The sequence below is a fragment of the Algoriphagus litoralis genome (assembly GCF_003259255.1).
In the GTDB taxonomy this organism is placed as follows: domain Bacteria; phylum Bacteroidota; class Bacteroidia; order Cytophagales; family Cyclobacteriaceae; genus Algoriphagus; species Algoriphagus litoralis.
The window spans coordinates 1-57,671 of the sequence record NZ_QGOL01000018.1 but is presented as its reverse complement, the minus strand read 5'-3'; the positions used below and the strand labels follow the sequence as shown (position 1 = coordinate 57,671).

Below are 57,671 nucleotides of genomic sequence, written 5' to 3'. Positions count from 1 at the left end.
ATGACGTCAATATCGGGAAAGAAGCCCCCGAATTTGTAATGGGTGTAATTGAAATCCCAAAAGGCTCCAAAGGAAAATATGAACTCGACAAAAAAACCGGCATGCTGATGCTGGATCGTGTTTTGTTTTCAGCGGTGCATTATCCGGCCAATTATGGCTTTATTCCACAGACTTTCTGTGAAGATCACGATCCACTCGATATTTTGATTATTTCTCAGATCGATATCCCCTCGATGACTCTGGTGCCTGCTAAGGTCATCGGAGTGATGCGAATGGTAGATGGCGGAGAGGCAGATGATAAAATTATCGCGGTCGCTGCTGGTGACCAATCTGTGAACTACATCAATGACATCGATGAGCTTCCTCCTCACCTGATGAAAGAGGTTCACAGATTCTTTGAGGATTACAAAAAACTGGAAAACAAAGAGGTGAAAGTGGAGGACTTCCTCGGCAAGGAAGACGCCATGCGGATCATCCGGGAAAGCATCGAACTTTACGATAAAAATTTCCGAACCAGAAAATAAGTTAAAGCCTGAGCAATCAGGCTTTTTTCGTTTTTATCAGTTGTTTCGCGGCTTTTTTCTTTAGGTAATTCACCAAGTCCGTATAGGACTCGTGCTCGTGATTGGAGACTGAGATGGAGTTTTTATCCGTAAACGCGATCGTCACCTGTTTAAACTCCTTTTTGTTGGCTAAGATTACTTCCTCCTCCCAGAGCAGAATTTCGCTCACGGGATAGGCTTTTGTCAGGCCTTTCAGTGGGAGCTTAATGATGATGTGCTCTTTTCCAGCTGTGATAAAACGCCAACCTGCCATCATTTTTACCAAAAGCATAAGCATCACCAGAGTTATCAGCGAACATGCCACCAGATAGAACCAAAGTGCAAAGCTGCCTTTGTACGCGAAATCCCGCATTAGCAGGATCAAGCCAGCCAATAGCACGGTCAAAATCAAGCCAAGTGAAATGTAAGTGGATAATTTAGGTTTAATGACGACCATGAATGCGTTGAAGTTCGAGGAGTTTTTGCTTGGCAAAAGTCTCCAAATCCCTGAAGAAAGCGAAGAAAATCACTTCAAATTCTGCTTCTTTTTCCAGAAGTATCTCCGGAGCCTCATTCATCTTGGAGTCAAAAGTCGTCCGACGGCTGAGTCCAGTGAGTGCTTTTTGGATTCCGGAGATCTCCCGGTAGTGAAGCAGCCAATTTTGGCTTTTCATCCAGACAAACATCTCCCGAAATGAATCAGGAAGCAGACTGAGGTGCCGGTCAAGTGTGGCATAGGTTTGCTCGACAAAGACTTCCAAGGGGATGTTTGAATACTTTTCCCAATATTTTCCCAAAAAATAATCAAAGAAAATATCCGTAATCACCGTCGAATAATGGCGAAATCTAGGCCTGAGATAGGCTTGTCCCGCCTTGACCAAAGGGTGGGAGTCAGTGTAGGTGTCTATCTCTCTATGAAGCAGGATTCCGATCAAAAGATCTGAATCATAGTTCCGTATTTCCTTGCCTTTGATAAAGTCTGCGGCAAAATTGCCTACAAGCACCGATTCGTGGCCAAATGACAGGTATGCATGGGCAAGAAAGTTCATAAAATCTCTGGAGACGGTAAACCGGCTGACTTTTGCTTAGTTTGTAAGCTAAAATACCAATAGATGCCGAATATCCTCGAAGAACTCAAGCAGGGACTCAAACTTCTCAAACTCGAATGGTCCGAAGATCTGGCCAATTACAAAAAGAAATTCCTGAATACCTCCATCGCGGACAAGAAAAAAGAAGGTATCACCTGGCATCCGATTTTGCTCAGAAAACACAAAATCGGAATGGGTGAACGACTCTTGGTAGAGGTGGAGCGAATGGATTCCAACTATCCCTCTTCTTTTTCTTCAGGGAAATCAGTTACTTTTTTCTCTACGCATGAAGGCTATCAGGGGATGGAAAACCGGGTCAACGGTGTGGTCAATCAGGTGAAGAAAGATTCCATGGTCGTCACGCTCCAAGCTGATGAGATTCCGGATTGGATGCAGGATTCCCGTCTTGGAGTGGATTTGCTCTTCGATGAGGCAAGCTATCGGGAAATGGAGTCTGCGCTGAAAAAAGTGATTAAAGGTGAGAATATCCGACTCGCTGAATTGCGGGACATTGCGCTGGGTGACGCAAATCCAAGATTCAAGGAATTACCCCTTATTGACCTTCCCGGCTTGAATTTTTCCCAAAATCAAGCTTGCCAAAAAATAGCAGCTGCTCAGGACTTTGCCATCGTTCATGGTCCTCCTGGAACAGGGAAAACCACCACATTGATTGCTGCAATTCGACAAGCCGTTGAAATAGGGCAGAGTGTTTTGGTCACTGCACCAAGTAATGCAGCGGTGGATTTGTTGGTAGAAAAATTGGTGGATGCGGGGGTTTCTACCCTTCGCCTGGGACATCCGGCACGCGTGGAGGAAAAGATTCTAAACCAGACACTGGATGCAAAAATTGCTTTTCATGACAGTTTTCGTGATCTAAAAAAACTTCGAAAAGAGACCGAAGCCTACCTCAAAATCGCCAAACAATACAAGCGAAACTTTGGTCCCGAAGAGCGTGCTCAGCGCAAATTGATGTACCAGGAAGTGTCCCGAATCCGGGAGGCAGCTTGCCAATTGGAGGATTACATCCGTTCGGATGTTTTTCAGCGTACACAGGTTTTCGCCTGTACCCTCGTGGGTGCTTCTTCCTCCAATCTTCGGGGAATGATCTTCGACGTGGTTTTCATTGATGAAGCTGCGCAAGGATTGGAGGCGGCAACCTGGATTCCAATTTTGAAAGCCAAAAAAGTAGTCTTTGCCGGAGATCATTGTCAATTACCTCCTACGATCAAATCTTTTGAAGCTTCGAAGGCCGGACTGTCTACTACACTTTTTGAGAAAATCATCCATCGACAGCCGCAGACTGCCCAAATGCTGGAAGTCCAATACCGCATGCCTGCAGATATTATGGGCTTCTCCAATGAATGGTTTTACAACGGAAAACTTCAAGCTGCTGAAAACACACTTACGCATTCTCTTGGAGATGAAGAGTCAGTTATGGAATGGATTGATACGGCAGGATCAGGCTATAATGATCAACAGGAGGCCGAGAGTCTAAGTACCTTCAATCCTGACGAGGCGCGCTTTGCTTGCACTCACCTCAACGATACGATGAAGCGAATCGGTTTTGCTAAGTTCCGGCAGGAAAACTGGACCATTGGCCTGATTGCGCCATATTCTGCGCAGGTGCGGATGATTCGCCATTTGATCTTTGAGACTTTTGAATATCCGAATTTAAAGGCTTTTGCAGACTGGATTACAATCGATACCGTAGATGGTTTTCAGGGGCAGGAGCGGGATCTGATGCTAATTTCTTTGACTCGATCCAATGAAAAGGGTGAGATAGGTTTTTTGGCTGATGAGCGGAGGATGAATGTGGCTTTGACGCGAGCCAAGCGAAAATTAATCCTGATTGGTGACAGCAGTACACTGGCACATCATTCCTTTTTCGATTCACTTTTAGGCTATTTTGAAGAAAAAGGAGCGTATCGGAGCGTGTATGAGTTTTTGTAAAAGTAAGGAAGCAAGGATGCTAGGAAGTTTGGGAGTATGGAGGAATGGGAGCAGGTGTTTAGAAAGTGGTTCTGTCGTTTTAAGTTCAATTGGACGCAACTCCCCCTTTATTCCTAGATTTTAGTTTGGAATATCACGCTTTGTCAAAGGGGGCAGGGGGATTTTAGCAGTTAGTTTTTAGGGATTGGTATTAAGATTCCTCTTCAGTCTTCCCAAAATCCTCAGAATTGAGCAGTGTAACCCATTTCCCCATCTTTTTTTGAATGACTTTGAAATGATGCAGTTCCTCAGGCGTGATCAATGAAATCGCTTCACCGGTCGCACCTGCGCGTCCAGTTCGACCGATTCGGTGGATATAGTCTTTCGGTGAGCGAGGCAATTCATAATTGATCACCAAGGGTAAAAACTGAATGTCAATTCCCCGTGCAGCCAAATCCGTTGCTACCAAAACCCGAGTCTTGCCGGATTTGAATCTCGCCAATGCTTCTGTCCGCGCACCTTGACTTTTATCTCCGTGAAAAGCCACTGCTTCTATCCCGTTTTTACTCAGTTTGGTCGCAACATTGTCTGCAGTTCTGATTGATGAGGAAAAAATCAAAATCTGATTCCAATCGCCTGAGTTGATCAATTGTCTTAGAAATGGGCCTTTGTTTTCCGGACTTACTCGATAGGCACGTTGATCAATCAAGTCGGGCGTGAAATTGTCTCCTTCTACTTGAATCCGTACAGGGTCTTTGAGCAGCTTTTGGATCAAAACTTCTACTTCAGAATCCATCGTTGCCGAGAAAAGGATGTTTTGTCGGCGTCCCGGGAGCAACTCCAAGATATGATCCACCTCTTCACGGAACCCCATGTTCAACACCTTATCAGCCTCATCCAAAACCAAAGTGTGAATCCTTGAAATCCCCAGGGCATTTCTGCCAATCAGATCGATTAATCGTCCGGGTGTGGCAATCAATACCTCCACGCCATGCAATTTCATCATCTGAGGATTGATCGAAACCCCACCAAAAACTGCCATCGATTTGATCTTTCTTGGTAAAAATCGACTGAAGTTTTCCGTGACTTCAGCTACTTGGACTGCCAATTCTCTGGTGGGTACAAGTACCAAGACCGGAATGAATCGATCTTCAGGAGCTTTCTTTGTAAGCAAGCGCTGAAGGATAGGAAGTATGTAGGCTGCCGTTTTCCCTGATCCAGTTGGAGCCAAGCCAAGCAAATCTTTTTGATCCAAAACAGCCGGAATTGCTTCAACCTGAATCGGGTAAGGTGTCTCATAATTCGCGCGCTGGATAGCCGAAAGCAGATCCTTGGATAGTCCTAAGTCGGAAAAATTCATCGGTTTTATTTTTTGCAAAGTTAGGAGAAGTCAGCGAATGGCTTTCTTTTTCCTGTCTGGACTAGATAAATCGACGCTAAACTTTCCAAAATTGGAATAATCATCGACAGCCTCAACAACTTTTTATTTTTCAATCCTTTGATTTTGCCATTAAGAAATCAAGGGTATAAAGGTTGAGAAATTTAGAGCTTGAAAACTATGACCAAGGTCTTGTGCTGAGTTTCTTGATTTTCTTAACTCCCTGAATGGTTCAAACTGATCTCACCGAATTTGTTTTTCTACTTTAGAAGCAAAAACTTGACTTATTCTGTTATCTCCCTTGGGGCAGAGATAAAAACTGCCGTTTCAAATTTGATTGGTTCCGTTGGCTAGTTTGATCTTGTAAATCAGCGGAATATAAACCAAATTGGAAATGAAGGTCATAGTGCAAGTTTGCCTTGGCACTGGCCAAACCCAAAATACCAGAAAGAATATGTTTCGAAGTACCCTGTTGACCTGTGCGGTTGGTTTGTTGCTTTGCTTTGCCTGCAAAGAACCCGGTCCTCTTCCCGAATCACCCGATAGTCCGGCAAGGACAGCTGAGGAGGAATTGAGAACATTTCAAATCGAACCCGGATTTGAGGTTCAGTTGGTTGCCTCCGAACCACTAGTAGAATCTCCGGTGATCATTCAATTTGACGAGGATGGCCGACTTTGGGTGGTGGAAATGCGTGGCTACATGAATGATATCGAAGGATCCGAGGAAAAGCAACCGGTGGGCTCAATAGCAATTTTGGAGGATACGGACAGCGATGGGCAAATGGACAAGCGAACTGTTTATTTGGATTCGCTGATTATGCCTCGTGCTTTGGGACTTTTTAAAAATGGAGCTTTGGTCGCCGAAAACAATAAACTTTGGATCACACAGGACTTGGATGGAGACTGGAAAGCTGATTCGAAAATTCTGCTCGATTCCACTTATGCCGCCAATGGAATTCCCGAGCATTCCGACAACGGCTTCGTGCGAAATGTTGACAATTGGTATTACAGCGCCAAATCCCGGCTTCGATACCGATTTCAGGATGGCGAATGGATTCGGGACACGACCGAGTTTCGTGGGCAGTGGGGAATTTCACAAGACGATCAGGGTCGCTTGATGTATAATTACAATTGGTCGCAGCTTCATGGAGATTTGGTTCCAGCTAATTATTTATCCCGAAACAAAAACCACAAACCTTCAACTGGCATCGATCATGGATTGACGATCGATCGAAAAGTGTTTCCCATCCGATCCAATCCAGCTGTGAATCGTGGCTATATCCCGGGAACTTTGGACTCTGCAGGAAGGCTTTTTGAGTTTACCTCGGCCTGCGCTCCGACAGTCTATCGAAGTCAGCTTTTTCCAACGGAATATTTGGGAAATGTCTTTGTACTGGAAAACGCAGGAAATCTGGTCAAGCGAAATGTAGTGACCGAAAAAGGGTTTTTGCTTGATGCCAACGATCCAAATCCAGGCAGGGAGTTTTTAGCTTCCACCGACGAGCGGTTTCGTCCCGTTCAGGCGACAGTTGGACCGGATGGGGGGCTATATATCGCAGACATGTATCAGGGCATCGTGCAGCACGGATCCTACATGACTCCCTATTTGAAAGAGCAGACACTCAAAAGAGGCCTGGATTCTCCCGGCCACATGGGGAGAATTTGGCGAGTGGTGCCCAAAGGTTTTGACCCCAAAAAGAACGCTAAACTTTCGCAAGCAAGCACTGCTGATCTGGTCGAAGTTCTATCTCATGAAGATGGATGGCATCGAGATATGGCTCAGCGCCTCTTGGTAGAGTGGAATGATCCCGCTTCTATTTCGCTTTTGGAAGAGCTGGCGCAAAATGGAAAATCCGAGTTTGGACGTTTTCATGCGCTTTGGACCTTGGAGGGAATGGGAAAAGTAAATCCGGAACTATTGCTCCAAGTTCTGGAAAAAGACTCCGACTTAATGAAAACCACAGCTTTGCGACAGCTTGAAAAACCAGCAAGTCAAAACCCAGCCTTACTATCCCGAATGGAAAATATTTCTCTGGCATTGATTGGAAAAGCTTCCGAGAAAGTTGCACTTCAGTTGGCCTTGAGTGCTGGGATTTTTTCACCTGAATCTAAAGCAAATTTACTGAGCCAGCTCTTTGAAAAGTATGGAACCTATGCCCTGATTCGGGATGCGATGATGAGTAGTTTGGAGGATGAAGAATTTGACTTTCTCCAAAAACTCCATGCAAGTGATTCATGGAAGGAGTCAAATTCTGATCGGGAAGTTTTTCTCGAGATTCTGACCACAGCCATCATTAACAAGGGTGAATCAGCTGAAATAGGCGGATTACTTGCATTGGCCAATCCACAAGAAATAGGGTGGAAAGAATCCGTCATCCTTACCGGAATGGCAATTCAAGCCAGCGATATCGAAAAACCTGGTATGGTTTCTCTGCCAATTGAACCTTCGATTTTCAAGCGTGCGGACTTGCCTTTGGATCAAAGTAGGCTGGAAATGCTCAAAAGGCTTTTTTCATGGCCGGGTTATAAACCATCCGCCACCCTTGCTTCAGCGGGAAATCTCGATGAGAAAGCCATGAAGCAATTTGCAGCCGGCAGGGCAAAATACTTGACTTCCTGCGCGGGTTGCCATGGAAATAATGGAAAGGGCGCTGCCCGAATGGGACCTCCATTGGCTGGTTCGGAGTGGGTGGTTGGCGACGAAGTCCGGCTTTCGCTGATCATGCTGCATGGATTAGAGGGCCCGGTAGAGGTGGCTGGCAAGAAATACGATGCGCCGGAGATCCTGCCGGTGATGCCATCACATTCGACAATGGATGATGCGGTCATTGCCTCCATTCTTACTTACATTCGAAACGAATGGGGGAATCAAGCACCTCCAGTCACTGCCCGAACCGTCAGTTCTACCCGACATTTGAACCAAGGTAGAGTCTATCCTTGGTCCGCTGCCGAACTCAATAAACACATGCAGTCCTTAGCTTCTGCTCCTAAACCCTAACCCAAAACCCTCCAGCCTATGAAAACTTTTGAAATCAATTCTGAATTTTCTTCCGGGAGGCGGGAGTTTTTGAAGAAATCGGGACTCGCTACCGCAGCCATGGCTTTTCCTTTTGCTTCGCTGCCGCAAAGCTTAAAAGGTGTTCCGATGGGTGTGGTAGTTCATTCCTATGGCATTCGATACGGTTCCAAAGCAGAAAGTCAAACCTATCCTGCATTCCAAAATGCACTGGACCTGATGCGTCACTGCCATTCGATCGGTGCGGGAGGAATCCAAACCACAGTAGGAGGTTGGGCAACTGATTTTGCCAAGAAGGTTCGGGATGAACGAGAGAAGCTCGGGATGTATCTGGAAGGAAGCATTGCCATGCCCAAAAATACTGAGGATGTTACTCGATTTGAAAAGGAAATCTTGACAGCTAAAGAAGCAGGAGCAACGGTTTTGAGGACCGTCTGCCTGAGTGGCAGACGCTATGAAAATTTCAAATCGAAAGCAGAATGGGAAACATTCCGGGAAAATTCTCATAATTCGATCCTCCTTGCCGAGCCAATTGTGAGAAAACACAAAGTGAAACTTGCGATTGAGAATCACAAAGACTGGAAAGCTGCTGAACTCGCTCAAATCATTCAAAATCTGAGTAGTAGTTGGGTAGGAGTAACCCTTGACTTTGGAAACAATGTTTCGCTCCTTGAAGAACCGATGGAAGTGATTCGAACCTTAGCACCGTATGCTTTTTCCACCCATGTGAAAGATATGGGAATCAAGTCCTACAAGGATGGATTTCTACTTTCCGAAGTGCCACTCGGAACAGGAATCGTAGATCTGAAAGAGGCGGTGACTTTGTGTCAAAAGTATAATCCCGATGTCACCTTCAGCTTGGAAATGATCACCCGTGACCCACTTCAGATCCCATGTTTGGAGGAAAGCTATTGGACAACATTTGAAAATCCATCTGCTCAAGACCTCGCCAAAATCCTGAGATTAGTTCGTGACAAAACCTATCCCGATGCTCTTCCTGAAGTGAAAAACCTTAATCCTGAAGAAAAACTGGCTTTCGAAGAAGAGAATGTGGTGAAGTGTATGGCCTATTCTCAAGCCAATCTTTCGCTGTAATATATCGTAATAAGTGAATTGCAAGTGGTAAGTTGTAAAGTAGAATTTACGCTCATTGCACCACTTGCTATTCACTCCTTACTACTCACGTATAATCCAATTTTTAATAACTAATAACCAATAAAAATGTCCCAATTCGACCTCACTCAACTTCCTGGAATCGCTCTTTTTTCTCTCAATGGCAAGTCTGCCATCATCACCGGAGGCACCAAAGGCCTTGGTTTGGCAATGGCTGCCGGTCTGGCCTCTGCTGGCGCAAATGTAATGCTGGTTAGCCGAAATGCTACTGATGGCGATGCCGCCGCTGCAGAGATTTCGGCAAAATTCGGGGTGAAAGCCATCACGTTTGCTGCCGATGTGGTGGACAAACCAGCCATGGAAGCGATGGCCAAAACTGCCTTTGAGGCTTTTGGAAGTATTGATATTCTGATCAATTCTGCGGGCATAAATATCCGTGGAGCCATTGATGAGTTGAGTTATGAGGACTTCACCAAAGTGATGGACGTGAATGTGACAGGAACTTGGCTGGCAAGCCGTGCTGTGACACCCTACATGAAGGAAAAAAACAAAGGTGCAATCATCAATCTGGCCAGTACCTTAGGAATTGTCGGTTTGGCAAATCGAACGCCCTATGCCTCCAGCAAAGGTGCTGTAGTCCAGATGACGCGGGCTTTGGCTTTGGAACTTGCCCCCTGGAATATCACGGTAAATGCGATCTGTCCGGGACCTTTTTTGACAGAAATGAACCTTCCGATCGCAGATACCGAAGAAGGGAAAAAGTTTGTTGTCGGAGCAACTGCCCTAGGTCGCTGGGGCGAATTGAAAGAAATTCAGGGTGCAGCTATATTCTTAGCTTCTGATGCAGGGACATACATGGTGGGATCAATGCTGACCGTGGATGGAGGATGGACAGCGCGGTAGGGAGATTTATGATATATATGAATTACGATTTACGAGGTCTGAATCGGCTTCTATCGGATAAGAAATTTCGAACATCGAATGATGAATATCGAATGATGAAGTGAGTGCTAACATCGGTCATCGGTCACCCGACATCTGACCTTTTCTACCCCACCACCAAACTCAGTACAAAAATCAGTAGGATGGCTGTCACCCCAGCAATCAAAGTCCCTAAGCTATGGGACATATTCCCCTGCTTGATACTCATGCCTGAGAGTTGGGTGACTACCCAAAACCCGCTGTCATTTGCGTGGGAAATACAGAGTGAACCTGCACCGATAGCAAGCGCTGTGAAAACTTTCATCGTTTCGGAATCCAAACCAAGCGGACCCAAAATGGGAGCAATGATCGAAGCAGTAGTAATCATGGCGACAGTAGTAGATCCTTGTGCTGTTTTCAGTGCAAAGGCTATGATGAACGGAAGGAAAATTCCCCAATTTGCATCGCTCATGCTAGAAGTGACCAAGTCGCCAACACCTGAATTCTGGAGCATTTTCCCAAAAACTGCGCCTGCTCCAGTGATCAAAATAACAGGAGCGGCCAAAAGAATCGACTCGCCAATCCATCCCGAAGAGGAGAGGAGCTTGCGGTCAAATTTCTTTGGAAGTGTAAATGACAAAATCGCTCCGATCAGCAGGGCAATCACTGGCGAGCCTATAAACTGGAGTGCTTTGGTGAATTCACTTTCACCCAAAGGTCTGGTGGGATAGTTGGCAATAGACGCCACAATGATCAAAATCAAGGGAATAATGACTGGAAGCAGTGAATTGAAGAATGTGGGGAGCTCTTTCTTTTCAAGTTGCTTTTCATCAGCGACCATTTTGGGTTCCAAGGGTATTTTGACCACAAACTTATTGACAAAAAACAAGAGAGGGACGAGCGTCACCAGCGAGACAAATGCACCATAAAAGATCACTTGGCCCAGATCTGCTCCCAAAATTCCCGCAGTAGCAATGGGTCCAGGAGTTGGGGGGACCAAAGCGTGGCTAGCCATTGCTCCAAGGGACAGAGCAACAATGGTAGCTGCATAGGAAATCTTACTTTTTGCGGAAAGTGACTTTGCAATCGGGTTCATCATGATGATCGTGCTGTCTCCAAACACCGGAATGGATAAGATCCAGCCGCTCAGCATCATCGAAAGGTTTACAGATTTTTCGCCGATCCACTTCAAAATTCTGTCTGCAATGACAATGGCTCCTCCAGTTTTTTCCAAGAAAGTCCCCATAATCACGCCCAACAGAATCAAAAGCCCAACGCTTCCCATCACTCCTCCAAATCCATCGGCAATGGATTTGACAATGAGGTCTGTCGGCATTCGCATCATCAGACCATAAATGATCGCGCCTACAAAAAGTGCCAGAAAAGGGTGAATGTCAAACTTGACGATGGCAATCAGGATCAAGGCCAAGGCGGCCAGGATAATCAACAGTGTCAGCATTTTGGGTTTGTTGTGGTTGAAATCTTCGGATCTGGCTTTTCGGCCAAATTGAAGAATCTAAAAATTAGGCAAAAATGAGGAATAACAAAGCCCGATCATGGATTTTGGTTGGATTACAGATTTTTAGAAGGGTATGAGGCTAGATTTTCCTAATTTTTACCAAACAATCAACCCAAGTCCTATGCGCTTACTTCAGGTTTCAGCCTTTCTCCTTTTGATATTTGCCTTTTTCTCCTGCGGAAAAAAATCCTCCTCCGAAGCCCATTTTGTGGTCCTGCCCAGTCCAGTTTCTTTTGAAATTACCGGTGAATCAGATCTGGATATTTCAACCGTAGAACAGTGGGTTAATAAAACGAAAGACTTATTGATTTCCAATCAAGGGCTAAGTGGGATAAGAACGGAAATGTTTTTTGTCGATCTCAATTATAAGAATGAGTTGCATCCTGAAGGCTATGAGCTAAAGATTTCATCAGATAAGATTGAAATCAAAGCTCAATCCAATGCAGGGTTTTTCTACAGTTTGATCACCCTTGGACAGCTGATCGAAGATGCCAAAGACAAAAATGCTCCGCTGCCGAAATGTTCCATTTCTGATGCCCCGGCTTTGGCTTATCGGGCCGTTCATTTGGATGTGAAGCACCATTTGGAGAAAAAAGAATACTATTTTGAATTGATGGATCGCTTTGCTGCGCAAAAAATCAATGCTGTGATCATTGAAATTGAGGACAAACTCCGCTACGAATTGCAGCCAAGCGTGGGTTCTTCGGATGCTTTTTCCATTGAAGAATGGAAGGAAATCAGCCATTATGCCATTTCCCGAAATATCCGAATCAGTCCCTTGGTGCAAGGTTTGGGGCACGCATCGTTTATTCTGAAGCATGATGAATACCAATCATTGCGGGATGATCCGGAAAGCGACTGGGCCTTCAATCCGCTGAACGAGGAAACGTACAAAGTGCAGTTTGACTTGTATGAGGATGCTTTGAAAGCTTTTCCTTTTGCCAATTACCTGCACGTCGGAGGTGATGAAGTCCACACCACGGGAAGAAATAGTGGGAAGTCTCCTTTAGAACTTCAGCTGATCTGGCTCAATCGGGTGAGTGCTTATGCTGCTCAAAAAGGACTGACGCCGATCTTTTGGGATGACATGCCCTTGCAAAATGCCGGTGTCTATCGATCCATTTATGATAGAAAATTGACTTCCCCTCAGGTCGACAGCATCTGGTCCGAGAATGAAGCGAATCTGAACAAATACATCGACTTATTTCCCAAAAACTGCGTCTATATGCGTTGGAATTACGATATGCCGGAGTCCCCTGGTAATAACCGGGCCATCAAATGGTTTACCGACAACGGATTCAAAGTTATGGGTGCTACGGCTGGACAAACCCGCTGGAATCTGATGCCGCTCGACCAAAGCAACACCGATAACATCCGGGATTTTGCGCTGATCTCGATCCGCAATAAGGCTGATGGATTGCTTTTGACGCTTTGGGATGATGATTCTCCGCACTTTGAATTGTACCAAAGAGGCATTTCGATTTTCGCAGAATACACTTGGGCGGGAGAAAAGCGAAATACGGAAGAACTGCATGCAGCTTACAGACAGCGAGCTTTCGGTGGGAAGTTGGCTTCAATTGAAAATGAGTTTATCAATACCTTGGAAGGTCCAGTTGCAGATTGGAAAAATATGCTTTTGGATAAAAAAAGAGATCGGAATCGCCTGAGAAAACTCAAAAATCCAATCGAAGAAGCGCTTATTTCTTTTCCAGATCCCGATTCAGCAGGAGCCTGGACTAAAAAGTATCAGGAAAAAATCGAAAAGGCAGAGGCAAATCTGGCTCGCGTGGATTCAGTTTTACTGCAAATTGAGAAATCTAAAAAACGAGCAGTCCGAAATTCCTATACTTTGGAAGTTTATGAGCAAGTGGCGCAGGCGGTTCAGTTTTCCAATCGGGCTATCCTCACACTGGCGGAACTAGATGAGCCGAGTGGTGAAAAACGAAGTCAGGCCCAAGCCAAGCTTTCTGGCATGGAAGCCGAGTGGATGGCGATTCAACGTAATCTGGAGACTGTCTATGGCAAAACCCGGCAGCTCAACAAACCTGCTGATTACATTCTGGATCAGGACCACCATGTCCATTTGGCCAATCAGGCAAAGAACTTTTCCGATTGGCAGTTTTATGTGGAGGGATTGTTTTTGGAGAAGTTGAAGGTGTTGGAGAAGTAGTGTTCCTTGGGATTTTTATCCCGAGGAAGTGTTATAAAATGTGCAATCCGGCCTTTTTACTAGTGGGTTCAAACCCCAAAAAAAAGCATCAGGATTGCAAACTCTTTAGAACGAGAAATCCTGAAAAACCTTTACTCATTAAAAAATGGTCGCATCTCCTCATGGATATCACTACGGAGCTTTTTCAGCTTTTCGGCGTATTCTTGTAGCTTCACTTCCTGCTCGGTTTTGGGCACCCAAGGCTTCACGGTTTTGGGATTGCCATTTTCATCCACTGCTACAAAAATGATGATGCAGTGGGTCTTTTTCTCAAACTTCTTCTGTGAAAAAGCTCTCGAATATACCTCCACCATGATATGGATACTGGAACTTCCGGTCAGAATCACTTGACAGTCGATCTTGATCACTTCACCGATGCTGATTGGTTTGTAGAATCGGATACCACCCACATACACCGTCACACAGTAGCTTTCAGCCCAAGTTCGAGCACAGGTATAGGCCGCCTGATCGATCCATTTCATGACAGATCCTCCATGTACTTTCCCTCCAAAATTGACATCTCCGGGTTCGCTGATAAATTGAAAAGTGGTCTTGTGTGATGGCATGGTTTGCGGATTGAATTTTATCAAAAATAGACTTATTCCTTAGAAACGGCATCCTTGACTACGATTTCCTTTCCTTCTGCACCGGCGTAGAAGACCAGAATCTCGGCAGGTTCATCCCCGTTGTTTTTTCCATAGTGAATCGTGTTGACTACTTCAATGATCGGGTCTCCTGCTTTCATTTCCAGGACATTTCCTTTCACATCGACCACGGTCAGTTCGCCTTTGAGCAAGACGCCCGCATTGATGACAGGATGGTAGTGATGTGGGAGTTCGGAATGAGGTGGAATGGTAACTTTGACGATTGAGATTTTGGGTTTTCCCGAAGGATAAGCTGGAAGTGAATCTCCATTCCAGGATACATAGGATTCGGCGATGAGCTCGGAGGAAGGAGATGAAACGGTATTCTCTTTTTCTTGGCAGGAAATGATTACCAAAACAATAAGCGCCAAAATCTTGGAAGAACGGACTGTAGCTAGGAAAATAGAAGCGTTGAATTTTTTCATAGTAGAAAGAAAGCGATAAGCGCTGCAATAAACATGGTTCCGTAGCCAATAAGCAGGTTTTTGCGTAAGGCTACACTTCCGGCATAGATTCCGATTCCCATTTTCACCAGCGTGTTGGAAATGACCGCAATCAAGATGGCGGTTGCGCCGATCCGGAGATCGAGCGATTCACCTGTCAATTTTGAAATGGAAATTGAGATCGCATCAATGTCTGAAAAGCCTGCAATTCCACTGGAAACCAATATTCCGCCTTCCCCCAGATTTTCATTGGCGTAGCTCACCACCACTAAAATTACCACATAGATCGCCCCAAAGACCATCGCGCCTTTCAGGTCTAGAGGTTTGCTCAGGGGCATTTCAGCTCCTTCGATTGCTGTGTTTTTCCCTTTGGAAAAAATGTATATCGTGATCCCCACAGCACTCAGGATTAGTAATCCAATGCTTGGGATAAGACTATTGAAAAGTGATTTGTTGAAAATGAAGGTCCAGATCAGTACCCGGACAACCATGATGGAGGAAGCCGCCAAAATCGCTGTAGCGCAGTTGGCTGAGAGTATTTCGTTTTCCTTGCTTTTTTTGGCATAAATCCAAGTCACTGCTGTACTCGATACAAGTCCGCCTACTATGCCTCCCAAAAGGATTCCTTTGTTCGCCCCAAGGAACTTGGTCAGAATATAGCCCACTAAACCAAGTCCTGAAGTCAGAAGTATAACCCAACCGATTTCTTTTGGATTCACTACATCATATGGACCGTAGGTCTGATCTGGTAAGAACGGAAACAGTAATAAAGCGATGACTACGAAACGAATGAAGTCATACAACTCCTCGGCAGTGATCTTTCCTACTATCGATTTGATTCGGAATTTTGAAGAAAGCACCACCACGATCAGAACAGTGATCATCAGGCTCATTTCGATGAATCCTGCGAAAGTCAACGAACCTAAAACAAAGGCCAATAATGAGCTGAACTCAGTGGTAGCGCCTCGATCCCCTTTTGACGCAGATACCCAATAGGTAGAAGCGATCAATAAACTAACTCCCAGAAAAATTGCGATATAAATCCATGGGGAAAATAGGTAATATAGCGCTGCAGCAAGAAATCCGAGAACTACCAAAAAGATAAAAGTCCTAATGCCAGCAAATCCTTGCGAGTTTTCTTTCATCGCACGGAATTGACGCTCCAGTCCGATCACTCCGCCAATGCCGATCGATACCAGCAGGCGGATGATGAAATCTCCCTGTGAAAGGGAAAAAGATTCCTGATCGATAAGCAATGTTTCCAATTTGAGATCTTTTGGAAAAAAGAAGCTTAGTCTTCTTCCATGTAGTATTGGGCCTCAAGAAATACTGAGTTTTCCTGATTGGTTCCAGCAGGATGGCTGAGAGCGGTGAGCATTCCCCCCAGTCTTACCTTCCGTTCGGGCAGACCTTGTTTTTCTTTATGATGCGCTACCATCAAAACCCTATCCGAATCTTCTGAGCTCAACTCATAGACTTCGTAGGTGTTTTCAAGAGGGACCATGGCAAAACTTGTGTCCGACCCCACTACCACAGGCACCATGATGCTGCCTCCTAGATCAGTCGAACTGCTGATTTTTTTCAAAGTACCCACCGCTGTAGTGCTAATCCCGGGTTTACCACGATCCAGTGCCTGATCCACACTCATATGCACGGGACGGTATTTTTCATACAGGTCAAAAAGCTGGGTGTCCAGTTTGGCTAGAACGCGTTCTCTGGACCGGGTGTCCAAGTGCGAAATCGACATGACCAGATAAAGGATCATGGCCTGTTTATTATTGATCACTCCGGCGACTTTGCCCAATTCCGCTGTCGAAACCACCCCGTCGTGCGCATGGCTGAATAGGTTGAAAAATTTACCACCGTTGTCAAAGGCCTCAAGTGCTTCCTGAAATGAGGTGTATGGAATGATTTTCTTCATTTTATACTGATATTTTCAACGATACTAGTCAAATATTCGGAATAAATAGAATCCTGGATAAAGAAGAATCAGTTGGGTATTCAAAAGCTAAAATTGGATTAATCTTGAATTAAACTCAGCCATCAAACTAACTGAAAAAGGCTGGCTCAAATCGGTCTTCGGTGGCCTCCTGAGCCTTGGACTCCACTCAGGAGGACTACTGAACCTATTGAGAGCGCTTGATTTAACCCAAATTCGCTTTGAAAAAGGCAATGGTTTTTTCCCATGCAGCCTTCGCAGCAGCCTCATCATACCGGGGGGTGGTATTGTTATGAAAGCCATGGTTGACACCGGGATAGTTGATCATTTCATAGTTTTTGTTGTTTGCCTTCAAGGCCTCCTCATAAGCTGGCCAACCGGCATTCACCCGCTCGTCCAGCTCAGCGTAGATGACAAGAAGGGGAGCATTGATTTTTGGCACATCGTCTACAGCAGGTTGACCTCCATAGAAGGGAACTGCCGCCCCCAAATCCGGTATCCGTACCGCCATCATATTTGAAATCCATCCTCCAAAGCAAAAGCCGACTACGCCCACATTTCCGTCACAGTCAGGATGCTTTTTGAGGTATTCATAGGCTGCAATAAAGTCTTCAAGCATCTCGTCACGGGAACGTTTGGATTGCATTGTCCTCCCATCATCGTCATTGCCGGGATATCCTCCCAGCGGAGTAAGGGCATCTGGAGCGATAGAAATAAAACCATCCACAGCGCAGCGCCTTCCTACGTCTTCGATATAAGGATTGAGTCCGCGATTTTCATGTACTACTACGATTCCCGGGGATTTTCCCTTGCCTGCAGGTTTGGAAAGTAAGCCCTTGATCTGTCCGCCGCCCTTGGGAGAATCATACATGACATAGTCAGAGCTCTGCATCCGTGCATCTGTGGGTTCGATCGTCCGAGTGTTAACATAGTCGGGCATCATGGCACTCATCAATGCGGTGAGCGTGATTCCACCTACGGCATAGACAGAAAGCTTTTCGACAAAAGTCCGTCGGTCTAGCTTGTTGTGGCAGTAATAATCGTAGAGGTCAAAGGCTTCCTGAGGGATGTCTTCTTTTCGCAGTTGTTTCATGGGTTAAAAGTTTTTGTTAGTGTTGCTTAAGTTATTCAAAATCAGTTGAGAAAAAATGGGTTTTCAGGTGGCTTGGATCAAATTTGATGTGAATGGATTTTTTATTCATCCGAAATCCGGTTTTACCTCACCATCGCTAGTTAATAAAATGACCGCGGCAATTCCATACCCTCATTTGCCTCTTTTCATCCCAAAACGAAACTAGCGGGTACTGAGCGAAGTCGAGGTGGAATCAAAGTGAAATTCGACTTCCTAAGTCACTGCCGATGATCCAAATTTATTAAAAAATCAACCCTATTAGCCGCAGTTTAGATTCCCAGCCTGGGCAGATGCCTTACCTTATGGTATCTCAAGGTAGCCTTGATGCAGGCTTTCACTTCCCTCACAGGGATATTTTGGTCCAGATTGAAGAGGATCGCACGATTCCCCTCATAGCGAAATAAGTCACCGTAAACCTCACGGAAAGTCTCCACCAATCGGCTCGTGCACTTGAAATAAAGTGCATATTGATCCGGTATTTTACTTTTCCAGTCCATCCTCAAGGTGCTTCCATGCTTGCAGACAAAGCTGGGTTCACCCCATTTCAGACATTCTTCCAAGACGTCTAGCTGTTCATCTTCCCGGGCGGTCTCGATCACCAAGTCCCTCAAAAAGTTCATCTTCGCTCTTACCTGCTCCGGATAAGCAGCAAAAGCATGATCTACTTCTGGTTGGGTCTGGAGGAAAAGGTGTTTCAATTTCTTAGACAGGTTTCAAAAGAAAATCATTCCACTCCAATTGCTTGCTTTCGGTGTAAATTCTCGCGGGAGTAGTTAATTCTTTAAAGTAAATATTATTCTTCTCGCAGTGTAGTTTTATTTCTTCAATCTTCCTCTTCATGTTGGGAATGCCGGAGAAAGTTCTCCTTGTGAAGCATACTTTTTTCAACTCCGGAAGTTCTTCTATCTGACTGGGGATATCCTGCCAGCGGGAAATTTTCCCATCAAGATAGCGGTCATCGTAGTTTGCCTCTTGCCCCTCTTCTACGTGAACATCTGAGATCAAGTCTGTGAAGTCAAGCTTATGTCTGCGAATAAACAAGATCTTTTCTAGCGTAGAAGAGCCTTTTAAACTAGGCTCTCCAAAAGCAGTGGGAAGGATTTTCCACAAATGATTTCTGCTTCTTCCGTAGAAAAATTCTGCTGAATTGGCCTTTGTTTCGGGATTGAATGTGCCAATAATCAGCGTTTGTGTTTCGGGATGTATCGAATGGGTAGCAAATCTGTGTTGGACTGTGATCATAGGCTAAGATTTTTTCAAAATGCCTGCTGCTTGGTTTTTGGAGACCTTCAAATTGTAGCTCAATCCACTGATTTACTCAAATTCTATGCGAAGATTACCTTCCTGTTAAGTTTGAGGAACGGAAGCTTTTATTGCTCGATAACGACCCAACTTGCAAATAAAACCATGAAATGCCCATAGGAAGCTGTTCTCCCGCCTGAGATTAGTTACTTGGGGTGTTTCATCTGGCCACTGAAAAACCAACTATTAGACAGATGAAATCGAGTATGATTAAAAAGTCACACTATGATATGACTATCAACCCTACGAGATTCCATGTGACCTTTCAATTTCAATTATAGACGCATGAAATATGGTCCTTTTAATTATTTGGAAGAGGAAGGGATAGCTGTCGCGGAAAAGTTTGTAGAGACTGTTCTTCTGGAAAAGGGTCAGTTGATCTATCAACCTCCACAGCGGATCACCCCCATCTTTGAGATTCTGAGTGGAGCTGTGAAAATCGGCTGCTATTCTCCTGAGGGAGAGGAGGTTTGTTATGACGTGCTGAGGCCTGGAGATTTTTTCGGAAATCTACAGTACCTAAATGGCCAATTCTCAGAATTTGCCAAGACGTTGACCACTGCAGAATTGCGGGTATATGAGGTGGATTTTTTCAAGCAATTGGTTACAAACACCCCTAAACTGGCAGATTGGTTTATCAAGGAACTGGTTAGTCGGTGGTGTCGGGCAGAGGATCGGTTGTATGCGGTCAGAAGTTTGACTCCACAGGAAAAAGTGAAGAAGCTTATGCCCTATTTTCAGGATCAAATCTTGGATGCCTCCGGCAAACTATTCCACCTGCAGAAAATCGTCACTTTTCAAGATATCGCTGACCTCACCGGGCTCACCCGGCAGACCGTTTCGAAAGTGATGCGCGAAGGAATCGGTAGAACTCCCATAGCCCAAAAAAGGAAACTAAGCTAAAAGAAAAAGCCTAATGACTTTGTGTAGTTTAAGTCATTAGGCTTAGGTCATTATTTTTTGATACCTGGATAGAGGTTGCTTTCCGGTAGGTCCATTTTCAGACCGAGCAGGTAGTTGACTACTGCGGCCACATCGACTAAACTCATTTCCTGGATTTCAACATTTTCCCGGATTCCAGCTCCCCAGGCAATGAAGCCAGTTTCGATTTCATCAAAATCAGGAAAAAAACCGTGTGTTCCACCTTTGGCAGGTTTCAGGACGGCTCCCTGGCTTGATGGCGAAAAGGAAATTCCCTGAATCGGAGCCAAAGCCAAGGCGGCATTGGGATCGGCACCGACTTGATCCAAGGCGCTGCGATCCAAAACTCTAAAAAGTTTCTTCTGGCTTTCCGGAAGATTTTCCAAAATGGTCTTCACCTTTTGCAGCGTAGCCGCATCAGTTGGATCCTTCAAATGCAAAAAAGCCGATGCACCACTCGTGTGAAAGGTCGCCTTCCAATTGCCTCTGTCAGGCTTGTTTTCCATCAGCCCTGCTTCCACCAACCAAACGTTTGGACTGATCGAACTGTGAATATTCACAAAACCGTGGTCTCCGGTCACAATGAATGTCGTCTGATCCAAAATTCCGGCACGCGCAGCAGCTTCGATGATTTTGCCAATTGCCCGATCCGTGGCGGCCAGTGATTTACGGACCATGGGTCCATCCCGTCCCTCTTCGTGCTGAAAGTGATCCGTAGCAATCAAATGGAGGGTAATCAAGTTTGGCTTGTAGGTCTCCAATACATAGCCGGCCATCTCTCCAATACGATCTTCTCGATTGAGGTAATCCCCATTGAAAGTCCGCTCATTTAACTTACCTACCACCTGCTCTTCCAGTTCGGCCATTAGCCCTTTCGGTGTTTCTTGCTCCCGCATCGGCTCTATCCGTCCAAATCCTTCTTCCAAACTCCAAAACTCTGGAAGATTGTAATCGATCGGAGCGCCTACAGAGACTGGCCAGATAAAGCTGGCGCTTTTCATTCCTGCGGCCCGTACACCATCCCAAAGGGTAGGGACTTTGATCAAGTCACTTTCCCAAAACCAGCGGCCGGTCTGCCCGGTGGGTTCAAAAGGTGCATTGTAGTAGATCCCGTGATGGAGTGGTGTCCGACCGGTGATTATGGTCGTATGTGATGGGTAAGTCACCGACGGGAATACTCCCGTGACACCCAAGGAACGGGCGCCTGATTGTGCCATTTCCTGAAGATTTGGGGCGGGCCATTTTTCCTCTAGGTAAAAGTCCGGTCTGAAACCATCAATGGAAATCAAAACTACATGCTGTGCTGGTCTCGATTCCTGCGTTTGGGCTAAGCTTGGGCTGGCTATTCCGATGAGGATACCAAAAGCTAAAGCCCAAGATTTTATTTCTGAGGGGTTGTTCATAAATCTTTGTAGTTGGGGGATTCAAAAAAGAAATCCAGCCACACCTCGGTTGCCGGATTTCTGAATAAGAGATTGATTTAAAAGAAAACTCTACCTGAAATCTGGATTTGATATGGAGTTCCGCCTGGATTGGCGACACCTACATTGGGATTGATTTCGTAGACATATTGTCTGTTGACCGGGTCAAAATTTCTGATGGTCATCAAGTTTTGATTGCCGAGATTTTTGGTGGTGCCCCACTCTTTGTTCAGCAGGTTGGCTACGTTGAAAATATCTGCACCGAGTTCAAGGCCAGACTGTTTGCTTTTGGTAAAGAAGATTTTCTTGGCCACCCTCATGTCCCAGTTTCCGAAGTAGCCATTTTCCCCTCCATTTCTTGCTGCTACCTGACCAAGGCTGTTCTGGATGTACTCTTTGGCTAGGTTATCCGGGTTTGCCAATACTTCCTGCATCGCCTGACTAATGTTCTCAGGTACTCCCGCTGCACTGGGGTCAAAGGCAAAAGCCAAATCGTTGGAGTTTACAAAGTCCCCGTTGACATTTCCATTCACCACCAATGAGTAGCGTGTTCCTCCGATTCCCGAGTATCGCACACCGACGGTGAATCCTTTGAAAGTTGGCAGCGTGCCATAGAGCACTACTTTGTTTCTAAACTGACCATTGGAATAGCTCATCCGCGACAGGTCTCTAGGATCATCAATTACCGCCTGAAACAGGGTAGCACTGTTGGCCACGTTTCCATTGAAGGAAGTGTTGTCCTTGGAGTCATTCCAAGTATAGCTTACTGTGATCTGTCCGTCCTTGAAGTATCGGTAGGTACCATCGATTACGACAGTGTAAGTGTTGTTTTTACCTTCACTGACCAATTCCAATACACGTCCGACTTCTGTTGTCTTTCTTCCCTGTGTCCAATCTGCATTCCCGTTGGTTGTGCTGATGGTTTCTGCGGGGACAAAAACCCCTCTGTTGCCTTCATTTTCCAATCTGAAGAAAGGCTGATCGGCAATGTTTCGATCCAGGTACATATAATTGTTTCTGGCGATAGACGCGATGAAGTTGGCGCCCACACGGAATCGGTTATTAATGATTCGGCTGTACATTGCATTGGCCTTGTAGACAGTTGGCACTTTCAGATCTTCACTGTTCATGTTGATCGTGGTGACAGGGGAGATGTTGGGGTTGTTCAGCAGATCTACACCCGGGGCGGTGGATGGATCGTTGCGGTAAGATTCAAAGTCCGGAGTAGGTACATTTGCTCCTGTGACATCGATGGCTACGATTTTTGTTCCGTCAAATTGGAGGTTATTCACATCCGTGTAGTTGTTCAGTGCTGAACCAAAAATCCCAGCACCTACCCGGATGATATCCGTCTGGCGCTCATTTACATCCCAAGTGAACTGGACTCTTGGCTGAATCTGAAATCCACCCGTTTTCACGTCAGTCCGGAGACCTAGCTCATCAAAAACAGTCTGATTGAAGTTTGGCGAATTTTGATAGGTCGTGTAATCTCCACGAAGTCCTACGATTAAGTTCATCCCGCGACCAAGGTCAGTATCCGCTTGCGCATAGATGCCACCCCCAAAGATGTTTTGCTTCACGGTAGGATCTACCAAAGCCACTTCTCTAGCATAGCGGTACGGAGTACGGTTGTCGAAATTATTCAAGCCTGTAAACCAGAATCTGCCATTGAATTCGCTGGTAGCCAATGAAGTCAATTTATTCAACAACAAGTCCATTCCGAAGGTATAATTCGTCTTTCCTTTGTTGAAATACAGGTTATTGACTAGTTGGTAAACGTGGGATTCAAAACGCTCTGGTAGGTACCGCTGACCACCGATCTGGATGTTGGTATTGACGTTTCGGTCATTCACTACCGACTCCACTCGCTGTACGATTGCTCTGGGGATGTTTTCACTTGGAAGCTGTTCGCTTGGCCGGCCATCATCCAAAGTATAGAGGTATTGAAGCTTGATTTCGTTGGTCAGGTTGGGAGCAAGTACCGTACGAAGGGATGCCATCAGGCTGTTAGCTTTGGATAGGTGATCCCCGTACACTTCATACAAGTTGATCGTTGTGTTGTCAGAGACTCCCTGACTGTTGAGATCCCAAGAGAAGTTGTTTCGAATGGTAAGCAAATTGGAAGGGTTGATCTGGTAGTCCAATCTTGCAAATGCCGTGTGTGAGTAGCGGAGTTTGTCAAAACTTCCGGTTTGCGGAGAATCAGCCACCCCATATTTGGTGCGGGCAATCTGTAGATAACGGTCTAGGGATTCCTGGGAAAGATTGTACCGGACTTCATCTTCCGGCGTCCGGATATCCGCAATAAACAAAGGTCTGGCATCCCGCTGACCGTCGTATGCGAAGAAATAGTGAAGCTTATCCTTAATGATCGGACCGCCTAGCGTGATCCCGTATTGCTGAATGGCGAAATCATTGGTTCGGATATTTCCACGGGTATCGTACTTACTTGCTAGCCAGTCTGCGCGATTGAAAAAGAAGGCGGAACCTTCCACACGATTGGTACCGGTCTTAGTCACAGCACTGATGATACCGCCGCCGCTTCTGCCATTGGTGACATCGTAGTCGTTGGTGACTACTTCGAATTCCCGGATGGCTTCCATCGAAATCGAAAATGGGCCTCTATTGGTTGAGCCACTCGAAAGCGGACTCCGGTTGGTCATCCCGTCTATGGTATAATTGGTCGAGGAAAAGAGCTGACCCAAAAGGCTATTGCCATTGGAAACAGGCGAAAGATCCACCAGTGAATTGAAGTTTCTTCCGTTTACTGGAAGTGTAGCCATGTCTTTGGCAGATACCGCCGTGGAGCTACCAAATCGATCTATGCTATTGGCAATCGAATTGGCAACGACGCTCACTTCGCCAAGCTGCTGTGCTTCCTCACTCAGGACAATATCCAGCTTGATGTTATCTCCTTGGTTCAGTGCGATCCCGGTGAAAGACTTGGTGCCGTATCCCATGTAGGTGGCTGTTACGGTGTAATTGGTGCCCAAGGGAATCTGAGAAACAATGTAATTCCCCGTCATTCCTGTCACTGTGGCAGCGGTGAAGCCGGTCAGTTCGTTTTTTACCAAAACTTGTGCGCCGATCAGTACTTCACCACTGCTGTCGGTAAGTTTTCCGGAAAGGGTCGCATTGACTGCCTGCGAAAAGGCCTCTTGACCAAGCGTGATGCAAAACAGTAGCATCAGGGCAAGGTAAGCGCTGTGGGTAAATTTTTTTAATCTCATAGATTTGAACAGATTGATTGATCGTTCAAAGCTAGAGCCGCGCTAAGCCTAGGGGATGTTAAAAATTAACATGGTAGGGAATGTTCATAAAAGCTTAAAAGAGGAAACAATTTGATAAAAATTACCTCCTAGGATTTCCTGAATTATGGGTTATCGGGCCTTTGATTAGGTTTGGAGGAGGGAGGGGAATTTTTAACGCTTGAGCTGCGTGTCTTGGTTGCTTCAACTTTTGCGAAGCGCTGAGTTTAATCCGGTTTGAGGATTTTCAATTGGGCTGTGGCATTTTCATGGGTAGGATCAAGGGTCAGGACTTTCTCATAGACTGCGATGGCGGATTCTTTGTCTCCGCTGATTCGCAGTGCATCTGCGTAGCTATTCTGTACCCGAGGAGAATAGGGGTAGATCACCGTATTGTAAAGGAAGGTCATCAGCGCCTGAGGCATGCGATCCGAATATTGGAATACAAAGCCCAGCGTATTCAGCTCCACCTCTTTGCCAACCAAACCATAGACTTCTCCCAAGTGATAGTTGACATTCTTCCAGATCGAGTCCATCGGTTCCTTTTCGAATAAGTCTAGGAGGTAGGATGCTGCCCGATAGTTTGGCTCTGAAGGGAAGCCCACAGCGATTTGCGCTAGATCTTTTTCCAGATCATTTCGCGGAGATTCCACGATGCGGGCATATTCCAATCCCTCTTTTTTGAAGATAAACGTAGGTACTCGGTGAATCTGCAATCCCTTTTCCTCCCCATTTGGTCCCTGCTTGTACTGCTCCTCTCCATCGTAGAGCGCGGTAAAGGTGAGCTGGGATTCATCCAGACCCAGTTCGTTCCAGAGCTTAACAAACTGCGGCACCCATCGCTTGCTGTCTCCGCACCAGGTACCGAGGTAGATTTCCACTTCCGTGTCGCTCAGAGCAGTTTTCCATGAAGTGTCTGCTCCCTTGAGTTTGAATTTGGCGAGGTTTTCTTCATACCAAGCGCTGTATGTCGTGTCGGTTCGCAGGACATTCAGGTCAAAGCGGCCTGCCAGATGCTTCTCTCCGCTGGCATTGGTGTAGGAGAGCGGAGTCTGTGCTGAAGCAAGTTGGGAAAGCAGGCAAAAAAGGAGCAAGAGGTATTTCATGGCGGTGGGATTACAGCCCGAATTTAAAAAGGCAAATCAATCGTGGCTGTTAAACTTGGTGAAAAGAGGGATTCTAACCTCTGGCAGTTTTTTGCTTGAAAAGTAGCTTATGTGGTAATTAGTAAGGGAAAGCACAAATGCAAAACCATAAATACCAAGCGCTTAGGTTAGAAATTTTAGAAGATTCGGTCAAAGAGTATTTTTCTGATTTTTAGTAGTTTGATGGATCTAATCACATCGCTACATGGACTACAACAAAAGAATTGAAGCGCTGATAGGGATCAGTTTGGAAGACTATCCCGGTTCGGAATATTCTCCGAGAGCCATTCAAGATTTCCCCAGTTTATCTCCAAAAAAAAACCTGCGGCTCCGATCTTTGACCTCTTTGAAGAAGTAGAAGTGGTCACGTATCCCAATCTCTACAATCGGATGATGACCTTTAATTGTTCCAGCTTTAAGCCAGTACAGATGCCTGTGCTGGAAGAGCTGGTCAAAGGTTTGGTGGATATCTATGGTCGGGACAAAAAGGGAATGCTCTGGTTGCTGGAAGATGAGATCGAGGAGATCCTATTGGGAAAATGGGAGGGCCGGATCTGGGAATTTGACAAGTACGATGAAGTTCATGATATCTTTTTATTTTTCACTAAGGAAAACCACCTCGAACTGACCATCAAGGAAACAGGAAATCTGCTTGATTTTGACTGATGGAGTGAACCTATTCTCAAAAATCAGTCAAGCGTAAGACCAAGGAGGCAGAGCGCTTTAGCTTTTTCTCTTCATCAAAATCCTACTGGTAAATAGGGATTTTTAATCCTACATAAAAGTCTGCTGATTGACTGGAAGAGGAGATCAGGTTGGTGAGTACCGACCCTGAGCCGACCACGAGAGGGCCTACACGCAGTCCCAATCCCCAGTGGATTCCTTTGGAATATTGTCTGGTTCCCACAGGGCTGGATACGCTGATCCATTTGGATTCCCATCTAGGCGTAATTTGAAAGTGGTTTACAGTCCGAGATACAGGTAGGTCTCCGTGATCTTTGATCCCGAGCGAGCCACTGGCACTGACGAAAAAGGCCTTATTGATCGCATAATCTGCAAATACTTGAAGGGTGGTAGGGATCGCAAAGCGTAGATCCTCGCGTCGCTCTGTCCCGGGGTAGTTTTGATCGAGGATTTCCTCGAGGGACTGATTCTCAAAATCACTGACGGAGACCATACCATTCATATTGTAGAGGTAGCGTTCCGAAGCTGCGTACGAGATGCCTCCAATATCCATGACCGAAATTCCCATTCGAAGTTTGTATGTGTCCGTGTCGGAGTAGCTCGCATCTCTGACCTCATAGACTACACCCAAATCAAGACCAAAGCCAGAGGAAATAGTCGAAAAGTCTATCTCATCTGAATCGAACCCGGAGCTAATGCCGAAATCCAAATTCCCGGTGGTGGTAAGCGATTCGGTACTTGCGTTATAATTCGCCCCCAATTGTCCACTGGATAGGAAAACTCCTCCTGCTCCAGCTAAATATTTGACTGTGGCACCTGCGCTGAGCATTTTCCGATCATCTGAGAGTAAGATTCGGGCATAGCTAAGCCCGACTTCTCCCCAAGGGTGAATGACACCGTCCAAATCTTCCATACTTGCAGTGAAATCCCCCAGCTCCTCGTTGTCTGTGGAGACTGCCTGATAAAATTCCCCTGCGATGTTGTTGAGCGTGAAAAATCCCCGAACGCGTGTGCTAAAGGCAAAACTATTTTTGTCTCCGATATGAAACAGGACCGCGGGACCAAGGATGTCCACATTGCCCAAAAAGTTGTTTTGATCAAGCGGGTTGGTCTCTACATCTGATCCAAAGTTGAAACCATCCTCAAACTTGCCAAGATTGGACAAATCAATAGACGCATAATCATTGCCGGCAAAGAGGCTGGCAGAAAACAGATTGATGTCCAGTTTCATTTTGGAGCCGGAAATAGCGGCAGGATTCATCATGATCGCGTGAACGCCAGCTCTTCGGTCCGTAGCAAATCCTAAGTGGGTCTGTGCCAGAGCTGAGCCGCTGAAAAAGATGAGAAAAAGTAGCAGAAAAAAGCCAGCAGATGGGTTTGGGAATTTCATGATTGTTTGAGTTGTGTGGTTTGACAATGAATATATTCTCCTTCCATTTAAAACAAAAAAATATCCATGATGACGACCTATTTTTCTCACAAGCATACTCTGAAGAAAATCTGGATTTAACCCGGATTTTTCTACCAAGAAGTGCAAAGCGTGCCGATATCAACTTTCACTTTTCTAAAAGAATAGCTTCCCGAAGCTTGTTCATGTCACTGATTTCGAAACCAGTTTCAGTAAGGCTGAGGCTATCTTGTTTATCCTGATTTTTGAGAAACATTGAGAAGCTCAAGGCCACTTTCCTTGCTTTTGTAAATCAATAAACCCAAAGAGATTAGCGCCAGATTTTTGATGATATACTGACCTACCAGAGTCGGAGCAAACCACATCTGCCATGTGTCCTCTGGCAATACGATTTCCGGGACGAAGGTAATCGTCATGTGAAATAAAAGGACATACAAGGACTCCCGGGTGAATTTTGGCGCCAGCCAACTCAATCCAATCAGGCATTCAAAAAGGCCAAATAGCCGATTAAACAGCTCAAAGGAAATCAATCCAGAAAGCAGCTGCTCGAATAAGCGATGGACCAAAGGCTCTGCAGGCGAAATACCGATGACTTTCAGAATGCCAAACCAGAAGAAAATAACGAACAGGGAGCATCTCCCAAACCAAAGGATGTTTTTCATAATCGGGTAAATAAACGCGGAAATATATTCTGAGAAAATGGACCAAAGGATGACGAAAATCAGGCTTTTACTAAAAATTGAAAATCGCTTTCGCCTCCCATTTAAAAACGCTGTCCAGATCAAGTTCCCACAATTCCTTGTTGCATTTTCTTCAGTATTAAGTTCCGTGGATCTGAAAGCCCCAAAATCCAAAAGTGGGATCCAAAAATGTTTTCTGTATTTTCAGAAATCAAACGCAACACCATGTCTCTAAAGCACTATTTTATCCGGTTGAAAACCTGGGTCACCCGTCAAGTAACCAAGGTAAAACCGGGGAAAACCGCGCAAAAAGGTGCGGCAATTGGTCTATTAGCAGGTTCTTTTCTGCTTTTTGGAATCGAGGTAATCGGCATGACGATCAACTTCCGTGATCCATGGATTTTGGCGCTCGGTCTGGTGATTTTGGCGGTATCAGTGTTAGCTGCCTTTTTGACTTCTTGGCTCATCAAGCAGCTCAATGCGATTCCCAAAGGGTACAAAATCGCCCTTCTTATTTCCATACCGCTATTAATCCTGGTGAGGTTATTGGATCAGCGACTCATGGTAGCCATGATTCTCGTCTTTTCACTTTTGGGGGCAGGAGTTTCTATATTCAAGATTACCCATTTCAGAAAATTGACTTTCCCCAAAAAGGCAGTAGCAATTCTTGGGTTTGCCATTGGATTGCTTGGGGCTGGAGCATCGCTGTACTTTCTGATGATCAGAGGCCTGGAGATGAAGCCGCTGATCAATGCGGCCAAACTAGCCGAGGAGAATATCACCCCACTGCCATTTGAGTCACCTGCTGCACTGGGACGCTATGAAGTTGAATTTTTCACCTATGGATCAGGCAAAGATATCCAAAGGGAAGAGTTTGCCGATGGAGTGAGCTACACGACCGAGTCGGTGGACGGTACGGCTTTTCTGGATCATTGGGAAGGAATGTCGGGCAAGTACCGAACTCACTATTGGGGATTTGATTACCGAGAATTACCGGTAAATGGGCGGGTTTGGAAACCCAAAGAGGAGGGGCCCTTTCCGTTGGTATTGATTGTCCATGGAAATCATCCGATGCAGGATTTTTCAGATCCCGGCTATGAATACTTAGGGGAGCTAATGGCTTCCCGGGGGTATATTTTTGTATCAGTGGATGAAAATTTCCTCAACGGCTCCTGGTCAGATTTCCCTGATGGGTTGGAAAAAGAAAACGATGCACGGGCATGGATGCTCTTGGAGCACCTGAGGCAATGGAAGGAATGGACCCAAGATTCGTCCCATGGCCTTTTTGGACAAGTTGACTTGGATAAACTGGCGCTGATTGGGCACTCCCGAGGTGGGGAAGCTGTGGCGCATGCCGCGATGCTGAATCGGCTGGACCACTATCCGGATGATGCTGCGATCCCCTTGGGCTATCATTTTAGCATTCAGGCTATCGTGGCGATAGCCCCAGTGGATGGTCAATATAAACCCGCAGGCAGCCTGAACAAACTTGAGAATATTAGCTATCTCGGAATTCATGGTGCACAGGATGCAGACGTGGAATCCTTTGATGGCCTCAAGCAATTTGAGCGCATTTCTTTTACCGATTCGATCTATAGGTTCAAAGCCGGAATCTATATCGCCGGGGCAAATCATGGACAATTCAATTCCAGTTGGGGAGACAATGATGCCTTGGCTTCATTTTCGGGATTGCTAAACAAGCAGCAGCTGATGGATCCAAAAGACCAGGAAACCATCGCCAAAGTCTACATCAGTGCATTTTTGGAAACCACGCTTCAGGGAAAGGACAACTTTCTGCCCTTGTTTACCGATGCAAGAAAGGGGCGGAATTGGTTGCCCGAGACCATCTACCTCAGTCAATTTCAGGATTCAGAGAGTCGGTTTTGGGCAGGGTTTGATGAGGACTTTGAAGTAGGCACACTATCCAAAGCAGAATCAGCGCAGGGCGAAAATTTGACCGTCTGGAGAGAAGGGGAAGTCATGCCAAAATATGGACTGAGGGGAACTCGGGCGGTGTATTTGGGATGGAATTACGAAGAATTTGGCGGTGACAGCCTCGATTGGGAAGCTTCGGAAAAGCCTACTTTGCCAGACTCCCTTCGTGCCAGCTACACGGTCAAGTTGGGGCAGGATACTTTTCGGCCTGATTCCAGCTCGGTTTTAATATTCTCGTTGGCAGAGTCAGGTGAGCCGTCCAATCCCAAAACAAAAGGAAAGTGGATCGATGAAAATACGGAGGAAGAAGAAGATGATAATTCCGAAAACGAATCAACAAACTCCGACGAAGATGGGCAGAAAGAAGTAGAAGAGGAGGACGATCAAGAGGAAAAGGCCTTGCCTGTCCTTGACTTTTCCATTGAACTGATGGACGATCAAGGTGAGCGCATCGTTTTTTTAGCGAGTGAATTCTCGCCGGTGCAGCGGCTGATCCAATCCCGGGTGTTGAAAATTCAATTTTTGGATGAAAAAGATGAGACCGAACCGATATTCCAACTCTATCAGTTTGAGCTACAAAAAATAGCAGCCAGAAATCCCCTCTTTAAACTGGAAAGTCTTCAGCAGATCCGGTTCCTCTTTGACCAATCGGAGCAAGGGGTGCTGATCCTGGATCAACTGGGAGTGATGCCAAGTTTTGAAGCTGGTAGGTATTCAGGAGCGGAAAAATTAGAGTAGAAATGAAAAAAGAAAGCCTCGTTCTACTTTTGGTTATCCTCATTAAATTCCTGCTGCAGTACATCGCCGTGCATCCGGACTTTGACCTGCATCGGGACGAGTTTCTACACTTGGATCAAGCAGACCATTTGGCTTGGGGCTATTTGTCCGTGCCTCCAGTGACTTCCTGGATCTCGGTGTTAATTCGGGAATTGGGCAATTCAGAGTTTTGGGTTCGCTTTTTCCCGGCTCTTTTCGGGGTGTTGACGATATGGGTGGTTTGGGATTTGGTGAAGCGACTGGGAGGAAACTTGTTTGCACAGTTGCTCGCGGCTTCTGGTTTGCTTTTCTCTGCCTTGGTGCGAATGAATATTCTCTTTCAGCCAAACTCAGTGGACATCCTCTGCTGGACTTTGGTGGGGTACACGCTGGTGCGCTTTGTCCAAACCCAGCAAAACAAGTGGCTCTATTTTCTGGCTTTAAGTTTCGCATTTGGCTTTCTGAATAAGTACAGCATCATCTTTCTTGCCATGGGACTTTTCCCGGCATTGGCCCTGACATCGGAGCCATCCATTTTCCGCAACAAGCACCTCTATTTTGCCTTGCTTTTGGCTCTGATCCTTGTCTCGCCCAACTTGATTTGGCAGTGGCAAAATGGTTTTCCGGTGCTCACCCATATGAAGCTGCTTAGCAAGTATCAGTTGGTCAATAACAGTCGGGTTGGCTTCCTAGTGGAGCAACTGCTTTTTTTCTACCCGGGGCTTTTTATCTGGGTTTCGGGAGCAATAGCAGCCGGAACTTCGGTGAGGTTTGCGAATTTTCGCTGGGTGTTTTGGTGCTACATTTTTACGATTGGCATTTTCACCTTTTTTCAGGCCAAAGCCTATTATGCCATCGGACTATACCCGGTTTTGATCGGATTTGGAGCGGTTTGGCTTGCTGATTTTGTCGCTGAGGGCTGGAAAAGTAGACTCAAACCGATTTTATTGACACTACCGTTGATTCTGTTTTTACCTGCTTTTTCCCTGATCCATCCGGTTTATTCACCAGAGCGGATTCAGTCAGATCCACCTGCCTATTCCCGTCTCGGACTCAACCGCTGGGAAGATGGCAAGGAGCACCCCATTCCTCAGGATTTTGCAGATATGATGGGTTGGCGTGAGCTGGCCCACTTGGTCGATTCTGCCTACCAGATGATGCCGAAGGAAGGCCGTACGCTGATCATTTGTGACAACTATGGCCAGGCAGGCGCCATTAATTTCTATACCCAAACTCCCGGTCTCCAAGCACTGACGATGAATGCAGATTACCTGTATTGGTTTGACTTGGGGGAAAAAGTGGACCACTTGATTTTAGTCTGGGAAAAAGACGAGCAGATCACTTATCGGGAGCTAGATTTCTTCGAAGAATATCAGGAAATCGGTAAAATCACCCATCCCTTGGCTCGTGAAAAAGGAACCACGGTTCACTTTCTTAGAGGTGCAAAAGTGAACCTCAATGCGATTTTGAATCAAGAAGTGGCGGAGGAGAAAAATGTGTGGGAGGGAAGGCAATAAAGGTCAAAAAAACAGGCACCAAATAAAATTTTAAATTTTCTGTTGCTCAAGTAGCACCTCACTTTAGTTTTACGTCAGGAAGATATATTCTATTTGATTTAAGCTATGCAATACTTTTTTCAATTCTTTTCGTCCTTTAGAAATTGTTTCAAAATCATTATTTGGGTTGCTATTGGCTTTGGTTTCCTTTTGCTGAATGCCTGCAAAGAGGAGGAAGAGCCAATGCCCGAGGGATTTAACAGAGTAGCAGGCTTTCAACTGATCCCTTTTGATTCCGTATTTCTGGCAATGCCCGGAGAAAAAGAACTCAGGCTTTCTCCCAAGTTCACAGGGGCATTTGGCGATGAAGTCACCCTAGCTTCAATTCCATCGATGAAAATTTTTATTGACGGGAAACGAGTTGACAATCCTGCAACGATTCCAACGGAAAAAGAGAGAGAGTTTGAAGTCTTTGCAAAGATTGGTCAACTCACAAGCAAACCTGTAAAAATCAGGGTGGTCGATGTCAATCCAAGGACTTATGTGTCAAGCTTATCGGTTTCCATGGATGATTCGACTAGAGCTCCTTATGCTATTGCGGGAAAGTCATTGGTGGATTTCAAGGTTCGGGTGTTTGATTATCGTGGGAAAGAGTTTTTAATATCTGAAAGACCTGCCTTTAAATTCTTCTTTGATGGGGTTCAGGTGGAAAATCTGCATCGAGTTCCGGTTTTGAGATTGGGCGAAATCCCTTTTTGGATAGAGGTGGGAAATAAAAAGAGTGAAGTAAAAATCCTAAACTCCAGAGAAATACCTGACTTTTCCAAAAAACATTCTTTGCCAGTCGTATTTCATGTCGTCCATTCTGGACAAGCGAAAGGAACCATGGAAAACCCAAATCAGGAGTATTTTGTCCAGTTATTAAAGGAAACCAATGAATGGCTATTAGGAAAAACGAAATTTAATTTCCGAAAGGGACATAATCAGATAGACCCCAATATAGAGTTTTATCTGGCGAATGTTGGACCAGATGGAAATCCATTAATTGAATCTGGAGTTAATCGTATTTTTTCCGAAAAGCCCTCTTTTCCCTATGGAAACGATAGCACTTATAAATTTTTGTTTGATCAAATGTGGGATCCAAATAAGTACGTGAATATATATGTCATGAATATTGATGGTGCAGGTGGTTTTGCCTTTTATCCTCCAAATTATACCCCAGATGCTTCAGGCAATTCTTTGTCAAGTTTCTATGGTTTTGTAATTCACCACTGGCACTCTATTTATACCATGGTTCATGAAACCGGACATTTTTTGGGCTTACCTCATACATTTTCAAAAGGCACTTCATGTGTGGACGGCGACCGTTTTCCGGATACTGAAACTTACAATGATGACTTAAAAAAAACCATGAACTATTTGAAGACAAACTGCGAGGAAGAATACTTTTACTCAACAAATATGATGGATTATGGCCCGTCTGTAGGAAATACGCTCACCTTGGATCAAGTTACCAAAATGCGAACTACACTTGAAAACGGGTACTTTTTACCTGTAAATTCCACTCTTAACGGAAAAACCAAATCTCGAACATGGTCTAGAGGTGTTTTTGATCCGACTGTGAAGCCGATTGACTGAAATCTCCAATTTGTATCCTTAGCTCCCTATCGATACTTCAAATTTATACCCAATTTAACCAGCAAAACTTTTAATAAAACATTGTCGTCCTGTATTTTTAATAGACTATATTCTAATTTTTAAAACCCAAACTGATGGCCGCACGCTCCTACTCCCCCCTTTTATTTGTCCTATTTTTCTCTGCAGTCATTTCGTGCAATCCCAAAGAAGATGTTGTCCCTGCCCCTGATCCATTTCCATCACTGTCCATTTTCAAAGATAAATTTATAACAGAAGCAAGAGCTAGGGGATATGATTTCGATATGTCCGGTTTGGACATGCAGTATGTTGATGGCAAAATTACGCCTGGAAATGGGAGGGAATATTGTGGTTACGGGTGGATCAATTTTCCGCCCACCGGAAGAAGGCAAGTATTCATCTCAAGGGAACCTTCATGTGGATTTGCCAATTACACTGATTTAAGACGTGAAATTTTCGTCTTCCATGAAATTGGACACGCATATCTCAACTTGCAGCATGACAATTCTTTTCTATGCGACGGCAGGCCTCTTTCATTAATGCATGAAAACGTTCATCTATATGATTATTATGAGGATTCTCCCGACAACAAAAAGTATTACTTGGATGAACTGTTTGATCGAATCGCAGCTGAAGAAGAATGCATTAATTACGCGAAGGATTTTTCAGTAAACCCAGTTTTTTTCAGCCTTCAACCAAGTGGCCAAACTTGGACTTTTTCCAATTCACAGGGTAGTTTTGCCGGTGAAAGAATTACAAACACGACTCCTTATGCTTTGGTGATTTCTTCGGTTCTCGGTAGAACATCAACTGCTACAGGATATTGGTTTTCCCAAATCGATAATCCGAATATTCCCCAAAACGCCAAGGTTACCCTGCGTACTAAAGTGTATTCAGATGGTTTGACAGGTCCCGGTATCGCCATTGGATTACGAGGTTATGAAGCCCCCCTTTCAAACAACGGAGCTCAAACCGTGGAAACAATGGTTTTGACGACTGAAAATGCTCCAATATCCGGAACTCTGGACGGACAAATCCTTGAGTTAACGATTCCAAATTTCACCCGAAAGACGATCATCTTGATCCCGTTTGCTGTTATGTTGCCAGGAACTGAGGGGAAGGCACGATTTGAGGAATTTGAAATAATTGTCGAAGAGTAAAATGGATTCAAACACATACCCATTTTTAGAATCGGAAAAGGCCCTTTAACTTAATACACTAATGAAAACGCCCATTCTCTGCTTTTGTCTCGCTTTTGGATTGGCAAATTTTGGTTTTGCCCAAAATGAGAAGTTGATAGCTCCTTACTGGATAAACAAAAATTTTCAGCCAAGTCCAAAAGTTGATTTCAAAAATCATCTTTTCCTGAACCCTCTTGATACACTTATTCAGGATTCTTTGGAAGTCCATTTTCCAGAGATGTTTCCGCTGAATAGAGAATTGAATCTGTTAGCACCAAATTCGCTCCTACAGCATGCGCTTTCCTTGCCTTTTGTCGAGCTACCACCTGCTCAGAGTAGGATGCCGATCATTCCTTTCGACGAATCTGTGAATTACACGATTTTAAAAAAGGAGTATTAACCCAAGATTGTTGATTTTTTGGATCAGCCCAAAAATTTTTTGGGCGCGGGATAGCCTCTAAGTGGACATATGTCAGCGACTTAATCTATATATTTGCTCACATTTGATCCGGGGAATTTTTAATGCGAACAATTATTATTTGTCACAATTATCTGGATGAATCGTTCGCCAGCATGAGTTATCATTTGGCAAATTACTTATCGGAAAATGGAAGCCGCGTGGTTTTCATTTCCAAAAAGCCCTATTTCGATCAAATTCAGCATTTCAAGAAAGAAAATGGGGAATTGATTCTCTGCTCTTGGCCTAGCAAAGTCAAATCAACCTCTCTCCGGGATTTCATTTGGTTTCGGGAGATTTATCAAAAATACCGCCCCAGTTTTGTGATTGGTCACCACAATGGAAGTATCACTTCTATCATGGCTTCAAAGATTCTGTCCTTGGGCAAAGTGAAAACTCTGGAATATTACCATACCTGCAGCGATCAATACATAGCAGATAAAAATGGGCTTAGTCTCCGACTCAGACTGTTTCTGTTCAGAAGATTTCTGTTTTTTCATCTCTTCTGTGACCGCGTGATCTGTCCTTCGGTGTATGCCGATCAGGATTTGAAGTCCTACTTTAACTTCCACTTTGGCAGGGTGATTCTCAATCCTCTTTCAGATAGATATCAGGGCGCAAGACTCAAAAAAGAGACGGACAATATTCTGATCTCCTACCTCGGTAGGCTGGATCCTACCAAAAATGTGGTCGAATTGATCAGTGCCTTTCGACAATATCTCCACCAAACCACCGATTCAAAAATCAGACTGAGAATTGCAGGAAGTGGACTTTTGGAAAAAGAAATTCAGGTGCTCATCAAAGGAAATGCTTTCATAGACTACGTTGGATACTTAAGCTATGACAGAATCGACCAGTACATTGGCGAAAGCCAGTTTGTCATAGTGCCGAGCAAATTTGACAATCTACCTACAGTGAGCTTGGAAGCTTTAATGAATGGCGTTCCGCTGCTGATCTCTGAGACGGTTGGGACTTCCCACTACCTGAGCCATGGCCTCGACAGTTTTATCTTTTCCCCTGAAATTGAAGCTATGATCGGACTATTTTCCCGTGTCGAGCAGTGCAGCCGTGAAGACTTGAACAGGATGTCGACTGAGGCTCGGTCTACTTTTCTTCGGTTGTTCAGGATTCAGGAATATTTCACTGCCATCGAAGAAACGCTCCTGGATGTATCTGTTTCCCATAGTTAAATTTCTGAAAGGAAAGTTGCCGACATAATCGCAAAAAAGCCCGAATCCTTCCAGAATCGGGCTTTCTCATTTCTTATTCTTACTCCATTACTTATCCTGCGGCTTATCTCGTTGCATCTCGATCATATCGACCGGTGGAGGGGTATTGTCTCCCAAGAGATGGCGTACGAAGTAGTCCCCCATTTTCCAGAAGAAATACTCGGTCATGTCTCCATAGCCATGACGCTGGCCTGGAAGCACTACCAATTCAAAGCGCTTTCCAGCTTTGATCAGGGCATTTGCCATGCGGATCGTGCCGGCAGGGTGGACGTTGTTGTCCACGTCGCCTGTGCTGAGCATAAGGTGACCTTTCAGGTTTTTGGCTAGGTCGGGATTTTTCTCAATCTGATACACGAAAGTCGTATCGCCAGAGGGAAGGATTCGCTCCTGCACCCCGTGGTGCTTCTCAGACCACCAGCGGTTGTAGATGTTGTTTTCGTGATTTCCTGCAGAAGAAACTGCCACTTTGAACACATCGGGATAGACTAGCATCGCTGCCGTGGACATGAATCCACCACCGGAGTGTCCATGAATTCCCACTTTGTTTCGGTCAATGAACTCGTGGCGATCTGCCAATTGCTCGATTGCAGCTTTTTTGTCTGCCAAACCATAATCTCTAAGATCGCCGTAGCCATAGTTGTGATACCACTTAGATCGGGCAGGATGTCCGCCTCGGTTACCCAGAGTCACTACGACAAAGCCGAACTGCGCCAATCGATCTGTCCGATCCAAACCACGTCCGAATGCTTTGTTAACCGCCTCGGTCTGTGGGCCTGGATACACATACTGAATCAGCGGATATTTTCTCGTCGAGTCAAAGTCAAAAGGCTTGTACATCACTCCGTACAAATCCGTGATTCCGTCGTCTGCCTTAAACTTGAAGGGCTCAGGAAACTGATACCCTGCGGCGAATAGCTGGCTGAGATCAGCGGTCTCCAAGTCCATGATTTTTGCGCCATTACGGTCCATCAATACCGATTCTGGAGCGGTATTCACGCGGGAGAAATTGTTGACAAAGAAACTGGCATTGTCAGCAATGCTGATGTCGTGGTTGAAGTCGCCTTTGTTGAGCAAGGTAACCGCACCACCATCCAAGCTTACGCTGTACAGGTGCTCGTAGTAGGGATCTTCGCCTTTTTCACGGCCATTTGCAGTGAAGAATAATCTACGGGTTTTCGAATCTACTCGGGCAGCTCCGGCAGTATGAAAAGGCCCGGAAGTCAATTGACGCTTGAGTGAGCCGTCTCTTCCATAGAGGTAAAAGTGTCCCCAGCCATCGCGCTCCGACCACCAGATCAGTTCATTGCCGACGATCTCCAGCTTTTCAAAGTCGATGTAGGTATTGCTCCGCTCCTCGATGACTACTTCTTTCTGGCCGGAAGATAGATTCCATCGAACCACATCTACCTTTTTCAGATCCCGTGAGGTGATGGCAAAGTAAAATTCATTCAAATCTCCCAGCCAAAGTGTCGGGCGGAAATCGTCATCTCGGGTATTGGTCGGAGGTGTCGTGGACCAGAGCGATACGGTTTGGTCTTTAAAGGTTGCGATTGGAAGTTTTTTCAGCTCTTTGCTGTCAAAGGAGAAATGAAGCAATTCGCTTTGAGGCTGTTCTTTTTCGCCCGGCATGGCATATTTGTAGGTTTCTAGCGTAGGTCGAGGATCACGTGTATTGTGGATCACCCAGAGATCTTTGACTTTGCGCTGATCTGTTCGGGTCAGGATAAACTGCTTGCTGTCCTTGCTCCAAAGAATGCCGGCACGTTTGCGGTCGTTTTTTTTCTTTTCGACTTCTTCGTTGTCATCTCCCCGGTCTCCGAATCCATATTCGTAATCTGCTTCGCCGTCGGTAGTGAGCTGGTTTTCTACGATGGTCGAGTCTTTGTCATCTTTTACAGCTTTGAGAAAGTTGGCTTTGTCCATCCAGTAGAGGTTGTGATTTTTCACGAAAACCACCTTGGAAGAGTCAGGTGCGATGTTTGCCCAAGCAAGTCGCTTCGGATCTTTTTCTGTTTTGATCTCGGTCAGCTGTTGGGTGCTGATGTTGTAGAGGAAGGTATGGACTTTCTTCTCAAGGGAATCCTTGGAGTTTTTGTTTTTGGCCTTGATCTCTTCCCAATCGGATTTGAGCACATCCGCGGTGCTTTTTACCTTGAAGCGGATCGTATTTTCGTCCTCCATCAGCTTGAGGTCATCGAGCTTGAGGTGCTGCCCATCAAAGGGATCCTTGACCGCTTTGGTGATTTCGGCCGCAAGTTTATCCTTGTCAAAAAGCGGTGTTTTCGTTTTTCGGACAGGATCGACGACATACCAGTTTTTGCCTTCAGACGTTTCGTACTCATACCAAAAACGGTCTGATTTCTTCATCCAATGTGGGTCTACACTGGTTGAAAAAACCATTTTGCGCATCTTTTCCGGTGAAAAACGAGCAGCTAGCTCATAGTTGCCCGGATAGACAGTTTCTTGGGCATATGCCGAAATACAGGCCAGCAGTAACCCAAACAGGAGTAAAGTTTTTCTCATCGCGGTGATTTTATTTTCAGCTTCGAAACTAAAAGGTCGGACTCAAGTTTTTTCACCGTTTGAGTAAAAGAATAAAAAGACTGGGTGTCGGATATTTTTTAGATTGAACTTTGAAGTATAAAAAATCCGAGCTTCAAAATGAGATTTGCATCCCTTTGATCTGTGTCATCACAGACCAAAGAATACACGGGGGGATGCCCCGAGCTATCGGGGCAGGGTATTTTCCCGATGAAAAATCGGGACAGGCTATCTAACTATAAAAAATTAAATGACTTGAGGTATTTCCTTCCATTAGGTTGATTTTAAAGTAATAATCAAATAAACCAAACTGAATTTCTACCAAAACTTCAAGGCTATACGTATCTTGCAGTAACATCAAGACGTGCAATAAGGCAATGGATGCAAAACTAACACTCAAGCTAAATCAAGAGGTAATTGAAAAAGCGAAGAAATTTGCAGCTTCTCAAAACAGAAGCCTATCCAGGCTGATCGAATCTTATCTTAATTCCTTAGTGGAAACCGAAAAAGAGTCCAATTCCCAAGTTACAATTACCCCCTTTGTGAAAAATCTAGGGATTAACCTGCCAATTCCGGCAGATTTTGACGAGAAAAAAGCCTACAAAGAATATCAAGAGGAAAAACACCGCTAATGGATCGGCTATTTTTAGACACCAATATTGTCATTGATTTATTGGCCAGGCGGTCCCCTTTTGATCGGGCAGCGTCTGAAGTTGCATCTTTGGCTGATCTCGAAAAAGTCGAACTCGTTGTTTCTGCATTAAGCTTTGCCAATGCATTTTATATTCTATCCAAATTCACCTCATCTAAAATTGTCAAAGAGGAAATTCGAAAGTTTAAGATATTGACAGATACCTCCGATTTGACAGATAAGGTATTAGAACAAGGATTCGAATCTAACTTCGGAGACTTTGAAGATTCTCTTCAGTATTTCTGCGCTCTTTCAAAAGGCTGTACACATCTTATCACTAGAAATGGAAAGCATTTTAAAAATTCTTTGCTTCCTGTCATGAATGCGGAAGAGTATTTGAATTCACTTTCAATAGTCTAACATTGGAATAAATGAAGGGGATTTATTCTTATAAACTATTGATTTGGACCAGTTTAGTTGCTTTCCTATTTGCCTTCATTGGAGAATTATTGGCTTTAGCACCCTTAAAACCATTAGTCTGGTCAAGTCTTGGTATATACCTCTTCGGAGTTGGATTCTGGATACGATTTCGTATTAAAAAACCAATTATCTCGCCCTATGAACGATCCAGTTATCAAACCTCCTATGATTCTATTTTAGCATTCCTTTTTGATAATTTTCTTCTTGAGTTTTGGACTTTTTGTTTGGGGGGAATGATGCTACTCACTCTTGGGTTGGGAGAAAATTTTAAATCACAAGATCCTTATCTAGCAGCCTTAGAAAACCTCAAAAATAACCCCGATTTAATTCAAGAAATAGGAACATTTGATCAAACTGGCTTCTTGGTTGGAGGGGAAATCCAACCTAATTTTGCAGAATTAAGCCTTAGCTTATATGGAACAAAAAAAGGGGTCAGAGCTTACATAACCATGAAAAAAGACTCCACAACTTGGGAAATCGATAAGCTTATTATCAAAAACAAAAAACACTAGAATAATCAGATATCAAGGCGGAGTTGATTCCTACATCTAAACTTCCAAACCTCCTTACTCCATTACCTCCCGACTTCCATGCCCTTTTTTCACGTTCCCGTAACCTTCAATTCATTTTAGCCAAAGAAAATTCCGAATTCAAAACAAATACATAACAACCTAAACATTATGGATTCATATTGAAACCCTAGCTTTCGATCAAAACCCATAGAGTGAAGACTAATTTCAAAACTATCGTCATCTCTGACGTTCACTTGGGCACCAAAGGCTCCAAAGCCAAAGAGATTGCCCGATTTCTGAAACAATACCGCTGCGAAAATCTCATCCTCAACGGTGACATCATCGACGGTTGGCAGCTCAAAAAATCCGGAAGTTGGAAGCGAAAGCATACCCGCTTTTTCAATCGGATTCTGAAGATGATCGAGAATCACAGCACCAATGTATACTACCTCAGAGGCAATCATGATGACTTTTTGGAGCAAATTCTTCCGCTTCAGATTGGCAAACTCCACATCCAGACGGATATGGTCTATGAGTCATTTGGCAAAAAATACTTCATTACGCATGGTGATGTGTTTGACAGCATAACGACTAATCTGAGATGGATAGCCTATCTCGGAGACATGGGATATACTTTTCTGCTTTGGCTCAATCGTGTGGTGAATCACTACCGGAGAAAGAGCGGATTGCCTTATTTTTCACTTTCCCAATATGTCAAAGGAAAGGTAAAGTCTGCGGTATCCTATGTGGACCAATACGAGACCGAGCTGGCGAAAATGGCCCAATCCAAGGGCTGCGACGGGATCATCTGCGGGCATATTCACAAAGCGGAATGTCGACTGATTGACGGCATCGAATACATGAATTCGGGAGATTGGGTGGAGACGATGAGCGCGCTGGCCGAGGATCACGAAGGCAACTGGCAGCTGATTTATTACAATGAGATTGATTTCAAAGGGATTCAAATCGACAACCAGACCAGCTCAGGCAGACCTAATTTTGACGATGAGCGCCCGGTGATTCCGCTGCGCAAAGTTTCCTTTGAATCACCAAAAGACGATCTCAATCCACCTTCAATCCGTCTGTAAAATGAACTTCCTGTTTATCGTACAAGGGGAAGGCCGTGGACACATGACTCAGGCAATTTCCTTCTCCAGACTGTTGGAAAGCCAAGGACATCGGTTGACTGGTGTCATTTTGGGGAAAAGCAAACGGAGGACTGTTCCTGAGTTTTTTGAGCGGGAGATCCAAGCGCCAATTCACTTGGTGGAAAGTCCAAATTTTGAGACTGACGGAAACCAAAAGAAGGTATCCATCAAGAAAACGATCTTAAAAAACAGCCTGAAGCTGAAGACTTTTCATCAAAGTCTGAATGCTATCGACCAAATCGTGTCTGCTGAAAATCCCGATGTGATCCTGAATTTTTATGATCTCTTGGGTGGACTTTACAATTTTCTTTACCGACCCAAAGCCCAATTTTGGGTCATCGGGCATCAGTATCTGATTCACCATCCCAGCTTCAAATTTGCCCCAAAGAAACCCGTAGACAAGTTTCTTTTTCGGTTCAATACTGCATTGACTAGTCTGGGAGCAGATGAACGTCTGGCTTTGAGTTTTCTTCCCCAAGTCCGCTATGCCAAGCAGAAAGTACGGGTAGTTCCTCCGCTTTTAAGACCCGAGGTGAAGCTTTTGGAGCCAAAAGCCGGAGACTTTTACCTGGCTTACATGGTCAATCTGGGTTATGCAGAGGAGGTTATTTTCTTTGCGAAAGCAAACCCGTGTCTCAAAATCAAAGCATATTGGGATAAGAAGGAAGCTGCAGAAACGGAGTATCCGCTTCCCAACCTGAGCTTTCACCGGGTGAATGACCGCAAGTTTCTACAGGACATGGCGGATTGCAGGGGCTTGGTCTGCACGGCGGGATTTGAATCGGTGTGTGAGGCCAACTATCTCGGCAAAGCAGTCATGATGATTCCGGTAGCCGGACAATACGAGCAGGCCTGCAATGCTTTGGATGCAGAAGCTTCGGGAGTGGGGATCGCCTCAGTGGATTTTGACTTTGCGAAGCTGGAGCGACGTCAACGAGTAGAAACGCCCTCTTCAAGTCAGTATCAAAAGTGGGTTGATTCCTGGCCTTTGGTGTTCAGAGAAATAATTTCCGAAAATGTAGTTCGCGAACCAGAAAGCATAGAAATATTTCCTCAGGATTCCATGCCTGCAATAGGCTGATGGACGTTTAACAGCCTATTGCCTTTCGTTCCTCATCAGTCAATAATTCAAACTTTTTATAACTGATCTGGCCATCCTTTTCGATTTTGGCGTAGGGAAAACTGACTCGGGATACTTTTCGGCGTTCGTCCATGGACAAGTTAAAGTAGGCTTGATCCAAGGCTAAGAATTCCGTCCTGAGTTCTTCAATTTCCTTTGCAGAGGGCGAGGTAAATAGGCCGGAATTGGAAATTTTTAATTGGAATTCGGTGGCTTGCTTTTGGTAGGCACTACTAGTGGGAATGTATTGATGGGGTATTGAGGTGGGAATAAAGCTGAGCTTGTCATTTTTCGGCTCTACACTGCCCATCGTGATCGTTCCTCCCATTGGTTTCTTTCCAAAGTTGGAGTTTTTCCCGTATGTGTTTTCAAATCCAGCTAGCGTATAAAGTTGAACTTGGTAGTTTTGAGGGAAGCGCTCTGATCGAGCATTAGGATAAACATAACTGGAAGAATAATGAGCGATTTCTGAGACCTCCATTGCATCCAATGTTGAGTTCGGAACCACTTTTCCATCAATCCAAATGGCATATTCATCTCCGTTTTTCCAGCTTTCAAATAGGGCTGGACTCGGCATATGTTTCTTTACTTCACCTGGAGGATTCGGCAAATCCTTTTTGAAATTCTCAGGTAACTCATCGTAGGAGTACTCCTGAGAATTTCCATCCGGATATTTTACAGTGAACTTGGTTTCGCTGTAGTATTCTGATTTAGTTAGGTTTTGAATTGGCGAGCCATAGACAAGTCTGTAAGAATTCTCTTCTTTGGAGTTTTCCTCACCTGTAGTATTTACCAGTAATTCTGAATTCTCCTCCGCTTTAGCAGCTACTTTTTCGCTGAAAAAGTAAACCAAAGCTCCTAAAACCGGGACTACAAGCAGAATCTTGATCCACTTGGTTGAATTTGCTGTTTGTCGCTTCATCATTTCAAATCGTTTTTTGGTGAGAGAGAAATTAAGACTGCTGACCAAGCCTGGATTTTGGTCCGGGAGCATCATGGCAAGCAGGAAAGTTTTGTATTGCTCCAAGGGAGTAATCTGCAGTGCGGCGGAATCCGCAATGAATTCATGATTGAGTTTGATCGCCTGTCTGGCGAGGTAAAGACCGGGGTGAAACCAAAAGATCACCAACAAACCTTCGATCAGTAGATTATCCCAAGTGTGTCGGCCTCGGACATGTGCCTGCTCATGGGCAAAAATAGAATCAGTCAATTGCCCCTTTTCGAAATAGTCACTAGAGACAAAGATGTAGGTCAAAAATGAAAAGGGTAGGCTTTGTTCCTGAAGTAAAACCAAGGTTTCACCCTGGAATTGTACGTGCACATTTCGGTTGATTTTATCGAAAAGCAAATGAATATTTCGCAGGAATCGAATCAGAAAAACAAGCGTCACCAAACCGTAAACTGTCCAAAAAAGCATGTTCCAATCAAAAGGCTTCTCTGTCACAACAACCTCTGAAACTGATTCCTGACTAAAATCCGGATAAGATTCAACAGGAAAATCTTGGATTGGAGATATTTCCTGACTTACGATTTGAGGAGTTTGTTTTTCTTTTTCTACAACCTCAATTTCCACCAAGGGAATCAAAAAAGATCCAATTACAGCAGCCAAAAGGTAAAATCGATTGAACTGATAGATCGCCTCCCGCTGGAGAATCAAGCGATGCACCACTAACAAAATGAGCAAACAACAGACGGATTTCAGAAGATAAAGTATCATTTTTTGCTGTTTAGTTGGTCGTCAATAATTTCTTTGAGTTGTAAGAGTTCCTCTTGGGTCAGCTCGGTTTTCTTGGCAAAAAATGAGGCGAACTGAGCCGGAGAATCGTTGAAAAAGTTTTTGATCAGACCGTTGAGGTGCTTTGAAAAATAACTCTCCTTACTGACCAGGGGAAAATATTCTCTGAGCTTGCCTGTTGTTTCATAGCCTACAAAATTCTTGTCTTGCATGCGGGTCAGCAAGGTAGAAATCGTGGTAGTGGCAGGTTTTGGATCGGGATAGGATTCCAGCAGGTCCTTCATGTATGCCCGCTTTAGCCGCCACAAGTGATTCATCAATTCCTCTTCAGTAGGTGTAAGTTTCATGGGTTGGATTTTTTTGCGGATCAAGAGAATTCTTGCATTTTAATTATCAACTCTCTGCTTGTTGCTTTGGGTCATGGGCGAATTCATCTGAATCATAATTTCATCTTCTACAAATGTAGAGTAAAGATTTATTTCTACAAGTGTAGAACAAAAAAAATATGATTTTTTTCAAAAAATCTTCAGGCTAGTCTTTTGGGGAATTTATGAGAAAATTCAGGAGGGGTAATTGAAAAGGGTCCTTTGGAAACCGATTTCCGAGATGGTTTTTCCTCGAAATAGATCGAAAAAAAGCCAGAAGCTCAATTTTCAAGGAAATCCTCTGCACGCAAAACCATTTTCAAAAGCGAAACAGAAAGCTGTATTTGAAGCTTTAATACTTAGAAATTGATAATTTCGAAACTTGCTCAACGGAGAGATATAGCATGTCAGCTGAATATATACGATTACAGGAAGATAAAGAGTGGAAAAAGCATTGGAAGAAGTGGGGGCCATACCTCACAGAGAGACAATGGGGCACGGTACGTGAAGACTACAGCCCGGACGGGGCAGCTTGGGAAAATGTCACTCACAACGATGCCCGAAGCAAAGCCTACCGCTGGGGTGAAGAGGGAATTGCCGGAATTTCAGATCACAAGCAGAAGCTTTGTATGGCATTTGCATTCTGGAATGGTAAAGATCCATTCATCAAAGAACGACTTTTTGGATTGACCGGGAATCAGGGCAACCATGGAGAGGATGTTAAGGAAATCTATTTCTACTTGGATTCCACTCCGACACACTCCTACATGAAGATGCTCTACAAGTATCCTCAGACTGAATTTCCCTACCAAAAACTAATCGACGAAAACAAAAAAGCTGGTAAACTTCAAGATGAATACGAACTGATCGATACCGGGGTATTTGACCAGGATCGGTATTTCGACATCTTCATCGAGTATGCAAAAAACGACGTAGAAGACATCGTGGCGGTGGTCACCGTACATAATCGTGGGCCAGAGACAGCCAAACTGACCCTGATGCCGACGATATGGTTTCGAAAGACTTGGTTTACCGGACATGAACCCTTCATGCCCAAAATCACCAAGTTGGACGAGCATTCCATCAAGGCTTTCAATCCCAAGTCAGGAAACTACATTTTCACCTTTTGCAGCAATACAGAGCTCGTTTTTTGCAATAATGAAACCAACCGTGAGCGCCTCTATGGCATTCCAAACGAACGCAACTACTGTAAGGATGGGATCAATAACTACGTAGTATCTGGGGACCGATCCGGTATTAATCCTAAAAATACCGGTACAAAGGCTGCAGCGATCTATGAATTGGAGATTCCCGGAGGAGGTTCGAAGTCGGTCAAAATGCGCATGCAGCACCAGATTGAAGAGCAACCTTTGGAATCCTGCCACGATAGCATTGCCCTCCGAAAAAAGGAGGCAGATGAATTCTATGAAAGTATTCAGGAGCGTGTGACTGACCCAGATCTTAAATCAATCCAAAGGCAGGCCTATGCCGGGATGATGTGGTCCAAGCAGTTTTATTACTACGATGTCAATCGCTGGCTGGAAGGGGATCCAGGAAGGTATACCCCACCGGCTCAGCGGAAAAAAGGCAGGAATAATAACTGGCGTCACCTTCAGAACTATGACATTATTTCAATGCCGGATAAGTGGGAGTATCCTTGGTATGCGGCTTGGGATTTGGCTTTTCATTGTATTCCAATAGCACGGATAGATTCGGAGTTTGCCAAAGATCAGTTGTTGCTTTTGCTCAACGAATGGTACATGCATCCCAATGGACAGATTCCGGCCTATGAGTGGAATTTCTCTGATGTCAATCCTCCCGTTCACGCCTATGCAGTGCAGCGTGTCTATCAGATAGACAAAAAGATGAATGGGGGCAAAGGTGACCGGGAGTTTCTCGAGCGAGCCATGCACAAGCTCATGCTCAACTTCACTTGGTGGGTCAATAGAAAAGACAGCGAAGGCAATAACATCTTCGAAGGTGGATTCCTTGGTTTGGATAATATTTCACTCTTTGATCGAAACCACGCGCAATACTACAAAGGAAAGCTGGAGCAGGCCGATGGGACTTCTTGGATGGCGATGTTTTCCTTGAATCTGCTTCGAATAGCCCTGGATCTTTGCGAGTTCAATACGGTGTATCAGTTCAGTGCCACCAAGTTTTTGGAACACTTCCTCTACATCGCAGGTGCGATGAACAACATTTCGTCGGAGCATATTTCACTTTGGGATGACGAGGATAATTTCTTCTACGATATTTTTCACCTGGAAGGAAAAGATCCAAAAAAACTCAAGGTCCGATCCATTGTTGGGTTGATTCCTTTATTCGCAGTCGAGCCAATTCGGGAGGATTTGTTTGACAATTTGCCGGAATTCAAAAAGCGGCTTGACTTTTTCCTAAGGGAAAAGCCCAAACTGGCTGCATTGGTCTCCAGTTGGATCCAGCCAGGCTACGACAAGCGGAGACTCTTCTCGCTGCTCCGTGGCCACCGGATGAAAAGTGTGCTCCACCGAATGCTGGACTCCAATGAGTTTCTCAGTGAATATGGCATTCGATCCCTGTCAAAGTATTACGAGAAAAACCCCTATGCGATGAAAATCAACGGGGACGTGCTATCGATCAAGTATACGCCAGGAGAATCCGATACCCGGATGTTTGGGGGCAATTCGAACTGGAGAGGACCGATCTGGTTCCCGATCAATTACCTGATAATCGAATCATTGAAGAAGTTTGATTTCTATTATGGAGGAGATTTTTCGATCGAATATCCTACCGGATCTGGGAATTTCCTCACGATGGACATCATTGCCAAAGAGCTGTCACTTCGATGTATGAAGATCTTCATGAAGGACGAAAAAGGTCACAGGCCGATGAATGGAAAGAACCTGAAATTCCAGGAGGATCCCCATTTCAAGGATTACATCCTCTTTTATGAGTATTTCCATGGCGACTCAGGCAAGGGACTCGGAGCTTCTCACCAAACGGGCTGGACTGGTTTGGTGGCTGAGATGATTCATAAGTATTACAAAGTACAAGAAGTGAACCACGATGTCACTACTCCCTTATTTAGAAGCTAATCGGATCGAGGCAGGTTGCGATGAGGTAGGCAGAGGTTGCTTAGCAGGACCTGTGGTCGCTGCGGCAGTTATTCTTCCGGTGGATTATCACAATCCCTGGATCAACGATTCCAAAAAACTGAGTAAATCCAATAGGGAAGACTTGATAGCAGAGATCAAAGACAGGTCGATTGCTTGGTCAATCGCTGAAGCCACAGTGGAGGAAATCGACAAGATTAATATTTTGCACGCCTCCTTTCTGGCGATGAAGCGGGCTGTTTTGACATTGAATACCAATCCGGAACACCTGCTCATCGATGGCAACCGATGGAAATCCGATCTGGCCCTACCTTATACCTGTGTGATCAAAGGAGACGGGAAATTTGCCAGCATAGCAGCGGCTTCCATTTTGGCAAAAGTCTACCGGGATGAGTTGATGGCAAAATTGGCTTTGGAATTCCCCCATTTTGCCTGGGAGCGAAATGCCGGCTATCCCACTAAAGCGCACCGGGAGGGAATCGAAAAATATGGAAGTACCATTTGGCACCGAAAAAGCTTCCAGTTGCTACCCAGACAGTTGGAGTTGGCGCTAAAATAATAAAGCCACCGAAGATTCCTCAGTGGCTTTAGACTAGATTAAGGGTGTTTATTTTTTGATACGTTCAAATATCAATCGACCTGTGGCTGAGTTTTTACTGATGGGCTGGAGGACCATTCGGTTCTCTGAAAACTCAATGATCTTGGCCAGTCGGTCTCCTTTTTCATCATGGATGAGGAGCATATTCCCTTCGCCCAGCTCAATTTTGACTTCCTTCTGAACGATGGTTTGATTTTCGAAATCAGTAAATTTCAGGACATCTCCTTCTTCAAACTGATACACAGTGTTTTCCAATCGGTAATTGATCCGTGCGTCCATACTGGCTTTTTCTGCAGGATTAGCATTTTGGTATTGGGGAGACTTTACGATTTTCTCCATTCCATCAAAATGTACCAGTTGCCAACTGCCGATAAGCTGACTGTATTGAATCTGACTTAGGGACAATGCCAAAGTCAAAACAAGCGAAGTGATCAGTGATAGATTCATAGCCCTACTTCACGCAATAATTTTGCCAGATTGGAAAATGGAAAACCTCTCGAATGGAACTTATTGAAAACCATTCAAGATCACCCCATCTCCTTCATTTCACTGACCACCTTGGTGATCGTCTGCTTCGCATCTCCGAAGAGCATCAGACAGTTGGGATAACCGAAAAGCTCATTCTCCACACCTGCGTATCCTTTGCCCATACTTCGCTTGCTGACAATGACAGTCTTGGCTTTATCTGCATTCAGGATTGGCATACCAAAGATCGGGCTTTGAGGATTGGTGCGGGCGGCAGGATTGACCACGTCATTTGCTCCGACGATCAGCACCAGATCGGTGTTGGCAAATTCATCGTTGATCGCTTCCATTTCGATCAGCTTGTCGTAGCTAATATTGGCCTCTGCGAGGAGCACATTCATGTGACCTGGCATTCGACCGGCAACTGGATGAATCGCAAATTTGAAGTCAATTCCTCGCTTTTCGCATTGCTCCATCAGCTCCCGGATCACGTGTTGCGCTTGGGCCACCGCCATACCATATCCCGGCACGACGATCACAGAGGACACGGAATCGAAGAGCATTGCTGTCTCTTCCACGCCGATTTCTTTGATCACAATGCTCGGGCCATCGGCCGCTCCAGTGGCGACAGTCTGTCCAAATCCGCCCAATAACACATTTGTCAGGGAGCGATTCATGGCTTTACACATGATCTGCGTGAGGATAATTCCAGACGCACCGACTAGTGATCCTGCGACGATCAGCACATTATTATTCAGGATAAAGCCCGTAGCACAAGCTGCCATTCCAGAGTAGGAATTGAGCAAAGAAATCACCACCGGCATATCCGCTCCGCCGATCGGAATCACGATCAAGATCCCTACCAGTAAAGCCATCACTACAAGGATGGTGATGTACATCGGGTCGCCTTGGTAAAGAAAGGTGAATACCGAAACCACCAAAAATGAAATCAGCAGCGCCAAATTCAGCAAATGTTGTCCCTTGAACGTGATGGGCTGACCGGAAACTTTCCCGTTCAGCTTCAGCCAAGCTACAATCGAACCTGTAAACGTCACCCCGCCGATCAATACACTGGCGATGATGCTGATTGAATTGACTGCATCGATTTCTATCGAAAGTACAGAGGTCTTTAGAAAGTGATCAGAAAGTGCAACAGCCAGAGAAGCTAATCCACCGAATCCGTTGAAAAGAGCAACCATTTCAGGGATTTGAGTCATTTCTACCTTTTTGGCGTAGTAAAGTCCGATAGCGCCACCCACCAGCATGCAGACAAAAATCTCTACAAAAGACAGGATATTCAGCGTGATCAGCGTGGCTACAATTGCTACCAGCATCCCGACAGCAGATAGCATGTTCCCTCTGCGGGCGTCTTTGGTTTTTCCCAAAAGCTTGATTCCAACAATGAAAAGAATGGAAGCAAGCAAGTATGCGAGTTGTACGGCTATCGTCATTTCTTCTTAAACATTTTGAGCATTCGATCGGTCACTGCGTATCCTCCCACCACATTGATCGTGGCTAGAATCAAGGCGATCATGCCCAGCCATTTGCTAAGTGTTCCAAATCCCAATTCGCTGGTAGCGATCAGGGCTCCTACAATCGTAATTCCTGAAATCGCATTGGAGCCGGACATCAGGGGCGTGTGAAGCGTAGGAGGGACTTTGGTGATCAGTTCGAATCCCAGGTAACTCGCCAGGACCAAAACGTAAATAAGTATAATCAAGGACTCCAGGGTCATATCATAGGTTTTTGGGTTGAGAATTAATAATTGACTTGGTGAACTCATGCACGAGTTTACCCTCATGGGTGATCAGGACACCTTTGGTGATTTCTTCTTCGAGATTTGGATTCAAAGCCAAAGGAGTGAAGAGGTGGAGCAGCAAGGTGCTGATGTTGGTCGCGTAAAGCTGGCTGGCATTCACCGGCAAAAGCGACGGTAAATTTGACTCGCCCACCAGAGTTACACCATGCTTGACCACGGTTTTGTTTTTCTCCGAAATGGCACAATTGCCTCCCGATTCCACCGCCATATCCACGATCACCGAACCAGCTTTCATGGATTTGACCATCTCCTCGGTCACTAGGATTGGTGACTTTTTACCCATCACTAGGGCTGTCGTGATCACCAGATCAGCGTCTTTGATTTTATCTTTGATGAGTTGCTGTTGTTTTTCGAGAAATTCAGCGGAGACTTCTTTGGCGTAGCCGCCTTCAGTTTTGACGGATTCAGCGCCGTCCACCGTCAGGAATCTGCCTCCGAGTGATTCTACCTGTTCTTTGGTCTCAGGTCTGACGTCAGACACCTCGACGATGGCTCCCAGTCTTTTTGCGGTAGCGATAGCCTGAAGTCCAGCAACCCCTGCACCGAAAATCAAAACCTTGGCCGGGGTGATGGTCCCTGAGGCAGTCATCATGAGCGGGAAAATTTTCCCCAGGTGATTTGCGCCCAGAATCACGGATTTGTAACCCGCAAGATTGGCCTGGGAAGACAACGCATCCATCTTTTGTGCCCGGGAGATTCGAGGTACGGCATCCATCGCAAAAGACGTGATGGACTTGGCATTGAGTGCGTCGATGATGTCAGGATGCTGGTAGGCATACATGTAAGAAATGCATGCCGCTCCAGGTTTCATCTGTGCGATCTCTTCGAGCGTGGGGATATTGACTTTCAGCAGGATATCGGAAGAAAAAACATCTGCCAGTCCGGATACTGTTGCTCCGGCATTTTGGTAGTCCTCATCCGAAAAATAAGATCCATCTCCAGCTCCGGATTCGATGATTACTTCAAATTCCTTTTTCTTGAGCAGCTTGACCACATCAGGACTGAGTGCTACTCTTCGCTCAAATTCCTTGGTTTCTTTGATGACTCCAATCTTCATTAGTGCGGTTTAAACAGGGTTAGAGAAAATAATTTACTCCAAAATATGATCGAAAGTAAATTTCTAACAGTTATTTACCCATCCTGCTTTTTGAAAATTGAAGTTTTTTTTACGCAATCGATATTTGATTATGGTATTTTCAATAATTCTTAAGATTTAAAAAATAATATTCTAGTAATACTTCTTTGACCTCAACTTCATTTCGATCAAATTATCTTTCAACAGTATTTTCTTGCGGCAACGCAATCGCCATCAATCCCAAAATAAAGACATCCCAATAAAACCCTTTTCTGCAGGATACAATAATTCCTATTTTGTAGTACTATTAAAATCAAATTTCCTGTGCCCTTAGCATAATTAATTATAAACTCATGAAAAAACCAGAGCAGAATCCTTCGGGGCAAACCCGGAGAGACTTTATCAAAAACGCGGCAATTGCCTCTTCATTTTTCATTGTGCCCAGGCATGTATTGGGTGGTGTGGGATTCACCGCTCCATCTGACCAGCTCAATCTCGCTGCCATCGGTGCTGGAGGAAAAGGCCGCAGCGATATCTTGAATGCCTCTGTCAATGGGAGAGAGCGTGTAGTGGCTCTTTGCGATGTCGACTTTTCTGGAACGGCCAAAGATTCAGTAAAAAGTTTCCCCGATGCCAAGCTCTATGCGGATTACCGCAAAATGCTGGAGGAAATGAAGGACATTGACGCAGTCACAATCTCTACTCCGGATCACGTGCACGGACCAGCTGCGAAATTCTGCATGGAGCGAGGCAAGCACGTCTATGTACAGAAGCCGATGACCCACAATATCCGCGAAGCCCGAATGCTGACTCAGATGGCTCGCGACCAAAAAGTCGTCACCCAAATGGGGAACCAAGGTGCTTCCAATCCGCTGATGGATATGATCCGTGGCTGGATGGATCAGGATAAAATCGGTAAAGTGTCCAAAGTACAGATCTGGACCAATCGGCCGGTTTGGCCACAAGGGGGGCCTTTCCCAAAAGCAGATTCCAGCACTAAGCCAAGTGCGCTTGAGTGGGATCTATGGCTAGGCCCAGCTCCAGAAATCCCATTTACACCAAATCTTCATCCATTCAACTGGAGAGGCTGGTGGGATTATGGAACAGGCGCTTTGGGTGACGTGGGATGTCACCTGATGGACATTCCATTCCGAATGCTTGGTCTCAACTACCCAACCGACGCGGAGTGCTCTGTGGGTTCGGTGTATTCCCAAATGTGGACCGCTGATTACAATCCGGAAGGTTGCCCGGCGTCTTCGTTTATCACGCTACACTATGGCCCGACTGCCAAAAACCCTGTTCCTTTGGAAATGACCTGGAGCGATGGTGGTATCCGGCCTTCGCATCCAGACATCATTCCTGCGGATCATGATCTGGGAGGAGCCAACTCCGCCAATGGGGTCATGCTGATCGGGGAAAAAGGAATTATTACGCACAATATCAACGACAGCTCCCCACTCATGCCGAAATTGTACCTCAATGACGGAACTCAGGAATTTGGTCCGGATCGGATCGAAGGCACCGAGCCAGAATATGGACATCAGCGCAAGTGGGTGGATGCATGCAAGGCTGGCTTTGGTTCTTCAGAACACAAGGCCCTGACTTCTTCTTTCGATTATGCAGGTCCAATGACAGAGACGGTCCTTATGGGTAATCTGGCCATCCGAAGCTATATGCTCAAAAGACAAAATGCGCAGGGAAGAGATGAATTCTTCGGTCGCCGCAAATTGCTTTGGGATGGAGAAAACATGCGAATCACCAACCTCGAAGAGGCTAATCAGTTTGTAGGCAGAACGTACAGAGCTGGATTTGAAGTTTGATCCGGTTGCCAGTGTTTGGTAGCAAGTGATCAGTAGCTAGTCGCAGTTGTGATTAGGGATTAGATCGAGGACCGAGAAAAGCTTTAGCCTTTTACTTTGTGTCCTCAAAAAGGATCAGTTAAACTTTGCCGCAATGAGATTCAACAAGATTTGAATTTTGTCAAACTTCTTTCTCTTTGCGAACCTTTGTGGTAAAAAAATCGATCCAGTTCAAAAATTGAAACCGTGAGAGGAAATGCTCACGGTTTTTTCTTTTCAGTCAAAAGCTCCATTTTTCCCAATAAATCAAACGCTCTAATCTTTAGCTATCCAATGAAAGCTCTCCTCGTCGAATCCTTCCAAGAAAAGCCCAGCATCTCCCAGGTTCCCGATCCCCAGATCCCCGATAATGGCGTAGTGATCGAGGTCAAAGCCACCGGACTTTGCCGGAGTGACTGGCATGGTTGGATGGGGCATGATTCGGATATCAGACTTCCCCATGTGCCGGGACATGAATTTGCCGGAGTCATTCAGGCATTGGGAAAGGAGGTTCGCCATTGGAAAGTAGGGGATCGGGTGACGGTTCCCTTTGTGTGCGCCTGCGGAGTGTGTCCCACCTGCCATTCGGGCAATCAGCAGATCTGCGACGATCAATTTCAGCCGGGATTTACGCATTGGGGATCTTTTGCCGAATATGTGGCTGTCTACCGAGCAGAGACCAACTTGGTCCGCTTGCCAGATTCGGTGGGTTTTGAGGCGGCGGCGAGTTTGGGCTGTCGGTTTGCCACTTCCTTTCGAGCAGTGGTGGCTCAAGGGAAAATCAGCGGAGGGCAATGGCTTGCCGTTCACGGTTGTGGTGGAGTGGGGCTTTCTGCAATAATGATTGGCGCTGCCATGGGTGCACAGGTGATCGCGGTGGATATTTCGGAGGAAAAACTAAACTTGGCCAAAGCTGCCGGAGCAGAATATTTGCTGAATGCCAAACACATCGACGATATACCAGCTGCGATTTTAGCCCTCACGAATGGCGGTGCACACGTTTCTTTGGATGCCTTGGGAAGCAAGGTCACCTGTAGCAATTCCATCTCCTGCTTGAGAAAAAGAGGGAAACATATCCAAGTGGGGCTGATGGCGGGGAAGGAATCCAATCCCGAGCTCCCGATGCATCTGGTGATCGCCCGGGAACTGGAGCTTCTTGGCAGCCACGGCATGCAGGCTCATGCCTATCCCGAAATGCTCCAGATGATCCAATCCGGGAAAATCGCCCCCGAAAAATTGATCGGAAGAAGGATTCCGCTGAAGGATGCTGTAGAGGCATTGACTGCAATGGACACCTTTCAGGAAAACGGGATGGTGATGATTGATCGGTTTTAAATTTGATTTTCTCAAAAATGTATGTCCGCAATAGCACAAGCACTTAAGAGAAAGCAGAATAAGATTTATGAAGTCGATATTTTTAAAAAATTTCATGTGCTTATTATTTTATTTTTAAAAGCCACATGGAATCTCGCTTTTGGGATAATCATCCCAGTGTGTGACGTTCTCGTCATGCTCGATTTCAAATCGCCTTCTTAGTTAGCTCCGAAGGAGCCAAACCATTCATAACCCTGTACGAAGTGCAGGGCAGCCATTGAAAATTTCTTTCCGGTGCTCCCTGAAAGGGTGAAACTTCAACGTGTCACCCCTTCAGGGCTCCTTTTCTAATCTATTGACTTTGCCCCCGGCTTCACCGAGGGTTCCGCCTCGGCGGACAGGTATGAATGGTAACGATCCTTAGGATCTTAGGCTACCAAACATTGACCTTCATATCTACTAATTAAATTTGCCTAGTGGTATCATTGCGCACATTCATATTCTCAAATAATAACTACTATGAACGCTAAAATAAGGTGGTTTGTCCAGTTGGTCTCAGGCTTACTCCTTACCGGGACGGGGCTTTGCATAACGGTGGACGCAGGTTTTGCAAGATATTCGGGCGAAGAATGGTTTTGGTATGGGACAGCTGGATTGATTGTCTTTCAGGCTGGACTGTGCTTGGTGATTGATGGAGTAAGGGTCAGGTTGAAGGGGGATTTTTAACCGAATCTTAAGAATTTCAAAAGAGAATATTCGGTTTTTTTGACGAAATTTATTCAGATATTTTTCATTCGATAAATTAAACCAAATAATCAAACTGCTGTCAAAGTCACTAAACCCACCGATACTATGATCAAAAAAATCACGATTGGCCTTGTAGCGCTTCTTGTGTTCATCCAATTCATTCCAGCAGAAAAAAACGAAAGCAACGACACCGAATTTGACATCACCAAAAGCTATGAGGTGCCGGACAATGTCGCCATGATCCTGAAAGGCGCCTGCAACGATTGCCACACCAACCTCACCCGTTATCCTTGGTATTCCAACATTCAGCCTGTAAAATATTTCCTAGCTGATCACGTGAACGAAGGCAAGCGAAAATGGAATATGTCCTCCTTTACGAAGCTTCCCCTCGCTGTTCAAAACCATAAGTTTGAAGAAGTGGTCGAAATGGTGGAGGAAAAAGAAATGCCTCTGGAGTCCTACACGTACTTTGGATTGCATCCCGAGGCTAACCTAAGCGATGAAGAGCGACAAGTGCTCATCGATTGGGCTAAAGACCAAATGGCCATGCTCGCAGCCACTTACCCTGCTGACAGCTTGAAAATGAAACCTCGACCCGCACCTGCCAATTAAAACACAAACCTCGACCCGGACATTGATTCGGGTCTTTTTTTACCACAGAGATTCTCTGAGGACACTTTTTTACCATAGAGAAAAAGAAAGATTGGAGGTTTTATTTTTCAACCGCTAAGGACACCAAGGATCACAAAGATTTCTCTCTTTGAAATCCGGGGTGAAAAATCATTTCAACAAAAAC

48 protein-coding genes (1 of these 48 running past the window's edge) are annotated in these 57,671 nt (G+C 45.1%); 25 read left to right on the top strand and 23 right to left on the bottom strand.

Going from position 1 to position 57,671, the window contains the following annotated elements:
• Window positions 1–524 carry the 3' portion of an inorganic diphosphatase gene (locus tag DK188_RS19140; protein ID WP_111672458.1) on the top strand. Its footprint begins 16 nt before the window's first position, so the window shows 524 of its 540 coding nt (coding positions 17–540); its start codon lies beyond the left edge, outside the window; the stop codon is at window positions 522–524.
• Between the two features lie 16 nt (window positions 525–540).
• Here the strand turns inward: DK188_RS19140 and DK188_RS19135 are convergent, their stop codons facing one another.
• Both DK188_RS19135 and DK188_RS19130 read right to left on the bottom strand, forming a co-directional pair.
• Window positions 541–999, bottom strand: a complete 459-nt coding sequence (locus DK188_RS19135) for a hypothetical protein (protein WP_111672457.1) — start codon at window positions 997–999, stop codon at window positions 541–543.
• Window positions 986–1,591, bottom strand: a complete 606-nt coding sequence (locus tag DK188_RS19130) for an acyl carrier protein phosphodiesterase (RefSeq protein WP_111672456.1) — start codon at window positions 1,589–1,591, stop codon at window positions 986–988. Before DK188_RS19130 ends, DK188_RS19135 begins: the two co-directional genes overlap by 14 nt.
• A 63-nt stretch (window positions 1,592–1,654) precedes the next feature.
• Between DK188_RS19130 and DK188_RS19125 the strand changes: the two genes are divergently transcribed.
• Entirely contained in the window at window positions 1,655–3,580 is a 1,926-nt protein-coding gene (locus tag DK188_RS19125; protein ID WP_111672455.1) for an AAA domain-containing protein, read from the top strand.
• Window positions 3,581–3,770: 190 nt separating this feature from the next.
• Here the strand turns inward: DK188_RS19125 and DK188_RS19120 are convergent, their stop codons facing one another.
• Entirely contained in the window at window positions 3,771–4,919 is a 1,149-nt protein-coding gene (locus tag DK188_RS19120; RefSeq protein ID WP_111672454.1) for a DEAD/DEAH box helicase, read from the bottom strand.
• Window positions 4,920–5,331: 412 nt separating this feature from the next.
• Between DK188_RS19120 and DK188_RS19115 the strand changes: the two genes are divergently transcribed.
• The 3 genes from DK188_RS19115 to DK188_RS19105 all read left to right on the top strand — a co-directional run bounded on the left by DK188_RS19115 (window position 5,332) and on the right by DK188_RS19105 (window position 9,969).
• Window positions 5,332–7,935 carry a DUF7133 domain-containing protein gene (locus tag DK188_RS19115; RefSeq protein ID WP_232825774.1) on the top strand — a complete coding sequence of 868 codons (2,604 nt, stop codon included), beginning with the start codon at window positions 5,332–5,334 and terminating at the stop codon, window positions 7,933–7,935.
• Between the two features lie 18 nt (window positions 7,936–7,953).
• On the top strand, window positions 7,954–9,048 hold the full coding sequence (locus DK188_RS19110) for a sugar phosphate isomerase/epimerase family protein (protein WP_111672453.1): 1,095 nt from the start codon (window positions 7,954–7,956) through the stop codon (window positions 9,046–9,048).
• 126 nt (window positions 9,049–9,174) lie between these two features.
• A complete protein-coding gene (locus DK188_RS19105; protein WP_111672452.1) occupies window positions 9,175–9,969 on the top strand; it encodes an SDR family NAD(P)-dependent oxidoreductase in 795 nt (264 codons plus the stop codon).
• Between the two features lie 145 nt (window positions 9,970–10,114).
• Here DK188_RS19105 and DK188_RS19100 read toward each other — a convergent pair whose 3' ends face one another.
• A complete protein-coding gene (locus DK188_RS19100) occupies window positions 10,115–11,446 on the bottom strand; it encodes a GntP family permease (RefSeq protein ID WP_111672451.1) in 1,332 nt (443 codons plus the stop codon).
• A gap of 181 nt (window positions 11,447–11,627) precedes the next feature.
• Between DK188_RS19100 and DK188_RS19095 the strand changes: the two genes are divergently transcribed.
• On the top strand, window positions 11,628–13,676 hold the full coding sequence (locus tag DK188_RS19095) for a family 20 glycosylhydrolase (protein ID WP_111672491.1): 2,049 nt from the start codon (window positions 11,628–11,630) through the stop codon (window positions 13,674–13,676).
• Window positions 13,677–13,807: 131 nt separating this feature from the next.
• Here DK188_RS19095 and DK188_RS19090 read toward each other — a convergent pair whose 3' ends face one another.
• From DK188_RS19090 to DK188_RS19060, 7 genes are all read right to left on the bottom strand, one after another.
• Window positions 13,808–14,281 (bottom strand): acyl-CoA thioesterase, encoded by a 474-nt coding sequence (locus tag DK188_RS19090; RefSeq protein WP_111672450.1) that lies wholly within the window; start codon window positions 14,279–14,281, stop codon window positions 13,808–13,810.
• A gap of 32 nt (window positions 14,282–14,313) precedes the next feature.
• On the bottom strand, window positions 14,314–14,784 hold the full coding sequence (locus DK188_RS19085) for a cupin domain-containing protein (RefSeq protein WP_111672449.1): 471 nt from the start codon (window positions 14,782–14,784) through the stop codon (window positions 14,314–14,316).
• The gene (locus tag DK188_RS19080; protein WP_111672448.1) at window positions 14,781–16,067 is read right to left on the bottom strand and encodes an MgtC/SapB family protein; all 1,287 of its coding nucleotides are present in this window, start codon (window positions 16,065–16,067) and stop codon (window positions 14,781–14,783) included. Before DK188_RS19080 ends, DK188_RS19085 begins: the two co-directional genes overlap by 4 nt.
• A gap of 26 nt (window positions 16,068–16,093) precedes the next feature.
• Complete coding sequence (locus tag DK188_RS19075) at window positions 16,094–16,723, bottom strand: hypothetical protein (protein WP_111672447.1); 630 nt, start codon at window positions 16,721–16,723, stop codon at window positions 16,094–16,096.
• Window positions 16,724–16,946: 223 nt separating this feature from the next.
• Window positions 16,947–17,834, bottom strand: a complete 888-nt coding sequence (locus tag DK188_RS19070; protein ID WP_111672446.1) for a dienelactone hydrolase family protein — start codon at window positions 17,832–17,834, stop codon at window positions 16,947–16,949.
• Between the two features lie 308 nt (window positions 17,835–18,142).
• A complete protein-coding gene (locus DK188_RS19065; RefSeq protein ID WP_232825773.1) occupies window positions 18,143–18,571 on the bottom strand; it encodes a DUF1801 domain-containing protein in 429 nt (142 codons plus the stop codon).
• Between the two features lie 4 nt (window positions 18,572–18,575).
• Window positions 18,576–19,115: a uracil-DNA glycosylase family protein gene (locus DK188_RS19060; protein WP_111672445.1), complete on the bottom strand. Its 540-nt coding sequence runs from the start codon at window positions 19,113–19,115 to the stop codon at window positions 18,576–18,578.
• A gap of 345 nt (window positions 19,116–19,460) precedes the next feature.
• On the opposite strand from DK188_RS19060, the gene DK188_RS19055 reads away from it, so the two are divergent.
• Window positions 19,461–20,078 (top strand): Crp/Fnr family transcriptional regulator, encoded by a 618-nt coding sequence (locus DK188_RS19055; protein WP_111672444.1) that lies wholly within the window; start codon window positions 19,461–19,463, stop codon window positions 20,076–20,078.
• A gap of 50 nt (window positions 20,079–20,128) precedes the next feature.
• On the opposite strand, the gene DK188_RS19050 is transcribed toward DK188_RS19055, so the two are convergent.
• The 3 genes from DK188_RS19050 to DK188_RS19040 all read right to left on the bottom strand — a co-directional run bounded on the left by DK188_RS19050 (window position 20,129) and on the right by DK188_RS19040 (window position 25,871).
• Window positions 20,129–21,499 (bottom strand): alkaline phosphatase family protein, encoded by a 1,371-nt coding sequence (locus tag DK188_RS19050; RefSeq protein ID WP_111672443.1) that lies wholly within the window; start codon window positions 21,497–21,499, stop codon window positions 20,129–20,131.
• A gap of 77 nt (window positions 21,500–21,576) precedes the next feature.
• Window positions 21,577–24,747: a TonB-dependent receptor gene (locus DK188_RS19045; protein WP_198673050.1), complete on the bottom strand. Its 3,171-nt coding sequence runs from the start codon at window positions 24,745–24,747 to the stop codon at window positions 21,577–21,579.
• 245 nt (window positions 24,748–24,992) lie between these two features.
• A complete protein-coding gene (locus DK188_RS19040; protein WP_111672442.1) occupies window positions 24,993–25,871 on the bottom strand; it encodes a hypothetical protein in 879 nt (292 codons plus the stop codon).
• Window positions 25,872–26,300: 429 nt separating this feature from the next.
• Here DK188_RS19040 and DK188_RS19035 point away from each other — a divergent pair, with 429 nt between their 5' ends.
• Entirely contained in the window at window positions 26,301–26,576 is a 276-nt protein-coding gene (locus DK188_RS19035; protein ID WP_157963287.1) for a hypothetical protein, read from the top strand.
• 82 nt (window positions 26,577–26,658) lie between these two features.
• Here DK188_RS19035 and DK188_RS19030 read toward each other — a convergent pair whose 3' ends face one another.
• Both DK188_RS19030 and DK188_RS19025 read right to left on the bottom strand, forming a co-directional pair.
• Window positions 26,659–27,984 (bottom strand): DUF5723 family protein, encoded by a 1,326-nt coding sequence (locus DK188_RS19030; RefSeq protein ID WP_111672440.1) that lies wholly within the window; start codon window positions 27,982–27,984, stop codon window positions 26,659–26,661.
• Between the two features lie 251 nt (window positions 27,985–28,235).
• Window positions 28,236–28,664: a hypothetical protein gene (locus DK188_RS19025; protein ID WP_111672488.1), complete on the bottom strand. Its 429-nt coding sequence runs from the start codon at window positions 28,662–28,664 to the stop codon at window positions 28,236–28,238.
• A gap of 243 nt (window positions 28,665–28,907) precedes the next feature.
• Between DK188_RS19025 and DK188_RS19020 the strand changes: the two genes are divergently transcribed.
• The 6 genes from DK188_RS19020 to DK188_RS18995 all read left to right on the top strand — a co-directional run bounded on the left by DK188_RS19020 (window position 28,908) and on the right by DK188_RS18995 (window position 37,353).
• On the top strand, window positions 28,908–31,355 hold the full coding sequence (locus DK188_RS19020) for a poly(ethylene terephthalate) hydrolase family protein (RefSeq protein WP_157963286.1): 2,448 nt from the start codon (window positions 28,908–28,910) through the stop codon (window positions 31,353–31,355).
• A 2-nt stretch (window positions 31,356–31,357) separates the two neighbouring features.
• On the top strand, window positions 31,358–32,890 hold the full coding sequence (locus tag DK188_RS19015; protein ID WP_111672438.1) for a glycosyltransferase family 39 protein: 1,533 nt from the start codon (window positions 31,358–31,360) through the stop codon (window positions 32,888–32,890).
• Between the two features lie 105 nt (window positions 32,891–32,995).
• On the top strand, window positions 32,996–34,507 hold the full coding sequence (locus DK188_RS19010; RefSeq protein WP_111672437.1) for a M43 family zinc metalloprotease: 1,512 nt from the start codon (window positions 32,996–32,998) through the stop codon (window positions 34,505–34,507).
• A gap of 134 nt (window positions 34,508–34,641) precedes the next feature.
• Window positions 34,642–35,685: a hypothetical protein gene (locus DK188_RS19005; RefSeq protein WP_111672436.1), complete on the top strand. Its 1,044-nt coding sequence runs from the start codon at window positions 34,642–34,644 to the stop codon at window positions 35,683–35,685.
• 61 nt (window positions 35,686–35,746) lie between these two features.
• Window positions 35,747–36,106 (top strand): hypothetical protein, encoded by a 360-nt coding sequence (locus DK188_RS19000; protein ID WP_111672435.1) that lies wholly within the window; start codon window positions 35,747–35,749, stop codon window positions 36,104–36,106.
• A gap of 173 nt (window positions 36,107–36,279) precedes the next feature.
• Entirely contained in the window at window positions 36,280–37,353 is a 1,074-nt protein-coding gene (locus DK188_RS18995) for a glycosyltransferase family 4 protein (RefSeq protein ID WP_198673049.1), read from the top strand.
• Window positions 37,354–37,440: 87 nt separating this feature from the next.
• On the opposite strand, the gene DK188_RS18990 is transcribed toward DK188_RS18995, so the two are convergent.
• Window positions 37,441–39,915 (bottom strand): S9 family peptidase, encoded by a 2,475-nt coding sequence (locus DK188_RS18990; RefSeq protein WP_111672433.1) that lies wholly within the window; start codon window positions 39,913–39,915, stop codon window positions 37,441–37,443.
• A 395-nt stretch (window positions 39,916–40,310) separates the two neighbouring features.
• Between DK188_RS18990 and DK188_RS18985 the strand changes: the two genes are divergently transcribed.
• The 5 genes from DK188_RS18985 to DK188_RS18965 all read left to right on the top strand — a co-directional run bounded on the left by DK188_RS18985 (window position 40,311) and on the right by DK188_RS18965 (window position 43,785).
• On the top strand, window positions 40,311–40,565 hold the full coding sequence (locus DK188_RS18985; RefSeq protein ID WP_111672432.1) for a DUF6364 family protein: 255 nt from the start codon (window positions 40,311–40,313) through the stop codon (window positions 40,563–40,565).
• Window positions 40,565–40,984 (top strand): type II toxin-antitoxin system VapC family toxin, encoded by a 420-nt coding sequence (locus DK188_RS18980; protein ID WP_111672431.1) that lies wholly within the window; start codon window positions 40,565–40,567, stop codon window positions 40,982–40,984. The genes DK188_RS18985 and DK188_RS18980 overlap by 1 nt, the downstream gene beginning before the upstream one ends.
• A gap of 11 nt (window positions 40,985–40,995) precedes the next feature.
• Window positions 40,996–41,556: a cytochrome c oxidase assembly factor Coa1 family protein gene (locus DK188_RS18975; protein ID WP_111672430.1), complete on the top strand. Its 561-nt coding sequence runs from the start codon at window positions 40,996–40,998 to the stop codon at window positions 41,554–41,556.
• A gap of 212 nt (window positions 41,557–41,768) precedes the next feature.
• Window positions 41,769–42,644, top strand: coding sequence for a UDP-2,3-diacylglucosamine diphosphatase (locus tag DK188_RS18970; protein WP_111672429.1), 876 nt, complete (start codon window positions 41,769–41,771; stop codon window positions 42,642–42,644).
• A gap of 1 nt (window position 42,645) precedes the next feature.
• Complete coding sequence (locus DK188_RS18965) at window positions 42,646–43,785, top strand: glycosyltransferase family protein (protein ID WP_111672428.1); 1,140 nt, start codon at window positions 42,646–42,648, stop codon at window positions 43,783–43,785.
• Window positions 43,786–43,792: 7 nt separating this feature from the next.
• On the opposite strand, the gene DK188_RS18960 is transcribed toward DK188_RS18965, so the two are convergent.
• On the bottom strand, window positions 43,793–45,541 hold the full coding sequence (locus DK188_RS18960) for a M56 family metallopeptidase (RefSeq protein ID WP_111672427.1): 1,749 nt from the start codon (window positions 45,539–45,541) through the stop codon (window positions 43,793–43,795).
• Window positions 45,538–45,906: a BlaI/MecI/CopY family transcriptional regulator gene (locus DK188_RS18955; protein WP_111672426.1), complete on the bottom strand. Its 369-nt coding sequence runs from the start codon at window positions 45,904–45,906 to the stop codon at window positions 45,538–45,540. The genes DK188_RS18960 and DK188_RS18955 overlap by 4 nt, the downstream gene beginning before the upstream one ends.
• Window positions 45,907–46,328: 422 nt before the next feature.
• On the opposite strand from DK188_RS18955, the gene DK188_RS18950 reads away from it, so the two are divergent.
• Both DK188_RS18950 and DK188_RS18945 read left to right on the top strand, forming a co-directional pair.
• Window positions 46,329–49,001 carry an MGH1-like glycoside hydrolase domain-containing protein gene (locus DK188_RS18950; RefSeq protein ID WP_111672425.1) on the top strand — a complete coding sequence of 891 codons (2,673 nt, stop codon included), beginning with the start codon at window positions 46,329–46,331 and terminating at the stop codon, window positions 48,999–49,001.
• Complete coding sequence (locus tag DK188_RS18945; protein ID WP_111672424.1) at window positions 48,973–49,578, top strand: ribonuclease HII; 606 nt, start codon at window positions 48,973–48,975, stop codon at window positions 49,576–49,578. The genes DK188_RS18950 and DK188_RS18945 overlap by 29 nt, the downstream gene beginning before the upstream one ends.
• Before the next feature lie 48 nt (window positions 49,579–49,626).
• Here DK188_RS18945 and DK188_RS18940 read toward each other — a convergent pair whose 3' ends face one another.
• The 4 genes from DK188_RS18940 to DK188_RS18925 all read right to left on the bottom strand — a co-directional run bounded on the left by DK188_RS18940 (window position 49,627) and on the right by DK188_RS18925 (window position 52,958).
• Window positions 49,627–50,064 carry a hypothetical protein gene (locus DK188_RS18940; RefSeq protein ID WP_111672423.1) on the bottom strand — a complete coding sequence of 146 codons (438 nt, stop codon included), beginning with the start codon at window positions 50,062–50,064 and terminating at the stop codon, window positions 49,627–49,629.
• An 80-nt stretch (window positions 50,065–50,144) separates the two neighbouring features.
• Window positions 50,145–51,533 (bottom strand): NAD(P)(+) transhydrogenase (Re/Si-specific) subunit beta, encoded by a 1,389-nt coding sequence (locus DK188_RS18935; RefSeq protein WP_111672422.1) that lies wholly within the window; start codon window positions 51,531–51,533, stop codon window positions 50,145–50,147.
• Window positions 51,530–51,817 carry an NAD(P) transhydrogenase subunit alpha gene (locus DK188_RS18930; protein ID WP_111672421.1) on the bottom strand — a complete coding sequence of 96 codons (288 nt, stop codon included), beginning with the start codon at window positions 51,815–51,817 and terminating at the stop codon, window positions 51,530–51,532. The genes DK188_RS18935 and DK188_RS18930 overlap by 4 nt, the downstream gene beginning before the upstream one ends.
• A gap of 1 nt (window position 51,818) precedes the next feature.
• Window positions 51,819–52,958, bottom strand: coding sequence for a Re/Si-specific NAD(P)(+) transhydrogenase subunit alpha (locus DK188_RS18925; protein WP_111672420.1), 1,140 nt, complete (start codon window positions 52,956–52,958; stop codon window positions 51,819–51,821).
• Between the two features lie 371 nt (window positions 52,959–53,329).
• Here DK188_RS18925 and DK188_RS18920 point away from each other — a divergent pair, with 371 nt between their 5' ends.
• The 4 genes from DK188_RS18920 (at window position 53,330) to DK188_RS18900 (ending at window position 57,487) form a co-directional block, all read left to right on the top strand.
• Window positions 53,330–54,796: a Gfo/Idh/MocA family protein gene (locus DK188_RS18920; protein ID WP_111672419.1), complete on the top strand. Its 1,467-nt coding sequence runs from the start codon at window positions 53,330–53,332 to the stop codon at window positions 54,794–54,796.
• A gap of 312 nt (window positions 54,797–55,108) precedes the next feature.
• Window positions 55,109–56,149 carry a zinc-dependent alcohol dehydrogenase family protein gene (locus DK188_RS18915; RefSeq protein ID WP_111672487.1) on the top strand — a complete coding sequence of 347 codons (1,041 nt, stop codon included), beginning with the start codon at window positions 55,109–55,111 and terminating at the stop codon, window positions 56,147–56,149.
• A 498-nt stretch (window positions 56,150–56,647) separates the two neighbouring features.
• Window positions 56,648–56,854, top strand: coding sequence for a hypothetical protein (locus DK188_RS18905; RefSeq protein WP_111672417.1), 207 nt, complete (start codon window positions 56,648–56,650; stop codon window positions 56,852–56,854).
• A 126-nt stretch (window positions 56,855–56,980) separates the two neighbouring features.
• Window positions 56,981–57,487 (top strand): heme-binding domain-containing protein, encoded by a 507-nt coding sequence (locus tag DK188_RS18900; RefSeq protein ID WP_111672416.1) that lies wholly within the window; start codon window positions 56,981–56,983, stop codon window positions 57,485–57,487.
• The last annotated feature ends 184 nt before the right edge of the window (window positions 57,488–57,671 follow it).

Coding starts and splice junctions, on each gene's coding strand:
- DK188_RS19120 (WP_111672454.1), bottom strand. CDS start 4,919: ATGAATTTTTCCGACTTAGGACTATCCAAGGATCTGCTTTCGGCTATC.
- DK188_RS18945 (WP_111672424.1), top strand. CDS start 48,973: ATGTCACTACTCCCTTATTTAGAAGCTAATCGGATCGAGGCAGGTTGC.
- DK188_RS19110 (WP_111672453.1), top strand. CDS start 7,954: ATGAAAACTTTTGAAATCAATTCTGAATTTTCTTCCGGGAGGCGGGAG.
- DK188_RS19015 (WP_111672438.1), top strand. CDS start 31,358: ATGAAAAAAGAAAGCCTCGTTCTACTTTTGGTTATCCTCATTAAATTC.
- DK188_RS19070 (WP_111672446.1), bottom strand. CDS start 17,834: ATGAAACAACTGCGAAAAGAAGACATCCCTCAGGAAGCCTTTGACCTC.
- DK188_RS19005 (WP_111672436.1), top strand. CDS start 34,642: ATGGCCGCACGCTCCTACTCCCCCCTTTTATTTGTCCTATTTTTCTCT.
- DK188_RS18905 (WP_111672417.1), top strand. CDS start 56,648: ATGAACGCTAAAATAAGGTGGTTTGTCCAGTTGGTCTCAGGCTTACTC.
- DK188_RS18975 (WP_111672430.1), top strand. CDS start 40,996: ATGAAGGGGATTTATTCTTATAAACTATTGATTTGGACCAGTTTAGTT.
- DK188_RS18900 (WP_111672416.1), top strand. CDS start 56,981: ATGATCAAAAAAATCACGATTGGCCTTGTAGCGCTTCTTGTGTTCATC.
- DK188_RS18965 (WP_111672428.1), top strand. CDS start 42,646: ATGAACTTCCTGTTTATCGTACAAGGGGAAGGCCGTGGACACATGACT.
- DK188_RS19000 (WP_111672435.1), top strand. CDS start 35,747: ATGAAAACGCCCATTCTCTGCTTTTGTCTCGCTTTTGGATTGGCAAAT.
- DK188_RS18980 (WP_111672431.1), top strand. CDS start 40,565: ATGGATCGGCTATTTTTAGACACCAATATTGTCATTGATTTATTGGCC.
- DK188_RS19115 (WP_232825774.1), top strand. CDS start 5,332: ATGAAGGTCATAGTGCAAGTTTGCCTTGGCACTGGCCAAACCCAAAAT.
- DK188_RS19060 (WP_111672445.1), bottom strand. CDS start 19,115: ATGATCACAGTCCAACACAGATTTGCTACCCATTCGATACATCCCGAA.
- DK188_RS19125 (WP_111672455.1), top strand. CDS start 1,655: ATGCCGAATATCCTCGAAGAACTCAAGCAGGGACTCAAACTTCTCAAA.
- DK188_RS19085 (WP_111672449.1), bottom strand. CDS start 14,784: ATGAAAAAATTCAACGCTTCTATTTTCCTAGCTACAGTCCGTTCTTCC.
- DK188_RS19055 (WP_111672444.1), top strand. CDS start 19,461: ATGAAATATGGTCCTTTTAATTATTTGGAAGAGGAAGGGATAGCTGTC.
- DK188_RS19050 (WP_111672443.1), bottom strand. CDS start 21,499: ATGAACAACCCCTCAGAAATAAAATCTTGGGCTTTAGCTTTTGGTATC.
- DK188_RS18950 (WP_111672425.1), top strand. CDS start 46,329: ATGTCAGCTGAATATATACGATTACAGGAAGATAAAGAGTGGAAAAAG.
- DK188_RS19135 (WP_111672457.1), bottom strand. CDS start 999: ATGGTCGTCATTAAACCTAAATTATCCACTTACATTTCACTTGGCTTG.
- DK188_RS19130 (WP_111672456.1), bottom strand. CDS start 1,591: ATGAACTTTCTTGCCCATGCATACCTGTCATTTGGCCACGAATCGGTG.
- DK188_RS18930 (WP_111672421.1), bottom strand. CDS start 51,817: ATGACCCTGGAGTCCTTGATTATACTTATTTACGTTTTGGTCCTGGCG.
- DK188_RS18920 (WP_111672419.1), top strand. CDS start 53,330: ATGAAAAAACCAGAGCAGAATCCTTCGGGGCAAACCCGGAGAGACTTT.
- DK188_RS18935 (WP_111672422.1), bottom strand. CDS start 51,533: ATGACGATAGCCGTACAACTCGCATACTTGCTTGCTTCCATTCTTTTC.
- DK188_RS19090 (WP_111672450.1), bottom strand. CDS start 14,281: ATGCCATCACACAAGACCACTTTTCAATTTATCAGCGAACCCGGAGAT.
- DK188_RS19040 (WP_111672442.1), bottom strand. CDS start 25,871: ATGAAATACCTCTTGCTCCTTTTTTGCCTGCTTTCCCAACTTGCTTCA.
- DK188_RS19025 (WP_111672488.1), bottom strand. CDS start 28,664: ATGAAAAACATCCTTTGGTTTGGGAGATGCTCCCTGTTCGTTATTTTC.
- DK188_RS18940 (WP_111672423.1), bottom strand. CDS start 50,064: ATGAATCTATCACTGATCACTTCGCTTGTTTTGACTTTGGCATTGTCC.
- DK188_RS19095 (WP_111672491.1), top strand. CDS start 11,628: ATGCGCTTACTTCAGGTTTCAGCCTTTCTCCTTTTGATATTTGCCTTT.
- DK188_RS18990 (WP_111672433.1), bottom strand. CDS start 39,915: ATGAGAAAAACTTTACTCCTGTTTGGGTTACTGCTGGCCTGTATTTCG.
- DK188_RS19030 (WP_111672440.1), bottom strand. CDS start 27,984: ATGAAATTCCCAAACCCATCTGCTGGCTTTTTTCTGCTACTTTTTCTC.
- DK188_RS19035 (WP_157963287.1), top strand. CDS start 26,301: ATGATGACCTTTAATTGTTCCAGCTTTAAGCCAGTACAGATGCCTGTG.
- DK188_RS19100 (WP_111672451.1), bottom strand. CDS start 11,446: ATGCTGACACTGTTGATTATCCTGGCCGCCTTGGCCTTGATCCTGATT.
- DK188_RS18985 (WP_111672432.1), top strand. CDS start 40,311: ATGGATGCAAAACTAACACTCAAGCTAAATCAAGAGGTAATTGAAAAA.
- DK188_RS18955 (WP_111672426.1), bottom strand. CDS start 45,906: ATGAAACTTACACCTACTGAAGAGGAATTGATGAATCACTTGTGGCGG.
- DK188_RS19075 (WP_111672447.1), bottom strand. CDS start 16,723: ATGAAGAAAATCATTCCATACACCTCATTTCAGGAAGCACTTGAGGCC.
- DK188_RS19045 (WP_198673050.1), bottom strand. CDS start 24,747: ATGAGATTAAAAAAATTTACCCACAGCGCTTACCTTGCCCTGATGCTA.
- DK188_RS19105 (WP_111672452.1), top strand. CDS start 9,175: ATGTCCCAATTCGACCTCACTCAACTTCCTGGAATCGCTCTTTTTTCT.
- DK188_RS19010 (WP_111672437.1), top strand. CDS start 32,996: ATGCAATACTTTTTTCAATTCTTTTCGTCCTTTAGAAATTGTTTCAAA.
- DK188_RS18960 (WP_111672427.1), bottom strand. CDS start 45,541: ATGATACTTTATCTTCTGAAATCCGTCTGTTGTTTGCTCATTTTGTTA.
- DK188_RS18995 (WP_198673049.1), top strand. CDS start 36,280: ATGAGTTATCATTTGGCAAATTACTTATCGGAAAATGGAAGCCGCGTG.
- DK188_RS19020 (WP_157963286.1), top strand. CDS start 28,908: ATGTCTCTAAAGCACTATTTTATCCGGTTGAAAACCTGGGTCACCCGT.
- DK188_RS18925 (WP_111672420.1), bottom strand. CDS start 52,958: ATGAAGATTGGAGTCATCAAAGAAACCAAGGAATTTGAGCGAAGAGTA.
- DK188_RS18915 (WP_111672487.1), top strand. CDS start 55,109: ATGAAAGCTCTCCTCGTCGAATCCTTCCAAGAAAAGCCCAGCATCTCC.